The sequence below is a fragment of the Microcystis sp. M015S2 genome, assembly GCF_020245945.1.
GTDB lineage: Bacteria > Cyanobacteriota > Cyanobacteriia > Cyanobacteriales > Microcystaceae > Microcystis.
The window spans coordinates 1-57671 of record NZ_JADBTX010000053.1 but is presented as its reverse complement, the minus strand read 5'-3'; the positions used below and the strand labels follow the sequence as shown (position 1 = coordinate 57671).

The following is a 57671-nucleotide window of genomic DNA, read 5'->3' as shown; positions in this document are numbered from 1 at the left end:
GCCTCATCGCCATCGACGAACTTGACATTTATTCCTAAACGTGGTAAGGAGACTTTGAACTGATTATAGGTTCCGCCGTAGAGGTAGCTAGTAGAAACGATATTATCCCCCGCACCGGCAATATTAGCGATCGCTAGAAATTGCGCCGCCTGACCGCTAGAGGTGGCCAGGGCCGCCGCGCCTCCTTCTAAAGCGGCGATCCGCTTCTCAAAGACATCGGTGGTCGGGTTCATGATCCTGGTGTAGATGTTGCCGAACTCTTCCAGGGCAAACAGTCGCGCCCCGTGGTCGGCATCGTTGAAAACGTAGGAAGTGGTTTGATAGATGGGAACGGCGCGGGCGTTGGTTCCGGGGGCAGGTTCCTGGCCGGCGTGTACTTGTAGCGTCTCGAAACGATAACGGTCAGACATGGGCGCTCAGGGACGAAAATAAAGGATAAATTCCTCGATCTGTGCGCTCGAGGAAAAAGGGTGATTAAATGACCTCATTAGGGGATGGAATGGGTACAGTAGGCTTATTCGCTTACTGTATTTTTCTATCATAGCCATTTCTGCGAGTCAATTTATCGAGATATCCTGTATACAGAATATCTTTTATGCCGAAACTAGATTGTGTTAAGGTAATTGCTACAAAAGAAAGTACCAGCTAGACTGGTGGAATGAGAATGTACCATTTAAGACAAGGGAAATTTTGTTATAATTGTTTCTGGATAATCCCGATTCCTTTCTTGGACAAATAAATGCTTTTTTGGTCAAGTTTCTGACTAAAACTAACGAGATAATCGTTTTGATTCATGATTAGTAAAACATTTAATCGGCGACTATGGTAACTATAAATAGACAATTATTTCCCGATATTTTGCCAGCCAGAAGGAAAAAATAACGAGGCTAAATCTGACTTCATCTAAATAATATAGGACAACTTTACCTTCATTTTCTAGTTGATAAAATTCTTAAGGTAGATAAAAATATCGCTAATTATCAACATAAAATTAGTCATTTTATTTATTTGCAAAACTATCCTATCAACCATCTATATTATCAATTAAAATGCTCAAAATTCGTCTTTTAGCTAGACCAAGTAATCTCTTTTTTTTGTTATTAATTTTGGCGATTATTTTTAATCCTTTCGTGATTGTTAATGCGGGAGAAAGAGGGGTTTTAATGGTTTTTGGTCAAGTACAGGAGAAAATACTTAATGAGGGCATTCACGGGATTATTCCCGTTGTTAACACGGTGAAAAAACTAAGTGTGAGAATCCAAAAACAACAGATAGCGGCCGAAGCTTCCTCCAAAGACCTACAGGAAGTATTTACAGATGTGGCCCTGAATTGGCATATTTTAGCATCAGAAGTTAATAATATTTTTCAACAAATTGGCGATGAAGCGGCTGTCATTGAACGAGTGATCGATCCAGCAGTGGAGGAAATTCTTAAGGAAGTTATGGCTAAATATACCGCCGAAGAATTAATTACTAAACGGGAGGAGGTGAAAGGAGAAGTGGATATTCGTTTGAGCGAAAGACTGAAAAATTATCATATCGGTGTCGATGATGTTTCTTTGGTTCATGTCAACTTTTCCGATCGCTTTACCGAGGCGGTGGAAGCCAAACAAATTGCCGAACAGGAGGCCAAAAAAGCCGGTTTTATGGTGCTGAAAGCCTTGAAAGAATCGGAAGTAAAAATCAATCTGGCTAAAGGAGAGGCGGCAGCTCATCGCATTCTCCAAGATTCCTTAAGTCCAGAAGTTTTACAGAACAAAGCGATCGAAAGATGGGACGGTAAACTCCCCCTATTTATGGATGATAATCTGCTTAAGTCTCTTGAATTGGTTAAAGATAAGCGAAAAACTAGATGATAAAAACAATTTATTAAAACCATAAGAAAGAATACTTGATTTTATTGAACTTCCCAGCGAGGAACTCCTCTATGCTGTTTAAATCCCAAAAGACAGGGCAGAAATTTAACCCCGATTACTGGCGAGATCATTCGGCCAACGAACGCACCTATCTGTCTTGGATGCGTGCCTCGATCGCTTTGATGGGTTTTGGTCTGGTCATTTTGCGTTTACGAACGGCATCTTCTACAGTACTAGGATTGGGGTGGTTGTTGGGTTTTGTCTTCGCTATGGTGGGATTATTAACCGTTGTCATCGCCACGCGCCGGTATTTTCTCATCCGGCGAGCGATCGATAGTAATAGCTACGAACCTGCTCAAGTCTGGATTATTTGCTTTAGTATAGCGATCGCTTGTCTCGGGTCGGGAATTCTCTATTTTGTCGCGACCAGTCCCGATAGCGGTGGAGTGGAAAGCATCGGTTTCGATTAAAACCCCATCCTCGGACGGAGCGGGATGGGGAGAAAATTGCTCGATACAGGCGGTAAAATCCAGATAACTACTTAGAATTACCCATTTTCCGACCTTTCCCAAGAAGGGGCAAAAGGTGGACAAATTAAAGGACAAGCGCGCCAATGACTGTGAACAGGGACTCCCAAGCGCTGACAATAGCCATTTCCTCTCCCCTGAAACTTATAAAACCGACAGTAACGACAGGTAGAGGAACAAGTGGCAACTTTCGGGAGAGGATTTCCCGTGGTTTCGAGCGCTGTTAGTTTTGGGGATAGGGTGGAAATGGTGTCTAGCAAGGAAGTCTCCAAGGCTAACGGGGTTCACTAGCGACTCTTACCGTACCTAGTCACAAATTATGTCACAGTCGCCCGTCGTCCCGGAGTATAACGGTTGACACGCTCCTAAAAAATTGAGAAAATCCCTTGCTGCCAGAACTATTCCACCACAACAGGCCTAGAAAAGCCCCAACTTAACGAGACCGCCACCATCATCAATACCATCCACTCTGGCGGTAAATAGGTTGGTTGACAAGCTTTTAATAACAATCTTCCCCCTACCGCTAAAACCGTCAGATAGGCCGCATCTTGTAGGTAAACAAACTCAGCTAACCACTTAACAAATAAACCGGTCAAAAATCCTAGGGCTAACATTCCCAAAATACCACCAGTCAGGAGAATCCAGAATCGATCGGCTAGGGCGATCGCTGTTGTCATACTATCAAGAGAAAAAGCCAGATCCGTAAAAGCAATCAGAACAATAACAGAACCCAAAGATTCTATTCCGAAATTAGGGTCAAAATTTTGGTCTTCTGTCTCTATATTGCGAAATTTCTGCCAAAAATGCTTACCCGCTAACCAGATCAGATAAATAGCGCCCAGTACCTCCACCTGCCAGAATTTAACTGTCCAACTGGCACTGACTAACATGGCAACTCTCAAGACAAATGCCCCAGCTAATCCCCAGTTTAAAGCTTGGCGTTCTTGTCTGGGGTCGGGAAGTTCTCGCACCAAAGCGGCCAGGGCGACGGCATTATCGGCCGATAGAATGGTTTCTAAGACTGCCAGGGTGAGAATAGTGCCGCAAGTGGTTAGAGAGAGATTTTCAGCGATTTTGAGGGGACATAAATTAGCTTTTCACTCCTATTACTGTGTTGAGACAGATTAATCCTTCTACGGTTCTTGGCCAGGTAATGATTTGGTAGTAGTGGCGTAGCCCTCTTGCTCATCTGGTATGAAGTGTGTAAAATATTTATTAATAAAAATAATGGCTCTTCTGGTTTCTGTGTGGAAACGAGGTCTATACTGATAGAATATCCGCAAAATAGCGCTAAAAGTCTTGTCTGATAAGTATTTCACGATTCCATAAGCAAAAATTATCACACAAAGCCGAGAAGAGCCGTTGGGGAACCGTTTGGTATTTTATCCATGACTACAATGCAGAGCAAAGCAAAGGATTAAGCCTCCATCACTACTACCGAATCACCACCCGAATTTGAAAATCGTTAAGCCAGAGGAGGTAGAAAGAGCCTTAAACTTAATTAACAATCGTCCTCGAAAATGCCTTGACTATCGTACCCCAAATGAGAAATTGGCCATGTCTAGCTACTTATTCAGGTCACTTCCTGAAATGCGTTGGACAAAAATTGACCAGACTTGGGGATCAATGTTTCCTCTCCAACTATTAAGAGTGTCGAAATAATAGTGAAATTTTGTGACAAAGTGCAGTCAGATATAAGAATCTTTGCCAGAATCCCGGAAAGCTTCTGTGATAAGTCTCCTTAAAGGAGATTGTTTGCAGTAAGCTCATCTGGCTAACACGCTTTTGGGCGTGATATAGGGAAAAGTTCTGGCGATTGCGCCTAAATGGAGTGATATACAGAAAGTTGACCCATATCGTTACTCTGAAGAGTGTTATACAGAGAGTTGACCTATAATATGTAGTTAGACAGAAATTCAGGAGTAACTTAACGAGGCTATATCCATTAAGGTTTCGCAATTAATGGCGATAAGTTTACTGTTATTAGGAGAACAAAGCCCAATATCATTTTTAAAATGCAGTGAATAATTTTGGTTTTTTTATCATCCAAACAGACTATTAGTAGATAGGTTCAAAAGTTATGTGGTACTTTATAGAAGACAATCAAAAAAGAGGAAGTTTCAGTCTTGAAGAGATGGAATCTTTAGCCAATCAAGGTGATATTAATGAAAATACTTTAGTTTGGAAAAAAGGTATGAAAGAATGGCAACCCCTGAGCCAAACTGAATTAAACGATATTCTACCAGAGGATGCACCTCCACCCATTCCACGCGAATTACCTCCCCCGTTTCCGACTACTTATAGAAATGTTCAAAAAGAAAGAGTTGAAACAACAAGTCCTTATTCCCCAGCACCTGCCTCTCAAGAGGATGCTAGAATAAAGCTGCTCTATGCAGCAAAAGCTAGAATATGGGCGCACTGGCTATTTTGGCTTTTGATTCCCTTCATTGGAGGTATAATTAGTGTTACAAAAACTAAATTAGAAGGTGATGAACCTCGCAATCAAGCAATTAGTGTACTAATCTTGTCTATAATGAATACTATATTTCCAACCTGGTGGTGGTTCAGTTTAGCATTATTGGCAAATATGATTTTCGGTGCATACAAAACCCAAGAACTTATAGAAAAGGCAAGACATCAATTAAATATAAAAGATCCCTTACAAGCTGAAAAACAACTTTTTAACCATTTTTAGTTGCCGTAGGGTGCGTCCCCTAATCTGGATCCTACTGCTCCACCGATCGATTTTTGGGAACGCACCATGCACATTTATTGAAGCTGTGAGTTTAAGTGCGATGCCGATCTTGTAGGGTGCGAAAACGCGCGTGTAACGCACCTTTTTCAAGTTAGCTATAATGTCGGTTAGACAATACTCTTATGAAGCGTTTAACCATCAGATATACATTCATGAGCATATTGTTCCACCAGTAATTCGATTATTTTTTCCTAAGGAATTTGCTTTCGAGCTGCTTGAGATTTAAAGAAGATTACACTTTCTTCTGTTGATTCTAATGTTACTTGAGTAGTTTTGGTTTTACCTTTAGGAACTAACTGGTCTGGAGGCGGTAAAAAATCTTTAACGACTTGTCCCAGTTCCATTGGTTCATCAGTATAAGTTATTTTGCTGTTCATATAGTTTACGTCCTTTTCGCCAATAACCAGCTCCAAAAATTCTAACTTTTCCTTCCCGGTAAGTAAAGCGTACTGTGATAATTCCTTCATTGACTTGCCCCATACAGTAAAATCGATTTTCTTCTTGACTGTGAGCCAGATCTTGTACGATAACTCTTTTGGGGTCAAAAAATGCGTATTGGGCTAATTCAAAGGAAACATCGTGTTTCTGTTGGTTTAAACGATTTTTATCTTCATCCCATTCAAAGCTTTCATCCATAGGCGGAGTTGATAAGCCTAACCACTATGATTTTAACATAGGCTTTAAAGAACATGAGTTGAATCAAATTGATAGGCTGGTGATAGAACATCAAACAACATTACTCGATACATGGCATGACTACTTTGACACTTGAGACAGAACCAACCTTAAATCAAGTGCGATCGCCGTTCTTGTAGGGTGCATTCCCTAATCTGGATCCTACTGCTCCACCGATCGATTTTTGGGAACGCACCCTGCACATTGATTGAAACTGTGAGTCTAAGTGCGATGCCAAAGGCACTGCGTAGCAGATCGCTGATCTTAATAAGCTACATTAACAATAATACTTAAAGAAAAGGCTTAAAGATGCTCAGTAACAAGGGTAAAAAAACAAGTCGCCCCTGGTGTTTTTGCCCGACGATATTGCATATTATAATTAATGAAACAGGTTTTGTTGCTAGATGGATTCGGTTTGGCAAGCCATTACCGATGAAGATGATTGGCAACCTTGCCAAGAATTAGTGGTAAAATTACCAAATAAACCGTTATTTTTCCCCTAACCCTAATCCCCCACCCCCAATAAAATTATGATGCACGGTTTTATTCCCCCTCATCGTTATTTTCCCTATCTTGCTTGGACCGATATAGATTCAATGCCAGATAAGGAAAATGTGGTAATTATTCAACCCATCGGTGCGATCGAACAACACGGCCCCCATCTACCTATTGCCGTCGATGCTGCCATTAGTTTAGGGGTTTTAGGCAAAGCTTTCGAGAAATTAAATACAAATGTTCCCGCCTTTGCTTTACCCTGTCTCTACTACGGAAAATCTAACGAACATTGGTCTTTCCCCGGCACGATTACCCTCTCGGCAACAACCTTATTAACCCTCATTCAAGAAATAGCTGAAAGTCTCTATCGTTCAGGTTTTCGCAAATTAGTATTAATGAACTCCCACGGCGGACAACCGCAAGTTATGGAAATTGCCGCTAGGGATATTCATCAACAATATCCCGATTTTTTAGTATTTCCTTTTTTCACTTGGCGAGTTCCCCACAATGCAGCTGAATTATTCTCGGGATATGAATTAGAATACGGTATTCATGCAGGAGATGTGGAAACTAGCATGATGTTATCATTACTGCCAGAACAGGTAAAAATTGAGCGCGCTGTCCGAGAATATCCCCAAGGTTTGCCAGAAAATAGTTTATTAACTATGGAAGGAAAATTACCCTTTGCTTGGTTAACTAAGGAATTAACTAAAAGTGGAGTGATGGGAGATGCTACTAATGCAAGTAAAGAAAAAGGCGATCGATTATTAGAATCCGTTGCTAATGGTTGGGTACAGGCGATCATTGATGTTTATCGATTCCGTCAACCGAAGTTATACTAATAGAAGATTAATCAGAATTGTTAATAAGCTGTACTGCATTTAAACCTTCTATTGCTAATTTTATTAGCAAGGATCAAACTCCATCTCTCTTATCCTTTGATTCGGGAATTTGATCACTATCTTATATTAACATCAATAGAGGAAATTTTAACCAGACAGGGGTAGTTTTTAGCATAATTATTAATCTCAATCGTGAGTTTTATCCTTGAGTGTTTAGAAATTTTGTAAACGGTAACAAAAAGAAAAAAAAACGACATTTTTTACCATATTTTTTGTACGGGATAAGAATCGAAAACAGAATCAACGCCTAGGATAATTAAGTTTTCTGTAATTGCTTGAGAAATTAATAAACGATCAAAGGGATCTTTGTGATAATAAGGTAAGGTGTCTAATGTCCAAATATGAGATAATTTCAGGGGTAAAATCTGCACATCATTAATTTTAGTTTGATCTTTAACTATTTCCGAGAGAGAAATATCTAAATTTAATTTGCCTAACTGTACCTTGATCTGTATTTCCCAGACGCTGACCAAACTCAAGAAAAGAAGATTATTTCTATCTTCTAGTATCTCAATTGCTGATGAGGAAAGCTGAGGAGAATTCTGGGAAAACCAGATTAAAGTATGACTATCTAAGAGAATATTCATGAGTCAAAATTCCAGAAGTTATCGGGTAAGGGTTGATTGAAATCATCACTCATCCAAATTTTTCCCTGATGCAACCCAAAGACTCGTTTTTTAGGGGAAGATAAAGGCTCCTTTTCCTCCGTGAGAGCTTCTACATATTCTAAGATTTGTTTTTGTTTATCTAGAGGAATTTCCTGCAGCTTGTTAATAATGCTTTCTGTAATTTTATTGCCAGAAATAGTCATGGTTTTCTCAATATATACTGAAATCTACGATGCAAACTTCATGATAGCATTTTAAACATAAATAAAGTTAATTTTTGTAGAACCACTTCCCCAACTTGTTTAAGAGAGTTCCTGCAAAAATCAAAAATCTTCCGGGAGGAGACTCCGAGATAGTCCAGAAGAGGAGAAAAAAGACAAGAGACAACTATCCTGTCCATAAAACCCAAGATTATGTCAAATTTATCTGAGGTTTTCGATATTTTGAGCCGATAGCACCTCGAAAACTTACTTTTACAGGAGGTTTAAGCTAAATTAACCCTATTGTTAAGGATATTAGCTAGAGCAGTTATCTTAATGATCAGGTACGAAGTTTTCGTTTTTGGGAGTCGTTCTTCGATACCAAATTAGATTACACTTCATCTTTATGAGAAACACTGTAACAGACAGAAATTAGCTGTTTCAGTCCCCTAAGGCTGCTGACTTAGAAACAATTGCGTTAGAATTAAAGAAATATTACAAGTGATTGACAAAAATGAGTAAGCCTGATATAGAAAGCATTGCCCTCCAGTTAGAAAGCAGCAACTCTAAAGATCGTCTGCTGGCCTTGGCATCCCTGCGAGAAGTCGCCCCGGAGGAGGCTGTACCCTTGATCAAAAAAGTCCTTTATGATGAAATGCTGCCGGTGCGATCGATGGCTGTCTTTGCTTTGGGAGTCAAACAAACTGAGGAATGCTTTCCTATCCTAGTGGATTTGTTAGCCAATGATGCCGATTATGGCATTCGCGCCGATGCTGCCGGGGCCTTAGGTTATTTAGAAGATATTCGCGCTTTTGAACCCCTACAACGGGCTTTTTACGAAGACACGCAATGGTTAGTCCGCTTTAGTGCCGCCGTCGCTTTGGGCAATTTGGGCGATATTCGGGCTAAACAGGTGTTATTATCGGCCCTCGATAGTAACGAAGCGGTTATTCAACAGGCCGCTATTGCTGCCCTTGGCGAAATCAAAGCAGTGGAAACCGTCGAGAAGCTTTTAACCTTTGTTAACTCCGATGACTGGTTAATTCGGCAGCGATTAGCGGAAGCTTTAGGCCATCTTCCGGCGGAAAAAACGATCGCAGCCTTAAAATTTTTGGTTAAAGACGAACACCCGCAAGTGCGCGAAGCGGCCCGTTTATCCTTGCAAAAATTGGCCAACGTCTAGGGATAGGATAGAATAAATAATCTATTCTTTCAGAGCGATCTATCTTTGCCTACAGCCATTCATGGACATTCAAGAATTTATTAATCTCTGTGCGGGTAAATGGTTTTCTCAGCGCACCAGTTATCAATTAGCTGCCCAAAAAGTTGCCAATAATAAAGCAGAAATCACCATCGATTTGCTGGCTGCCGATGCTGCCGATGTGGTGCAATTATGTTTAGGAAATAACTGTCAGTCCCACACCAGTCTAGGGGGATGGAAAACGACTTGGGATAATTCCGTGGACTATGGACAACCGAAAAAAATCGGTTCTAGCTATTTAGTTTGGCTACCCTCAGAAAATTCTTGGCAAGGAAAATTAATCACATCGGACGGTAAATCGGCAGCGCTGGGAGAATATCATCTCCGAAGCGATCAAGCTTTAACTTTAACCATCGAGGATAATCACCATCGTATCGAGGAAAGAATCTGGTTTGCTAGTCCTAATCTGAGATTGCGTACCAGTATTATCCAGTCGGCCAATGGCGATTGCCAGACGGTTTTCTACTCGGAAATTCGCAAAATGGTTGCTTCTAAGTAGTTGCTATCCCCAATGTCTGAGGTGGGGAAGACAGGGTTAATCTTCCACCACTCCAGTCAAATCCTGCTAACGTCGGCCGCGTCTGCTGCTGCCGAAACCACTGCGACTAGGGGTACGACGAGAACCAGAGGAACCGAAACTAGGAGAACGTTTGACATTATCAGATTTACCCGAATTCTTCAGGGTACTGGAACCATAACCGGAACCACTGGGTTTTGTGGTGGTTGTGCTGCTGCGCTTGGGACTAGAGGAAGTATTACTGGGATAACGACGTAAATTGCCGGTAGAACGGAGAGTTTGCCGATTTTTGACTGCCGGAGGTGGACTATTATGTTTAGTCCGGTATTGATCTACTGCCTGATTATAGGTGGAACCGTAACCACCAAAACCAGTCATCACCCCTCCCGGAGTATAGAGGGGAGGAACGTAGTATTGAGGACGAAAGAGCAAACTACCCAAAGCTTGACCAGCAACAGCACCGAAAAAAGGACTCCAAAAACTCGATTCTTGTCGAATCACCACGGTTTCCTGTTGTCCGGTTTGGGGATTTTGCCGCACTTCCGTGACATTATGGACATACTCGATTTTAAAATCTTCAGTCATGTACAGGGTAGCCTGATCACCGTTGATTTCTACCGCAGTTTTTTCCCCTTTAGCAATGTCCTCATCGGTTAATCTAGCCATTTGCAGGTTAGTGGTGCGAAAGAGGGGTGAAGTCCCCCCAGGGGTGTTTAACAGCATTAAGGTATAAGTGCCATCTCCATCATCGTAGGTAGCTTGTTGCACCTCGTAGCGACCGCTACTAACCTGATTGGATTCTTGTCTTACACTACTGTTATTAGCTGAGGGTGACTGAGTTTGATTTGACGAGGAACCACAGGCCACCGTTGTGCAACAAAGGGTAAGAATTAAAAGGATTGTCGTTACTTGGCGCAGCATAAGGGCAAAATTAAGACTATAAAGGCAGCAATTCCGGGAAATTGAGTAATAGTTGCTCATTGGTCAATTCATCTCCCAATTGAGCAGGAGAAAAATGTACCTGAATCGCACGCAGCCGACCTTGGTAGTGGAGGTTAATTATTGATTTTAAACCATCTTCCAGGGCCTCTCGATCGGCTAGGCTAGTTTCTAAAGCAGCACTCTCACCCTCGAAGGCTATTGTGATCATAACAACTAAGTTATCGGTGACGGGTAAAGTTAAGGGTTCCTTTTCCCCCACTTCCCCAGACACCGATTCACTTAGGTATCTGGCCGCGGAATCGGTAAACAGTTCGTTAACGTAGTCTCCCGCTTCCCCCTCACTCCAAAAAATATCGCCCTCATTAGCCACAGAAAACCAATAGAGGTTCATCTGCAGCAGATTTTGACAAATTTCTACTAAACCCTCCCCCATGACCTCTAAATCGCCTTCGGAATCGATCGCCTCCCGGCCAGTACGATTAAGGATACCGATCAGGGGTGCGACTTCTTGTCCGTAGAGATGCAAAAATAAGCGACAGACCACATAGCGAGTTTTACCCGCAAATTTCTTGAAGCGATCACCTAAAGAACTCATAATCTATCCGATAATCAAGTAAACAGGAAAAAAGCCATCAGCTTTTATTTATTTTGCCATTTTCTAGGCTTCTATGCCTTGATGTCCTGTTAACAGTCTATAATGACTTAGAATCCTATTGGTGTGAGCAAATGGCTGTCCAACTGCAACAAGCTTTAGTGGTTGCTTCTTATATCTTGAAACAGCGTCTAGCGGGAAAAAAGCGTTTTCCCTTAGTTTTAATGCTAGAACCCCTATTTCGCTGTAATTTAGCCTGTACTGGCTGCGGTAAGATTCAACATCCCCCAGAAATCCTCCGCAATCATCTCACCCCAGCAGAATGTTTCGCAGCGGTGGAAGAATGTGGGGTTCCCGTGGTTTCCATCCCCGGGGGCGAGCCGCTTTTACACCCACAAATTGATGAAATTGTCAAGGGGTTAGTGGACAGAAAAAAATTTGTCTATCTGTGTACCAATGCTCTGTTATTGGAGAAAAGCCTGGATAAATTTACTCCTTCACCCTATCTTACCTTTAGTGTCCATCTGGACGGTTTAAAAGCACATCACGATCGCTGTGTGGATCGAGAGGGAGTATTCGATAAGGCAGTACAAGGGATTAAAGCGGCGAAAGCGAGAGGTTTTCGGGTTACTACTAATACCACGGTTTTTGAAGGCACAGAACCGCAAGAAATGCAGGAATTTTTCGATTTTCTCGCTACTTTGGGCATCGATGGTATGATGATTTCCCCCGGTTACAGTTATGAGTGGGCCCCGGATCAAGATAGTTTCTTGAAACGGGAGCAAACTAGAGCTTTATTCCGAGAAATTCTCTCACCTTGGAAATCAGGGCAGAAAAAGTGGAATTTTAACCATAATCCTCTCTTTCTCGATTTTCTCATCGGTGAACAGGACTATGAATGCACTCCTTGGGGTAGTCCTAGTTATAGTCTTTTAGGATGGCAAAAACCCTGTTATCTGCTCAACGAAGGACATTACAAAAGCTTTCGGGAACTTTTAGCAGAAACCAATTGGGATAACTACGGTCGAGCCAGTGGCAATCCTCAATGTGCCGATTGTATGGTACATTGCGGCTATGAACCGACCGCGGCCATGGCAGCTTTTAAACTGGCTAATATGGGACGTGCCATGCAGAGTTTAATCGGAGTCTAATCTAAACTGATTCTAACCAGACGGCGGGGACTTGACTAGGGCGATCGGGTAATTGCATCCATCCCATTTCGCACAGACGAATTACCGAAGTTAATTTTTCTACCAAAGCGGGATCAAAACGAATCCCGCTATAATTTTGACAGCGCTCTAGGGCCTCTCCTAAATCTAGAGCTAGTCGGTCGCCTCGCGGTTGAGTTAATTCCTGAAAATAGGCTGATAATCCTAAAATTCGCGACTCTAGGCTGATTTCTTCCCCTTTTAAGCCGTTGGGAACCCCGCTACCATCCCAGTATTCAAACTCATGGTAAATAATCTGTTGAATTGGGGCTAATTCGGGCATAGTGGCGAGTAATTGTGCGCCTAACACCGATCGATCCCGCCAAAATAACGCATTTGCTCCCTCTAACTGACTGGCACGCTGTCTAAAAACTTCGATCGGAGCCTCCGCTAGACCGATGCGGTATAATAAACCTGCTAATCGTAAGCGTCGTAATCTTAGGGTGGGTAAATCGAGCAATTGTCCCAACATTTCCGCTAAAGCGGCCACCTGTAGGGAAGCAAGGGGATTATCAATATCTCTTTCATCGACTTTTTGAGCCATTCTGAGAAAAGCTTGCAGTTTATTCGCGGCTAAATTTTTATTTAAACGGGATGCTTGTCCTTCTAAGTCGCTTAATTCTCGTGTTTGTCTGCTGACGGTGACTAACTGCTGTTGACTGGTTTGCAGATAGGTGACAATGCGAGAGACTACTCCCGTTAAATCCGTGGGAATGGGATTAATATTTTGACTAATTTCCTGCTGTTGTCTGCTTAAATCGGCCGCTAGACTGGGATTATAAGGATGCAGACGCTCAATTAAGATCGTAGCGGCTTTTTCGACTAAATCGCGATCGAATGTCCATAAACCGTAGAATTTTCGCTCCGTGTCTATTTGGGGTTGACTATCGGACCGGTATTCTTCCGGGGATAACTCATGACAGAGTACCATGGAGGCGTAATCGGGGGAAAGAATGATTAAATTCCACTCATTAACCAAACTATCGCTATTATCTAAGTTCACTAGCGAAACATTCTCTAAACTGCCGGTTTTATGCTCAGAAAAACCACTATCGGCTACGGCAGCGATCGCAATATGACGAGAAGAGCGAGCCATATCTAAATAGCGCTCGGCCTCCTGTAAATACCATTTACCCTGTTGAAAGGTGACTAAGACAAGTGGTTTATTTGTACTATCAGGGCTGCTAGTTTGCAAGATATGATCTTCAAGAGCATGACAGAGAGCCACCAGGGTATTCTTAAAATAGACCCCGTAACTGCTGGGTAATCGTCCCGATGAAGCTCTTTTTAACTGTTGTAAACTGGATTCTACGGTCATAAGTGGCAAGATTAGGGGAAGTGGGAATTATGAATTATGAATTATGAAGTGGGGAGCGGGAATTATGAATTATGAATTGTGAATTATGAAGTGGGGAGACGGAGTAGGGGAGCAGGGGAGCAGGGAGAAAAAACTGATGACTGATAACTGATTACTGTCTCCTCATAGCTTTTTACTTAATTTTATGACCTTAGTGATTTGTACGGGTTTTCATGATTCTAGATTGACCGAGGATTTTTTAGGACATCTGGGGAGCAAATCGGTCAAATTACGTCCCTATATGATTATTTCTCCTTTTTCTTGCTTAAATGAAGCTTTTTCACCGGGAGAAGACCTAACCTTAATTGGGTTTAGTGCGGGGGTGGTAAATGCGATCGCTTTAGCTCATTATTGGCAAGCTCAAGGGGCGAAAATTCGAGCTTTAATTGCTCTGGACGGGTGGGGAGTGCCATTAATCGGTAATTTTCCCATTTATCGCCTTAGTCACGATTATTTTACCCATTGGAGTTCCTGTTTATTGGGTAGCGGTCAAGAAAATTTTTATGCGGATCCCCCTGTAGACCATCTTAGCCTCTGGTCGTCCCCCGATCGAGTTATTGGTTGGTCTGTCAATGGTAATTTTGTCCAACGCACCACAGCGTTAACTTTTTTATCTCAAATCGGTTAGGCGAGAATCAATTAAGTATAATTGGCTAGTCTCCTCCCTATCTTTCCTATTTCTTTACCGCTGCCGACTCATGAGTACATCAGTTCTGAGTTCTTCGATTCTCTTGGTGGGAATTGAGGAGAATATCGCTAAACTAGCCAGTGCGGACTTGAAAGAAGCAGGTTATCGTCCCCTGATTGTGCCTAGCATTGATATCGCTTTTCCAGAAGTGCAAAGTTGGCAGCCAGCGATGATTATACTCGATCGCTTCCTGGCGGGGGAAGCGGGTGTGACTTTTTGTCGTCGTTTACGTTCCCAGGGAAGTTGCGTTTATATTATTTTGTTAGTATCTCAAGAAACCCTAGAACAACGTCTCGCCTGTTTGGAAGCGGGAGCCGACGATTATTTTCTCAAACCCTATAATTCGCCATCTTTTCTCAAATTAATCCGTTTTTACCTGCAACCTCTGGAAACTATCCCCGAACAATTGCGCTTCGGTGACTTAGTATTAGATTTAGCCACTCGTCGTCTCTCCTATAAAAACAAAAATATTGAGTTGACGATGAAGGAATTTGAACTGCTGCGCTACCTGATGATTCACCCGAAAGAAGTATTATCAAGGGATCAAATTCTCGAAAATGTCTGGGGAGACGAATTTCGAGGAGAATCAAACGTTATTGAGGTATATATTCGCTATTTACGCATGAAGATGGAGGCTGGTGGTCAAAAACGCCTCATTCATACCGTGCGCGGTGTCGGCTACGTTTTACGCGAATCTTAACAGGAGTCAGGACTAAGGAGTTAGGAGTCGGTCGACAGGAGATTATTTTATTTATTCTCCCCACTCCGGTGCTCCCCACTCCCTAATTCATAATTCATAATTCATAATTCATAATTCCCACACCCCACCAGCCTAGTCAAGCTCTGCTATTCGATCTGGATGGAGGTGGGGGAATCTATAGGAGGGGTAGAATTGCCAGGGGTAATAGTTTGACGGTATTGACTATAAAGACGGTCGCGCCAGACAAAAAAGCCCTCGTAGGCGCTATTATCGGCTAACCCCGGGATTCCCTTGCCTTGCAATTCCCTGGGTAAGTTGAGATAGGAACCCTGGGGAAACTGAAGCAGTACACTTAATCCCGCCACGGCTAAATCGGCTAAAGTAGGCTGATCCCCGACTAAATAGGGACGATTGGCTAAAATGAGGTTTAAAGCTTCTAAGTCCTGTTGTAGCCCTTTTTTCGCGGTATTGATAGCATCTTTTCCCAGACCTACACCCGTCCCCAAAATATCAATTAATTCCCCCGGCAAGGAACCCAGCAACAAGCGCATAAAATCGGGAGTTTCCCGGGGTAAAAAAGCGGTACGAAAGTTTTGATTTTGGGCAAAAGCGCCGAGAAAAGCGGTTCTTCCTTTTAATCCCAGGGATTCATCGGCCCATTCTTCGATTAATAAACATTGACCCCGTTGTAGGGGATCTGTGGGGATAATTGGTTTTTCAGGATACTTGCGATCGAGATAAAAAGCAATCTCCGTCGAGTCGGCGATATAAGTATCACCATCCTTGAGGACGGGAACCTGTCGCTGTCCAGAAAGACGGAATAATTCTAATTGTCCCACCCCCGGCACCACGTCCCTTTTTTTATAGGCAAGTCCTTTATAGTCAAGGATGAGACGGACTTTCTCACAATAGGCAGATAATTCAAATTGGTAGAGTTCTAGCATAGGATGATATGGCCTCTCGATAAATCAGTTTCTCCCTGATTACTCTAACCCTATCGGGCATCGATCGCCTAAACTTAAAGACTTTACTCCGATTTTGCTCGAACATTTGTACTAAAAACGAGAAAGGCGAAAAAATAATCTTTTGCTAATTTTAGGGACCAGATGTAGCAAACCGAACTCAATAGCTCCACGCTTTTAGGTTAGGATATTTTCAAGCTCCAAAAGCTGGGAATAACATAATATATTCCTATAAGCTAACTTGCGAGAGGCCAATAGCATACCGCTATAGTAGGGGTGCGAGGGCTAACTCCTTTCTCGGATCAGAGGTTACTATGCAATTATCCATGGACGTTTTTAATGAGGTAGTTCGCTATCTCGACAGCCACGAAGAAAAATTACGGATCAAGAAATTAATCTTTTGTATCTGTAAAAAATATTGGGAAAATGATCCTAATATTTTAGACGGTGTGGCTATGGAAGACTTGGTGAAGGAGTTAGTGCAACTCAAAACCAGTAAGGAACAATTAACTTTTTCTGTTTATAAGTTAGTTAAAAGCCTAAATCGTCCTGAAGTTTATGCGGGAGTAGCCACGGTTATTATTGAGCAAATCAGTAAATTATATAGTGGTATTGCTGCCGCCTATGACACCCAATTATCACCATTAGAACCAGCAGTTAACCCTAGGTTTACTGCTGTTAATAATGCTGTCAACAACGAGGAAGATAATTCCTTAAGACAGGTGGTTAGTAGCCTAGAAAATCATCTAGAGACAGAGAGAATGCAAAAATTAATGTTTGCCGCCTGTAAAAATCGTTGGGAAAATGATCGATCAGTGATTAATAATTATGGCTTAAAAAATATTGTTTTAGAACTTCGGCAAAACAATCCTGATTTTTTAAGCTTGCGACAAACTCTCAACCAAATTGCCGAAAATATTAATAAAAAAGCTCTCTACCTAGCCCTAGCCGATATTATTCTTACCCAGCTAGAGCCTCTCTACAATACTAATAACGATTACAAAGAAGAGGATAATGAGTCAAAAAGTCAAACCTTTAACGATCAAATGGTTCATCTAGATGATGATTGTGATTCTTCGGCTAAAACTGCATCTTTCTCCTCCTCTAGAACTAGAAGTAAACCTGTGGATTTTGCCTCTTCGAGAATGGAATTGCCCTTTGCCGAGCCAGCTTTCTTAAACAATAACCCCAGTAATTCCCCACAAATTCCTGCCTACGACCCCTTTGAAATTCGTTTAGAAATTTTGCATTATGCTAATCCTTTACGAGCCAAAATATTGATTTTCTCGCTCCTATTTTATCCTTGGGATCAGAGCAGTCAAGATTGGTTAACCCTGCGAAGTTATACCCTAGAAGATTTACTACAACAACTCATCCAAAGCGGGAAATCTCTCAAGGATATCGAAATTCAACTATACAATATTGCTCACAACCAAATGGATAAGGATGCTAATGTTCAAACCGCCGGTATTCTGTTGCAAGCTTTACAAAGAATTCTCTAATTTTTTACCCCAATTTATCTGGATATTCTACCTATGAAACCCAACGAATTAATTGCACGTTATGCCGCGGGAGAAACTCAATTTAGTGGCTTAAAATTACCTAGAGTTAATTTAGTTGGTGCTGACTTAATTGGCATTGTTTTAAATGAAGCAGATCTACACGGATCCAATCTTCTCTTTACCTATCTTAACCGGGCTAATCTCGCTCAAGCTAATCTTGTGACAGCTAATTTAAGCGGTGCTAGTCTCAACCAAGCTGACTTAAATGGGGCAGATTTACGCAGTGCCAATTTACACGGAGCGATGCTACAAGGGGCTAATCTTCGTGATACTGATATAACCCTAGCTATTCTACTTGATGCTAACTTGAGCGGGGCGGATTTACGCGGGGCTGATTTAAGTAGTGCTAACCTCACTGGTGCTTGTTTGCGGGGAACAAATATGCGTCGGCAAAATAAAAATTGTAACACTAATTTACAAGCGGCTAATCTCTATCGCGCCGACCTGCAAGGGGCTAATATGAAAGGGGTTAATCTGGTGCGAGCTAATCTAGTAGGAGCCAATTTCAAGGAGGCTAATTTGTGTGATGTTGACCTCAGAAAAGCGGATTTAACTAATGCTAATCTCCAAGGTGCTTTACTCACTGATGCTAATTTAATCGGGGCGTGTTTAGTGGGAGCAAATCTAGCGGGAGCCAATTTAGTGCGGTCAAAAATGAGCGATACGGAGGCAATGGGTGCAAATTTCCATAGTACAATTATGACTCAAATAAAACTCGATCGAGCTAATCTTAGTCAAGCTAATTTTCAAGCGGCAAGAATGAATCATGCTGACTTAAGAAGGGCTAATCTTTCAGGAGTTAATCTTAGGGAAGCGGATTTAGTCGATGCTTTCTTTGCTAGAGCAAATCTCACCGGTGCTGATTTAAGTAATGCTAATCTAACTGGTGCTGAGTTAATGAGTGCTAATCTGATGGGAGTTAACTTCCGCGGTGCAATTATGCCGGATGGCAGGATTAATAATTAAAATTACTAGACAATTTTGTTGGCAATTATTCTGGTATAATTAGAGGTAGAATTGAGGGTAATATTATGGTTGAGCCAGTAATTATTGCAGAAGATCTGGGCAAAATCTACACCACCATTACAGTGATCAATCGCGCCGATCAAATTCGTGCGGAGTATGGTATGATCGCGCCGGAACAAATTCGCTCTCTTACCCTAGAAAATGTCTTGGTGGATACGGGGGCAACTACTCTTTGTCTAGTGCCGGAAGTAGTCTCCCGCTTGGGTTTACAGCTTTTAAAAGAAGTAGATGTGGCTACGGCTAAAGGGATAGGAAAAGCGAGAATTTTTCGCGATGCCACCTTGATTATTGCGGGACGGGAAGGGACTTTTGAATGTTTGGAATTACCCGGAGGTCAAAACAATTTATTAGGAGTAATTCCTTTAGAAGCTTTGGGATTAGAACCAGATCTTCGTAGCCAAAAATTGCGAGTTTTACCCACGGAATCTAACGAGACTTATTTAACAATTTTATCGAACCAAATAGCTCTATAAAATTACTTTTTGTCTGACTGTTCCGGCTCTTTCAGCTATAGCAATAATCTCGATTTCTTGACCAGAAACTCCCTTAATCACCCATTCCACCGTACGGCGATAATCTAAACCGTGAGCAAGACTACTATATACTTTATTTGATCGTCCTTCTAAGTGACCGATTTCTTGATCTAATTTTCCCACTATTAAACTCACCTCATCGGCTAAATTTAACTTGACTTGAATGGGACGAACTATCTTTCTTTCCAGTGCTTTTTTGCTGGTATAAGTGGGTAAGAATCCCTGATTTTCTAACTGTAAAACCAGATGATAAATACCATTGCCCTCCGACTTAAGATCAAGACGAGAGATAGCTAAAAGAGGTGACATTAAAGCATGGGCAATAGTAAACTGACATTGTTTCTCACATAAATCTGGTAAATACTTTTCTGGGGCATTTTGCCAGACATTTTTAAAGTCCCAACCGCCAATTTCCACCTCTCCCAATTGGGGATGATGAAAACTTTGCCAATTAATAAAACCCTTTCCCGCTAAATTCTCATCATTCCAACGCTGTAATTTCAATTCATCTTCAAAAGGATGCCAGCGAAACCATTGAACATAATCATCTTTTTTTACTCCTGCTTGGGTGGGTGCATCCCATAACTCCACCGTAAAACCATACCAACCAAAATGATCATAACCGTAATCATCCATGGCACCGTTAGTCACTTCTTTGGGATGATAACGAAAATCGTGATAGACAGAAACGCATTCATAACCAGTCATTGCTTTTCCCTTATCAGCAATATATTTATACATTTCTAAGTCTTCCACGGGGAAATATTCATCGGGATGGGTGCTATAGGGACGCAACATCACTGCTGAATAGGTATGATAGGTAACGAAGCCATTAATATTGGTGTTATTTGCCCAAAATTCGGCTTCTGCACGGGTTTCTGGCTCCGAAAAGGGAAAATCTCCAGCACCCTGTTGTTCCCCTTCAGGAACCCAATAAACAGGATAATTGCGGTTAAAATCTAAACCCTCTAGGGTGGGGGCAGTGGTAAAATTATAGCCATCGTAATCACGGATTAAACCTTCGGTGAGCAAAGTGTAAAAAGTTCCTTCAAATTCCTCCGGTTCGCGACGCACCATAATGCGAGGATCTTGTTCGGAAATTTTCCAAGCTCCACAGGTATCTTTTTGGCGCATTTGTAAGATTAAACCATCGCCGTTAATATCTTCAGGATATAGCCCCGGTTTCTCATCCGTGTGGGGATAGGGGCGAATACTCGATCGTAACAGATAGGGAGTAGTGAGATATTTTTCCGCTCCATCCACGGCTAATCGCGGCAAAATATAGACAGTGTAATGGTCAAGAAGTCTGGTAATTTGGGAATTATGACCGTATTGGCGCAAAAGATGAGAGATAGTGTAGAGAGCGACGGCAGAGCCTGTTACTTCCCCCGCATGGGTGTTAGCATCGATCCAATAGGCAGGTTTTTCTAAATAGGGGCCTGTGGCTTGATTTGTTAGGGTAGTTAACCAGATATCTCGATTTTCGTAGCTTTTACCGATCGAGGTGAGGCTAATTAAATTAGGATAGGATGAAGCTAGGTTTTTCAGGAAAGAAACTAATTCGGCGTAGGGGTAATAGTGGCTAAAATCAAACATAATCTTCTGCAACTAAAAAAAGGATTCTTGGGTTAATTTGACAAAATATGGGATAATAACAGTAAAAAACTATGGATAGTCAAGATATCGCTCGCTATATTGAAGAAACTAACGGTATTTCTAAGCCTTGGCTGTTGGTGCAATTGCGTCTCAAAAAACTGCAAGAACGTCGCACCAGTCTTTCCCAACAGGAATACATCCAAGAATTGGATGATATTCAGCAAGACTTAATGAAATTGGGCGAATGGTGGCGAGGAATCGAGTCAGAAGTCTTTAAACCCTAAGCTGTGGCGATAATCTGTAATACTCGCGGTAAATCCTCAAATTCGCCGATGATGCGTTTCACCGGTTGCGGCCAAACCCGGACTAAAGTGGGAATAGCAGAGACATGATTAGATTCTGCTTGTTCTGGATGTTTAGAGATATCGATCACTTTCAGGGTATAGGGATGGTGTAATTCTCGTTCCAGAAGCTGATGGATCGATTCTAGGGTGTGTTTAGTATTGGCATTATTGCCGGAGACAAATAACCGCAAAACATAACCCTTGGGACTAGGGTTAGTATAGTCGGAGTCAGCACCAATCACCGGAGTAGCCGCGGGAAGCTCCTGATAACGGAGAATCAGATCGTGGGATTGCCAAAGTTGGGGAAACTGCTGACGATAGGTTTCTAAGATAGTGGGATTAGAGGATTGTTCCTGCCAAGGTACAGTAAACCAAGCTTGATCGTCCGTGGCGAAAATAGCATTTAATAAAGGCTGATAGCGACGGACAAGGGGATAGACTTCGGCTCTAGTATGAATACGGTGACTGTAGGGATCTCGCCAGCGATCGATGGTAGCAGTAAAACTAGGAACTAAAAAATGGGGGGGTTCTGACAACCCTAAAGCGGACTGGAGAGCAGCGCAGAGATTCAGATGCCAATGAGTTTGTTTATCAGGATCGATACAGTAAATTAGATCGCCCCCGGGGGTAAACAGGGCGATGCCTTTAAAAATATCGGGCAACACAATCGCGGAAGTAGTCACTTGAGGGGTTCCCCTAGAGAATAAGTAGGAGCTTCTATTTTTCTAGCCTACTAAACTCTTGATCCCTGAAGAATTTCCTTCAGGGTTTTTCTAGATTCTACCCCGCAGCATCATCGCCAGTTCATTGGGGACCGGGGACATGGCCATGGCTACCCCCTCGGTAATCCGTCCCTCTTGATAGAGGCTAAACAGGGATTGATTAGTGGTAATCATGCCGTGGTATTCGCCGTCTTTCATTAATTCGATAATTTCGTCATTTTTGCCGTTGCGAATGTAATCTTTGACGGCCTCTGTATTGACGAGAATATCGTAAAAAGCGGTCCGTTTACCGTCGGTGGTGCGACATAAACCCTGGGAGATAATACAAACTAAAGATTCTGCGATCGCCACCCGCGGCGATTCCCGTTCCTCGGCGCCATAAAGAGTTAAAATCCGGTCAAGGGTTTTTACAGCGCTGTTGGTGTGCAGGGTTCCCAGGACTAAGTGACCGGTTTGGGCAGCTTTCAGGGCAGTATTAACGGTGGCTTTGTCCCGCATCTCCCCCACCAGAATAATATCTGGGTCTTCCCGCAAACAGGCTTTTAGGGCATTATCGAACTCATGGGTGTGTATTCCCACTTCCCGTTGTTTGATCAAACTGCGACGACTTTGATGGACAAATTCGATCGGGTCTTCGATGGTGATAATATGTTTGGGGTGTTCTTTATTGATGTAATCGATCATGGCTGCTAGGGTGGTGGATTTTCCTGAACCCGTCGGACCAGTGATTAAAATCAATCCCTTCTGCACATCGCACACATTCCGGAAGACCATCGGTAAGCGCAATTGTTCCATAGTGGGGATTTTCATGGGAATCAGACGCAAAACCATCCCAGGACCGCGCAGACTTTCAAAGATGTTAATCCGCACCCTAGCGAATTCGTACTGAGTCGCACCGTCAAATTCTAGGTCTTTTTTAAAGCGAAGGATTTCTTCTTCACCGAGGATTTCGCGTAACCAACTATAAAAAGTGTTGATGTCAATTTCAGGATAGTCGAGAATAATCATTTCGCCACGATCCCGCATCCGGGGTTGTTCTCCAACCCCCAGGTGAACGTCCGAATAACCCCGCTCAAAGGCAATCCGAACCAAATGCTCTAAGGTGGGTTGATTGGAAGCGCGACTTTGGGGAGAACGTGGTGGCGATATTTGACCATTTTGCTGCATATTACGCACATTTTTGGTCGGTGTCGCCACCTGTTGGCTCATTTCTTGATTTATCTCTGGTGCGGTTCCCTTGATTAACTCCGAGGGAGGCATCGGGATGGAGGGAACCGGCAGCGGTTGTAGTGATCGCGAGGAAGAATTGGGATTTGGACTCATGAGCAATAGGGGTTTTTCCTTTACTATTCCCCGATTGTACTAACATCTCATCCCCAATTTCTCAATTGCTCATAGACGTTAGATTGAGGAGTACGGAGTCAGCAGTCTCGGAGTCAGGAGTCAGTATTCTCCGAGTCAGCTTTTTTCTCCCATCTCCCTTCTCCCTTCTCGGCTCTCCCCACTTCATAATTGATAATTGATATCAATTCCTGACAGACGTTAGGTTGAGGAGTAAGGAGCCAGTAGTCTCGGAGTCAGGAGTCAGTATTCTCCGAGTCAGCTTTTTTCTCCCCTCTCGGCTCTCCCCACTTGATAATTCATAATTGATAATTGATAATTTATAATTGATAATTCATAATTCCCACTCTCCTATACCTTTTCAACAGGATTTAGTCCCGAAAATCGTTACAATGGAGGTTGCGGGCTGATGATTTTGACTACTCAAGTTTGAGCGAGTTTGACTTGAAATATAAAAACCAAAAATTATCCTTGTAATTTTAGTTTTTCGTAACGTTTAAAAATATCGTTAGTAATTTTTATAGCAGCTTCACGGTGGCTGGCTAAACACAAAGTATATAAAGCGGCATTCTTAGAATTTTTCATGATAACTGGGTTGCTAACGTAGGGAAAAAGTGTTTTTAATCTTTCTGTATATAAATCTGCTAATCTATCGGCAGAGATTTTGTCACGACTGGCATTAGGTTCTTGATTATCAAACAAATTTAATTGAATATTTTGTGGTGGTTGGTAAATTTGCTCTAGCCAATCTACGTTACCCATTACTTTATTCAACCGTTCTAATGCCTCTGTTTTTGGTTCTTGATCCTTTGGCAAAAGCCGAGTAACGCCCATCAACGAAAAGTTAATAAAAATATCGCAAGCTTTAGTTTCTGCTAATTTGATAATAGTTTCCCAATCTACTTGTAATCCATAGGGATCTAAAAAAACAAAAGCTCGTTGAGTAAATTTTTTCTTGAGCAGTAAATTGGGTATAATATCGTTACATAAAATCTCATTACAGTTACCGCGACAGACATGAATTTCACGGACAGAAAACTCCTCACATAAACGTTCTAAACGTTCGGTTCGTTGAGGGGAAGTATCAATAAACCAGTAACCATCAAATGGTGGTTCTGTTCTCAAAGCACGCAGGGGAGAACCTTCAATATATCGTTGTTCATCTTCCTTCGCTGTTGGTCTCACGGAACCAGCAAAAGCGTCTATATAGTAATAAGCTTTAAGCCAAGGTTTTTTTCTGGGATTCTTGGGAGTTTTTTGATTATTCATGATCACAGAATAAGCATTGAGATACTGAGCGAGTAAATCTAACTTATCCTCAGACCATTTACCAATAATATCTTCGCCTTCTTGCCCTCGTTGACTCATATCGATAACTTTGTTTAGGTCAATGTTAATAAATTATCTTGTTGTTTATTTTTTGAGAGTTTTTTTAGGGAGGAACCTGCTCTGATTGTCCATTTAGCATTGTGTTCGTTCCAAGCCACAGGCATTTCATCCCAAATACGCTCATCAAGCATTCTACCACCAGCTTTGGAATAGTTACCACCCCACTGCTTAAAGAAAAAAGCAACTTTAGATTCTCTGGTTTGAGCCAAAATTTCCCTAACCCAATCTGGCTCTATGGGACGATGTTGATAGCCTGATTCACCGCCAACAATAACCCAATCAATCAGCGATAAATCCAGATTTAGTGGTCCTAAAAGAGGTTCACAGGAAAGAAAACGTACTTTGGCTGGTACTGTTTTTAAAGCCTCAATTCTATGGGTATATTGCTGACTTTCTACAGAGACACCCATCCAGATATTTTCCGACCATTCCAGTTTATCTGCTAAAGTTGCTAGTTTTTGAGGACGCTTAGTCAAAATTTGATAAATATGCCAAGGAGTGTCTCGCATCACCGCAAAGATTTCCTGTAAATAGCCAAAGTCTAAATCTTCATGAAAAAGATCACTCATCGAATTGACGAAAATTCGACTCGGTGTGCGCCATTTTTTCGGCTGTTCTAGTCTTTCTCGATGAATAGTAAAATTAAAACCCGTGGGAAAACTTCCTGGAAAACGCATTGTTATTGCTTCTGCATAGCAATGACGACACCCCGGACTCACCTTTGTACAACCAGTGGTGGGATTCCAAGTTTTATCCGTCCATTCAATACCAGTTTTACTACTTGACATTTTTTTACCAGATACTTCAATATAAGGTTAAACTTTTAACAAAGTATTATAGTACAAATTATCTAAATAGGATCAAAGGCTGACAAAAATTAATGCTACTGCCTGATCTCTCCCGATCTCCCTCAGAGGCTATAGTAACTATAATCACCCCTTTAGACCCTAAAATCGTTACAATGGAAGTTGAGGGCTGATTATTTTGACTACTCATTTCTGTTTGATCGTCAGTCTTAGGAGAGGTAAATACGATGAATAGTCGGCAAACTTCAGTCGAACGGGAAAATTTAGGACAATTTTTGTTAGAAAATCTGCAAGATATTACAGATAAACTCGATCAAATTGTCACCGATTCTGATCGGATAATACTGGATAATTTACTACAAGAAACTCAAATTTTATTTGAGCAAGTTAAGGATAACTCTAAAACTTATCAAGTAAGAGCCGATATATTTTGTCAAATTGATGAATTATGGTTTCAGGTATGGGAACAATATAAGAATGAGGGTTCGGCAATAAATTTGATTGAGATTATCAATGAATTTACCGATAGAGTAACTGCCTATGCTAAATTATTTATCGGCCTTGCTCAGATCAATGAGGGAAAGACTGGTGAAGAAAAAGCCGATTTAATCAGAGTGGTGGAAGGTTCACGCATTCTCTCGGAAACGATAGATGTGTTTATTGATATGTTTGCCGATTCAGAACTAGAGCAAATTTACCAGGGAGCTAAAAATGCTCTATCGGTTTCTAATCGTACTATAACCGAATATTTCCAAGATACTGAAACATCCGATTTAGTCACCCAACTGAGAGCTTATAGTAGTTTAATAATTTTAAGAATTCAAGAGCGATTTAATCCTAAGAATGTATCCTCAGAAACTACCTCTCATTCCCTAACAGATGACTTAAGCGATCTTGATCCTTGGACAAGAGACTTAGTGGGGGTTGTTGATTTAGGATCAGAAGACCCAAAAGAATCGTATATTGATTATTTAGTGGAGAAGTATCGGTGAAACGAGTCTTATTCGATAGTGATGTATTGCTAGATGTTTTGGGTAAGCGTGAACCACATTTTCCAGCATCTGTACAAGCATTAAATACAGTTAAAACAGGTAAAACTCAAGGATATATTTATGGTCATGCCGTCACTAATATTTATTATATTTTGTCTAAACAAAACGGAAGGGAAAGCTCAAGAAAGTTGGTTATAATTCTTCTAGAGAATTTGCAAGTTGCTAGGGTGACAGACGCAATAATTAGGCAAGCATTGGCAAGTCAAATGAAAGATTTTGAAGATGCCGTTACCAGTGCCGTTGCTGAATCGGAAAAGCTAGAAATAATCATAACGCGAAACCTAAGAGATTTTGCCGCTTCCCCTGTTCCCGCAATGCTACCAGCCGATTTTTTATCGATTCTTTAACTAATGCTTCGGTAAACGTAAACCATCCGATCGCATAGGGATTAAAATCTGAGTTAAACTGCGTAATTGTTCGGCCGTTCCCATACAAATTAACAGATCCCCGGCCATTAATTCCGTATCTCCAGTCGGTCCCCCAATTAGCGTACCATCGGCGCGACGTATAGCCAAAACTAAGGCCCCCGATCGAGATCTTAAATGTGCTTGACTAAGACTTAAACCGACACAGGGACAAGTCCGCGGATCGATTAAAAATTCTTCCATATAAAATGATCGATCAGTTCCGGTTAAAATCCCATCAACAAAATCCATCACCTGCGGTCGTAGGGCCGCGGCCGCTAATCTTCTACCGCCGGTAATATAGGGAGATACTACCGCATCGGCCCCGGCCCGTTGTAATTTTTGTACTGCTTCCTCGGTACTGGCCCTAGCAATGGCGCGGATTTTCGGATTAAGAGTTTTAGCAGACAAAACTGTATATAAATTCTCCGCATCGGAAGTTAAAGCGGCCACAATACAAATAGCGCGTTCGATTCCTGCCATTTGTAAAGATTTATCTAAGGTAGCATCTCCTTGAACAACAATATAATTTAATTCTTTGGCCCGATTTACCTGTAGGGGGTCTGTATCAATAACTACAAAAGGAATATTTTCCGCGTAAAATTCGATCGCCACCTGTCTCCCCGTGCGACCCAAACCACAGATGATATAGTGTTCTGATAGTCGATCGATCAAGCGTTTCTCCTGTCTCTGTTTGAGTCCCTCTTGAAAATAGCCTTGAATTAAAGCTTCGGTCAAGCGATTAACAATATAACCGATGCTGACTACTCCCATGATAATCAAAACCATTGTAAACAGTCGTCCCCGTTCACCTAGGGGATTAATTTCGCCAAAACCGACGGTAGCGAGGGTACTAATCGTCATATAGGCCGAATCTAGCAAAGTCCAACCCTCGATCAGATGATACCAAAGCGTACCCAGCAAAAATACCACGATCAGGGCAAAAATTCCCCCGATTAATTCCTGACGCAGACGACGATATTTATCTTCACTGATGGACAAGCAAAATTCACCCCTAACACTGTCTAGTAACTTACAATGAAATCAGTTTTTAATCTAAATAACCCGTCCTTCTCAGACGGATTTGATTATAATTTCCCCTATGTCTAATCGCGCAGGAGTTCCCCAGTGAGTCCAGAAACCCTTTTAGAACCAACCTTAGTTGATCCCACTCCCAATTTAAACCCGAATCAACCCTTCGATCGAGATAGTTTTAACAGCTATGTGATGAATACTTATGGTCGCTTTCCCATTGCGATCGCCAAAGGGTTAGGCTGTCTCCTCTGGGATACTTCCGGGAAACAATACCTTGATTTTGTCGCGGGAATTGCCACCTGTACCCTCGGTCACGCGCACCCTGCTTTAATTGAAATGGTTAGCCAGCAAATCCAAAAACTCCATCATGTCTCGAATTTATACTATATTCCCGAACAAGGGGAACTAGCTAAATGGATTGTCGATCATTCCTGCGCTGATAAAGTCTTTTTCTGTAATTCTGGTGCGGAAGCGAACGAAGCGGCGATTAAATTAGTACGAAAATATGCCCATACGGTGCTAGATTTCCTCGAACAGCCAGTGATTTTAACCGCTCACGCTAGTTTTCACGGTCGGACTTTAGCTACCATCACCGCAACCGGTCAACCGAAGTATCAAAAAGACTTTGAACCCCTGATGCCGGGGTTTGCCTATATTCCCTATAATGATATCGAAGCGGTGGAAAATGCGATCGCTGATCTCGATGAGGGTAATCGTCGGGTGGCTGCGATTATGTTGGAACCCTTGCAGGGTGAAGGGGGAGTTCGTCCAGGGGATATCGAATATTTCCAACGTTTACGGCAAATTTGCGACGAAAATAACATTTTGCTTGTCTTTGATGAAGTACAGGTGGGAGTCGGAAGAACTGGTAAACTCTGGGGTTATGAGAATTTAGGAGTGGAACCGGATATTTTCACTTCTGCTAAGGGTTTAGCGGGTGGTATTCCCATCGGTGCGATGATGTGCAGAAAATTCTGTGATGTGTTTGAACCGGGTAGTCATGCGAGTACCTTTGGAGGTAATCCTTTCGCTTGTGCCTCAGCTTTAACAGTATTACAAACCATTGAACGGGATCATCTTCTCGAAAATGTCCAGCAGCGAGGGGAACAATTACGGGCCCGTTTACGCGTGATTGCTTCTCAATATCCCCATCTATTTGTTGATGTGCGCGGTTGGGGTTTAATTAATGGTCTGGAAATTAATTCAGAAAGTGAGTTAGTTTCATCTACTATTGTTAATGCAGCCTTGGCCGAGGGTTTATTAATTGCTCCCGCAGGTCCGAAAGTCCTCCGTTTTGTACCTCCTTTAATTGTCTCGGAAACAGAAGTAGATGAGGCTATGGATAAGCTAGAAGCAGCCATCGCTAAAGTGGTTTAATTTCAGTTATCAGTTATCAGTTACCAGTTACCAGATGTAAGTTTTAAGTTGACAGTTTCCAGTTATGAGTCAATTCTTTTTGAGCTTTCTTCCCTAACTGTCACCTTTTCACTGGACTAGGGGAGGATAAATCTACTGTTGTTCGGGGCAAATAAAATGATCACTTCTGAACCTATTTATTCTCTCCCTAAAACCCCTCCTTTGGAAAATGGTGATCAACTAAGTCGCCAGGAATTTGAGCGTCGTTATCAGAACCTTTCTGAAGTAAAAAAAGCCGAATTAATTGAAGGAATAGTTTATATGTCTTCTCCTGTGCGAGTGCGGAGTCATGGAGAACCTCATTCTGATATTTTAACTTGGTTAGGGGTCTATAAAGCCGCCACAATTGGGGTGATGTCTGCGGATAATACTACTGTGCGTCTGGATGCAGATAATGAAGTACAACCAGATGCTTTACTAAGAATTAAAATTGCTGGACAATCAACTATTAGTGACGATGATTATATCGAAGGTGCGCCGGAATTAATCGTAGAAATCGCCGCTTCTACTGCTTCCTATGATCTCCACAATAAATGGCGAGTTTATCGTCGTAATCAAGTGCAAGAATATCTTGTTTGGCGAGTTTATGAACGTCAATTAGATTGGTTCCGATTAAATGCTGGAGCATATATTAAACTTGAACCCGATAGTCGAGGGATAATTTACTCGCAGGTTTTCCCCGGTCTTTGGTTAGATGTTAATGCTTTATTAGCGGGTAACTTGGGACAGGTTTTGACAGTTTTACAGCAAGGTTTAGCCAGTCAAGAACATCAAGATTTTCTGAATAAATTATCTCAAAAAAAATAATAATTGATATTTAAATTTATGAATTGGCATCCTGACGCTTATCAAGCTTTAATTGCCGAAGATTATCCTCAAGTTGCGGCAATCTACGAGGAACTAATCGATAACAATCCTGAAAATGTTTCTGACTATTGGTACTTGGGAGTTGCCTATCTTCTGCAAAATTTAGCAGCAGAGGCACAGGTGATGTGGCAAAATGTTTTAAGGGAAGGTAATCTGGAAGAAGTTAAGCAATGGCAAGCAGAATTAGAAGCGGTTTTAGACGCAGAAGCGCGACGACAACAAAGAAAAGGTGATCTGGCAGCCGTAGAATATTTTCGCTATCATCTACAGGAAATTGTTCCCAAGTCAATTAATAATTTATTAGCTTTATTCGACTTAGCTTTAGATTTAGAAATATTCGATCCGGGAGAACTACTTAATTATCCTATTCAAGAGAATCTCAGATATAATCCTAATCGAGAATTGCTTTTAAATGTAGTTCTCAAAAGTCTTTTATATCCCCATGAATTAACTTTAGACTTAGCTCAAGCAAGTTTACCTTACCTAGGGGAATTAGCTGATAGTTTTATCCCGCAAGCTTTTCAGATAGCAGCACGAGTCACCAACGAGCAACAAAGTCCCGCTTTTGGAGTGGAAATTATTAAACTTTGTCTGCAATTAAGACCAAATGATCTGAGTCTTTTGGAACAATTGGTTAACCTCTATATTTTAGCCGAAGACTTTGATAATTCTTTAATAACTGCCTATCAATTGCGAGAAATTTGTCTAACCCCAACCCTAAAGTTATACAGTAATTATCTAATTTTGTTAATACTTTTGCGCTGGGGAGTTTGGCAAGAAATTGATCATATGTATCAAGAATATCAGAATTTATTACAGGAATTAACCCGTCGGAAAAATATTACTCTAGAACCGATTATTAAAACTAGCTTTCTCAATGTTTCTAGTCCCCTACCCTACCTAGGCGATCGAGCCTTAGCCAACCGACAATTAACTAATCGCGTCGCCGAAATTTTCCTTGATAATAATAGTTTAAAAACTCCTTTAGTTACAAGCAAAAAAGCTCCAGAAAAACTAACGATTGGTTATCTTGCTAGTACCTTAAAACATCATTCTGTCGGTTGGTTAAGTCGTTGGTTAATTCACCATCATGATCGAGAAAAATTGCAAATAGCCATCTATACTATTAACCAAGAAGAAGATGAAATTACCCGTCAATGGTTCCGGGATAGCCGAGATATTATCCGTCATTTTCCCTACGCTCAAAATCCCCTAGAAGTTGCCCAACAAATTCAACAGGATCAGATAGATATTCTAGTAGATTTAGATAGTTTAACCCATAATCTCACCAATCAGATTATCGCCCTGAAACCCGCAGCAAAACAAGTGACTTGGTTAGGTTGGGATGCTTCTGGATTAGCAACTATAGATTACTATATCGCCGATCCCTACGTTTTACCCCAGCAAGCGGAGGAATATTATCGAGAAAAAATCTATCGTTTACCAGAGACATATTTAGCAGTGGATGGTTTTGAAATCGGCACTCCCAATCTCCGTCGAGAAGATTTAGAAATTCCCCCCGATGCTACCATCTATTTTTCCGTACAAAGTGGCATTAAACGCCATCCTGATACTATTAAACTTCAGATGAAAATTCTCGCACAAGTGCCTAATAGTTATTTTCTGATTAAGGGAGTCGGTAAGACTGAAAAAATTCAAGAATTATTTACTGAAATAGCGATTCGGGAGGGAGTTAATCCCCAAAGATTGCGGTTTTTACCGAGAGATATAGATGAATATACCCATCGCGCTAATTTACGGATTGCCGATGTGGTTTTAGATACCTATCCCTACAATGGCGCTACCACCACCTTAGAAGTTTTATGGCAAGGAATCCCTTTAGTTACACTGGTAGGAGAACAATTTTCCGCCCGCAATAGTTATACTTTTATGATTAATGCTGGTATTGAAGCCGGAATTGGATGGAATGAGGCAGAATATATCGACTGGGGAGTAAAATTAGGACTCGATCGTGCCTTTCGTCAAGACATCAGTCATCAACTGTTAGGAAATCGTGACACAGCCCCCCTCTGGCAAGGGAAAAAATTCGCCCAAAATATGGAAAATGCCTATTTAAAAATCTGGGAGGGAAATTGATAATGAGAAAGTTATTCGCAATCAATAAAGTATCGAATCGGGGCAAGAAAAATTCAGCGTCGGGGAGTTTAAAAAGATTAGAGGATTTAATAGAACTCTTGCCAATTAATTAGGGTTTGCTGAAAAAGTTTGTTGGTGGGGTTAGGAGTCGGTCGTCGGGAGTCAAATGAAAGTGCAAGGATTTTGAGTCCCTCGGATCGATTTCTCAACGTTTGTTTCTGGCACTTTTTTGGCTAAAAAAGTCTCAAAACCGTTTTCTAGTAAGGCTTACAGTAATTTTCAGCAAGCCCTAACTAGAAAGACTTTTAGTCTTTAGATAATATTAGGTCTAGATCTCCTGTTCACCGATTACTGACCTAGTAAATTAACTTGGCACGACTACTTAATTTCTACGGGTTCTAAATTGTCGGCAGGAGTAAAACCAAAGAGACGGGAATAAAAATAAAATTCTGCATCTAATGCTCGTTTTATCGATTCAGCTTGACGAAATCCATGTTGTTCTCCGGCAAAGGGAACGTAAGCGACGGGTAAACCTTTTACTTTTAAAGCTTCTACCATCATTTCCGCTTGATTGGGTGGAACCACTCGGTCTTCTAAACCTTGGAAAAAGATCACCGGACAAGATAACTGAGCGGTAAAATGAATAGGCGAGCGCTGATAGTAAATTTCCTTTTCTTCGGGATAACGTCCCACCAATTTATCTAAATATCTCGACTCGAATTTATGGGTATCGGTGGCTAAAACCTCTAAATCACTAACTCCGTAATAACTAGCTCCTGCTTTAAAAGTATCATGAAAAGTTAGGGCTGCTAAAGTTGTATAACCCCCGGCGCTGCCTCCAGAAATTGCCAATCTTTCCCCATCGACTAATCCCTGATTAACCAAATATTTTGCCCCGTTGATGCAGTCTTCCACATCGACAATTCCCCAATTTCCCTGCAAACGCTGACGATATTGACGACCATAACCCGTACTACCGCCATAATTGACATCTAGATAGCCAAAGCCGCGACTGGTCCAGTATTGCACCCTTAGACTTAAACTAGAGGTAGCCGCGGCCGTCGGTCCACCGTGACTTTTGACTAAAAGGGGCGGTAATTCGCCATTGGGGGCGGTATAATCGGGGTTTTTGGGGGGATAATACCAAGCATAGGCCGTTAGTCCCTGACTGGTGGGAAAAGCGAGCATTTCCGGAATCGAGAAATAATCGCTAGAAATGGTTAAATTACTGGAAGATTTGAGAATTTCTCTAGTTCCTGTGGCTAAATCCATTGAGACAACCGCCGTTACTTCCCTGAAAGAACCGCCAATAAAAACTATTTTGTTATCGCTAACTTGTAGGGAAGAAATGTTAGTATCAGCAGTAATAATTTCTTGGAATTCTCGATTAACAGTATCGATACTCCCTAAATGCCAACGACCATCTTTTGTATAGCTACAAATAATCTGGGATTCCCCGGCGAAGCCGTAGTTAGATAAACCAAAAACCCAATGAGGATAGGCAAATTCAGCCTCGATCCGTTCGAGAACTGCTTCTATTTGTTCATCGTGTTTAAAGCAATAAAAGTTCCAGAAATCATTGCGATCGCTGGTAAAATATAACTGTTGATCGGCAGACCAGCGCGGTTCACATACTGACTCATTTTCACCACCAGCAATGACCCGAATATTACTTAAATAAAGATTATTAATATCCGCCACCCAGAGAAAAGAACTATCCCAGGGCATATTAGGATGATTCCAACTAATCCAAGCTAATCGAGAACCATCGGCAGTTAAGCGAGGAGAGGTATAAAAATCATCGCCAGATACTAAAGTTTTTATTTCTCCCGTATCCACATCGATGCTGACAATACTATTAACTGGTTCTCGATCTTTTTGGCTATGATCTTCACAAATACAGATTAAACGATTGCCAAATTTATCGAGAATTAAATCCGCATAACGACAGGAATTTTCTGGGGTCAGAGGTTGGGGTAAACTATCGGCAGTTTGGCGATAAATTCTTTGGTCGGCAAAATTACAAAAATAGATAATTCCGGCAACAATTAGATAGGAACCTCCCCCGTATTCATGGACACGAGTTCGCACATTAAAAGGTGCTGGGGTGATTTCTGTGGTTGTGCCGTCGGGGTTTAATTTAACTAAAACATTTCGCCCCTTTTCCTGTGGTCTGCCTTCTAACCAATAAATATCTTCTCCATCTACAGTTACACCACCAAGACTAATCGATGCTGCCACAATTAGATCGGAGGTAATCGGCGATTTCCAGGAACCGTAAGCTGATATTTGATGAGACATTTTCGACTAAAGCAGTGATCCTAATGGTGAACTAACTTGATCAGAAAGGCTGATAAATTAAGAAAATTTCGAGTAAACAGGACAAAGTAGGGATTGGCTGCATCCCTACCTAACTCTCTGTTTTCCTGCAATCGGAGCGGCGGGATTCGAACCCACGACCCCTACTACCCCAAAGTAGTGCGCTACCAAGCTGCGCTACGCCCCGATATTGAACCTTAACCATCATAGCGATAATCGCAGCATTTTGCAAGCTTTTTTTTTCTTCCTTTCTCCCCCATTCCAGGAATTAGCGGCCAGCTATCTAGCTAATTGGGGAATACGTCCTTTTAATCCCGTCATTAATTGCAGGGCAAACAATTTCAACGGGGGGAAACCGCGCATCATTGCCAATCCTAGACGACGGATGACAACGATGGGCGGCCAGTTATTGGAGAACAGGCGATCAAGAAAATCCGTGAAGCCTAAAATCGCTAAATTCTCCGATCTACGCCATTTTTCGTAGGATTTTAGGGTAGAAAGCGCTCCTATATCTTCTTGCTTTTCCGCTGCTTCCTTTAATACCTGCGCTAAAGCGGCCGCGTCGCGAATGCCTAAATTTAAACCTTGACCACCGACGGGATGACAACAGTGAGCGGCATCACCAATTAAAGCCAGTCGGGGTTTAACATAAGTATCACTCTGCATTAACTGTACGGGAAAGAGAGCGCGGGGGCTAACTAATTCGAGTTTTCCCAGTAATCCCCCCGTATATGCCTCTAATTTCTTGATAAATTCCGCTTCGGGCATTTCTTGCAGTTTTTTCGCTTCCCCATGCGGATTTGTCCAAACGATCTGACAGCGATTACCCTGGAGCGGTAAAATGCCCATCGGACCGGTGGGCCAAAATCTTTCAAAGGCGGTATCGTTGCGATCGAGTTGATGTTTAATGGTGAAAGCGACACAGGATTGCCAATATTTCCAACCTTTGGTTTTAATTTGCGCCCCTTGCCGGATAGCGGATCTAGCTCCATCGGCCCCGATGACTAATTTTGTGGTGATTTTTCGGGTTTCACCGGCTTCTTCCAGGGTGACAGTGGCTGTTTCTCCTCCGTACTCCACTTCTAAGACTTTAGCAGGGGATAACCAGTCAATGCGATCGCAATCTTGGCTGGCCTTGTGCAGGGCCGTTAAAATCACTTGATGTTCGCCCACATAGCCCAAATAATCGGTTTTTAGCTCATCGACCACAAAGGGGACAAAAATCGGAAAATCGGCATCAGAAAGGCGAATATGACGAAATTTACCGATACTGGGCGAGATTTTATCCCAGATACCCAAGCCTGTAAAAATCCGGCTGGACATCAGCGAGAGGGCATAAGCTTGACGACGGGAGGCGGCCACCTCTAGGGGACGTTCCTCGATCATAGCGATATTTAATCCTGTATTTTTTAAAGCCACCGCTAGGGTGGTTCCGACTATACCGCCCCCGACAATGATTAAATCGTAGCTGTCCCGTCTTAACATATAAATATTTTTCTCAAAGATCATCAGTGACTACACTGATCTATTCTGACACGATTTTCGGGGTTGCTGTCGGGTTTGATGGTCTTCACCCCACCTAGCCATTGAGAGACTTTCAAGGGTTTTGTCCGTGGTTGAGAGTTTCGGGTTAGGGTTAAGTAAGTGTTTTGGCTCTCTGGCAAGAGCGCCTCTCTTAACTAGGAAATCACCATGGAACTTGATCAACGAATAGCCGATTTTTATGACTCCTCTAGTGGACTATGGGAAAGGATTTGGGGCGAACATATGCACCATGGTTACTATGGTCGCGGCGGCAAGATTAAACTCGATCGCCGTCAGGCACAAATTGATTTAATAGAAGAATTATTAACTTGGGGAAATGTCACTGGCGCTAATCAGATTCTTGATGTCGGTTGTGGTATTGGTGGCAGTAGTCTTTATCTGGCCGAAAAATTTCACAGCCAAGCGGTGGGGATTACCCTTTCCCCAGTACAAGCCGCTAGAGCCAGCCAAAGAGCGCAAGAGTTCAATTTAGAAGAACAAGTCAGTTTTTGTGTGGCTGATGCCCTAAAAACCCCTTTTCCTGACGATAATTTTGATCTGGTCTGGTCATTGGAAAGTGGCGAACATATGCCCGATAAAAGGCAATTTCTGCGGGAATGTTATCGGGTTTTGCAGCCCGGGGGGACTTTTTTGATGGCTACTTGGTGTCATCGTCCCACCACTTCCCTGGCCGGTAATTTAACGGAAGGGGAGATTAAACTATTAAACGAGATTTATCGGGTTTATTGTCTCCCCTATGTGATTTCTTTGCCAGAATACGCCGATATTGCCCGTGAAGTTGGCTTTCAAGACCTAAAAACCGATGATTGGTCCCTATCGGTGGCGGCCTTTTGGGATGTGGTGATTGACTCGGCCCTCAGCACAGATGCGATCGCTGGTTTGTTAGCAAGCGGTTACACTACTATCCAAGGGGCCTTATCTTTAGGGTTAATGCGGCGCGGTTACGAGTCGGGTTTAATTCGTTTTGGCCTACTGCAAGGGAAAAAATAAAGGCTGATCTCTCCATTTCTTTTTAACAAAACTTAACAATTATTGGCAAAATTTTGCTTGCTTTTCTGGGGAGATTTTGAGATAATATTTTTAAAAGATTTTATTCATAATGGAAATACTGACAATCACAGAAACTTGCACAGATTCCCAGTATAAGAAAAGCATAACGCAAACCGCCGCCTAAGTCAAGCCCTTTCCCATACTTATGGGTGCGAATTTCCAGAAATCAAAAAAAAGGCTTTGGTGGGGGGCAGTGATCAGGTAGAACCGGGGAACGAGATAATCTTCAAGCAAGATTCTGTATTTCTAAAATTCTACACTTAGGTTTTCCTAAAATGGCTCAGGGCAGATTTGAACTGCCGACCTTGGGCTTATGAGTCCCCTGCTCTGACCAACTGAGCTACTAAGCCGTTGTTTACACAGTTATCAATCATAACACACAATCACCCAATTGCACAAGAGCAAAAAAGGGAAGATTTTTTCTTCCCTTTGGGGGCATCTTTAACGTCTGCCTGGCAGGAAAGCGATGGGATTAACTGCGCCCTGGCCGGAGGGGTGAACCTCGAAATGGAGGTGGGGGCCGGTGCTAAAGCCGGTGCTACCCATCTGGGCGATTGGCTCGCCTTGCTGAACAGTTTCGCCGCGACGCACCAACAGACGGCTGTTATGGGCATAGAGAGTGACGCTGCCATCGGGGTGACGCAGTTTCACCAGATTGCCATAACCACCCGAATTCCAACCGGAGGCGATTACTTCACCGGCGGCCGCCGCCACAACTGGTGTACCCACTGGACCGGCGATATCGATGCCGCGATGAGGTCTGCCCCAGCGCCAACCGAAACCGGAGGTTAACACACCTCTAGTGGGCCAGATAAAGCCAGTAAAAATAGGGGCGGGGTTAGGTAAATGCTCATCGGGATTAGCGAGGGGAGGAAGGGAAGGTTCTACGGTTTCGCCGACGGGGATTCGGAGGCGGTCATTATATTCTTCCACATTGGTAGGAGCCGAACCGATAATCTGGGGGGGGGTGCTTTGGTTAGAACGCGAACGAAGGGCAGTCCATTGGGGATTAGCGGTTATTTGCCGATCCTCGACAGTTTCTGCGGGATTATCGACGGGAATAGCGATACTTTTCTGGGTTTCCGAAAGGTTAGTTTCCCGCAGATTAGCCACCTCTTGGCGCAATCTTTCCCGATAGCTGCCGGTGATATTTTCGGGGAATTCTTCTGTCCCCGTGGTGGCGGTGGCGGCGGGCAAATTTTGCCGATTGCTGGGGTTAAAGGACAATCTAGGGCGATCGCCGACCAAGGGGGTAAGATTTTGATTAACTCTAGCGTTGGCAGAGCGGTCGGGAACCACTAGGGTTTGATTAACTTTAATCCGGTTGGGGTTGTCAATGCCGTTTTCCCTGGCTAATTCGGCGGGGGTGATGCCGAGAGCGCGAGCGATCGTGTTTAAGGTATCCCCGGGCCGAACCCGATAAACTTGATTTTCTGGGGGAACTATGACGCGAGGATGGGGAATGGGGGGAATTTCAGTCACAGGGGCCGGATTTCGTAGGGCAACGCTGGGAATTTCCGGTCTGCTTGTCAAGGGAGGATTAACGGGAATTGTGGCTATCGGGCGATCACTTTCAGGGGTGGGAACGGGAATCGGGATCACCTGGCCAGTTGGTCGGGGGGATTCTTCGGGAGCAATAACGGGAATCTCGACACCAGTTGGCGAATTATCGGGAACGAGAGCGGTAGTTTCAGTAACGATTACTGTTTCCCCAGAATTGGACTGATGGGGGGTTTCCTCGGTCCGCAAGGCGGCCAAACTTTCTTGGAGACGTTGACGGGTTTGACGGAGACTAGCAGAGGAACTATCCAACTGCTCAGGAGTTGCTGCCGGGGCTGCCGAGGGCAACTGCTCAGGAGTGGGTATTTTTAAAGTTTGTCCGATAATCAAATCGGATTGGGGGGAGAGATTATTGCGGGTAGCGATCGCTGTGGGGGTGGTTTGATAGGTGTCGGCTAAACTCCACAGGGATTCTCCCGGTTTTACCTGATGCTCAACTACTGATGTGGCGATGAATTTGACGGTGGCAAGTGCTTGGGATTGGATTATCTGCGGTTCTTTGAGTTTTTTACCCGCATCCTTGGCTTTTTGGGACAGGTCGATCACTTCCCATGCCAAGGGTAGAGAATTGGCGGCCTGGGCTGATTCTGAGGTGGAGTTGAGAATGCTAGGTACTCCCAGGGAGAGTGCTAATCCCAGCAGAGCAACTGAGTAACGGACTCGGTTAGACTCAGCGGTGCAATTCTGTTCTGGGGTAGCGGATGTGATGGGGGGGTGGATAAAAGTCTCTTTCAAACAGACCTCCTGTGGTGTAAAGAGTTAGCTAGAGCCAGTGGATTAAGCCGATGATTCTAGCTTTCAGCATTAGCCTTGAGGCTAGAGTAGAAGTTAGACAACTTTACTTTTTAGTCAAAATACCTAAAGGTGACTTTTAAGAGAGACTAACTTAGATTTTGCAATCATGCAAGTCTCCCTCTGACCATTAGCACCGGGATCACGGCAAGTTGGTGACATTTTGAATGTCCAGATTGACGATGCTCTATCTCAGTTGTTCCAAGCTGATCAGCATTTTTCGTCTTGCCAATTTTTGCCAGTTTTTTGATAGAAAATTTTTATCGGTTTTGCCGTTTAGAAAGAAATTATTAATCATTCGCTGCTCGCAAGGGGCAACGATGGCTATTGGGGGGGCAATAATTAGGGTTTGCCCAAAAAGTTTTTCGTGGGGTGTGGGGTGTGGGGTGTGGGGTGTGGGGTTTTACCGAGAACAATACGGGGCGTTGATGTCAAAACAAATACAGCCTAACGCCTACCGGCTCTTCATAGAAATTCCCCAAGCTAGAGAAAATTATTGGGATGAGCCTCAAAGATATTATTGATGCGTTACCTGCGGGTTTTTGCACCCGACAAGAGCGGTGATCGTACTATCCTTATAGTTGGTATCCTAATGTTATCAACACAACATCTTCTAGTTGAGCTATTGTTTCAGTCCTAAGTAGTCCTAACCGCTGAATTAAACGGGTCTTATCTAGCACTCTAATTTGAAAACAAAGTGCGACTGAATCCTGCGATAAACCGCCATCTCCCTGTCTAATCAACAGACAGATTGGTAATGAAGCACGGCGTTGGTTTGTCGTTAGGGGAATAGCAATGGTTGTTGTGGAAAATTGAGAAACAATATCATTTTGGAAAATAATGATAGGACGAATGCCTGCCTGCTCAGAACCTTGAGCAGGATTGAGGTTTGCTAACCAAACTTCCCCACGTTTAAGCTGTTCAGTCATTGATGCTCTTCCTGAGCAAGCATCGCCGCATAATCATCCATTCCAGCTTCGGCAAAGATACGGTCTTCCTCGGCGAAATCAGTCGCAAGGGAAACAAGTTGACTAGGATCGAGAATGGTCTGGCGGCGTTTATCTTGGAACTTGAGAAAAGCAATGAAGTCAGCAACTTGCTGAAGTTGATCATTGGTTAGTTGGTCAAGGTCTTGCTTAAGAGCTTGGCGAGTGACTGGCATAGCAGCGAGTTAGAAGATTGTAAGCTTTTAATTTATTTTACCTTTTTCGTCCCTGAAACTGAACCTCTCTATTCTCACTTAAGCGATCGCATTTTCAGAAATTCATGGTTCTAGAGCAACCCAAGTCAAAAAAGCCAAACATCTTCAACTTTTGATAACTGCTCTGAGTCCAGTTCACCTAATACCAATCGATTTTAGTTTTGATCCCCCCTGCCCCCCTTGATAAGGGGGGTGCAGCTCCCCCCTGCCCCCCTTATTAAGGGGTGTGCCGATCCCCCCTTACTCCCCCCTTATTAAGGGGGGAATCTGATAATTTTTAACGACTATCTACTTAACTCTAGGAAATGACAGGTTTCAATCATTGAATTAAAAAGAATACACGGCTGTTTTGATATTTTGGTAGTTATCATCTAGGTCTGATTCTAGGAGAATAATCGCAGTAATTCTTCTAGTCATCTCGCTTACTTCCTGCACTTCTGCGATAGTTAATCCCCGTCCTAATAATTTTTCCTCGCGATAACTTAGCCATTTTTTAATAACTTGATAACCCCCGATGGTATATTCCCACACCCGGGCCGGTATATTTTGCCAATAGGCTCGATCGTTGAGATAAATATCATAGGTGGTCGTTCCTAATAATTTTCGCATTTCTGGGCTAATTACGCTGATTTCTGCGGTTGTATATTGTCTGGCAATCGCTTTTCCTTTACCCGGCATCGTCACACCATTTTTACCCCCGTGTCCCCAACCGACGTTAATAATTAAATCTCCCTTGTCTGGGTTTAAATTTCCCCCATCAGTGCAGGAAATCAAGGCGATTTTTTGCAGTGCAGGGGTCGGTTTTTTTGTCACTCCTATAACGGGGTTTTCTGTGTCTAAAAGAGAGGCGATCGCTTGTCCTAATTCGGCAGATTTAATTAATAATTCTTGGCTATTGGGAAGGGGAATTCTTGGGAAGTCTTGACGAATACCGTCGGCATTTTCCCGAAGATACAAGGGAGAGTAACCAATCGCTAATGCGTGCAGCCAAATTAAGGAGGCATTCTCGATATTTTCCTCGAGATTATTAATACCAATTTGCTTTAAGTATTGACGAGATTTCTCCGAGAGATTAGCTGTTATTTGAGAAGTATTAAAGTCACTGGAATCGAATAATTTTCCCTGAGTATTATCTTCTGTATTTACTTTTTCTGAATAGTTTTGACGTAATCGCATAGGAAAATAATAAGCATGACCTCTTTGAAAATCATTATCTCCTAACAATTGTGTATAACATATTGGTATCCCTTCAGGATTAGCAACTCCTGCTGGACGACTCATAAGAAATGAATTTCCTTCCCAACATTGTGACCATAAATCAGGTCTGGAACGATTCCATAAAGGACTAATCTTGCTGTAATAACACCATCTAACTTCAAAAGGTCGAAGTAAATAGCGTATAATGTTATTTTGTTGAAAACCTTCTAATTTTTGAACTTTTAAACGTACTTTTTTAGCTTCAAATCCACTAGCATCTTCCGTTAATCCAGTTTTTAATGTTTTCAGTTCTTCCCATGTTATCGAAGTATCATAATACATTTTAATTCTTGTTTCTAAACTTGATTTATCAATATCAATTAATGCTCCTCCCCTTTTTTCCATTAATCCATTGCTAGGTGGTTCTTTACATAAATCTGTTAACTTTGGCCATGCTAAATAGTGAGAGGAAACATCGGAGGGACGGAAAGAATAACGATTAGATTGTTCTGGGTTAGAGACTTGATAAAAAGCATCAAAATCTTGATTGTTTAAACTATCTAATAACTGTTCTCGTTTAGCAACTCCCCAGAAATGGCGAAAATAGACATCAACATTTTTATTCCTTACTTCCTTTCTTACCATTAGTCCGATAGTTGTCCCGACTCGAATCCCTTCCTTATTGTATTGAGTAGAAAAAACACTAGGATCGGGATTACCTTCAGGGGTTAACTTTCCCGTTTCCCGACTATCACCATTGAGACAATCAAACCAAAGACGATCGAATTCTTGTAAAAATCTTTGCCGCATCACCACAAAAGAAGGATCAGCGAGATAGGAAAAATTAGAAACATAACAAACAACTCCTTTACCGGTATTTTCAGAGATACATCTTTCTGCTAAACGAAAAAAGCGCACATAGAGATCATCCAAATTAAACTTTTTAATCCCCCAATCGGAGATCAAACCCTGTTTATACACTTCCACTAAACCTGCTTCTTCTGCGGGACTGGTTCCAGCAAAAGCATTGTAGGGAGGATTACCGAGAATAACTAAAATCGGTTTACCGCGCTTAACTTCATCAGCTGCCTCTCGTTCCTTATTTAACTCCGGAAAATTTAATTGTAGCTGTTGAATTTTCTGTTTGCTTTCCTCGTCTGGGGGTTGCCAACCGGTTAAAGCATTAGTCAGATAAACCCCGACGCGTTCACTATCTTCTATTAAAGGTACACCCAAACTTTGCAGGAATAAACCTAATTGTAGATGAGCGACGACAAAAGGAGCGGTTAAAATCTCGAAACCGAAAATTCTTTCTATGGCTGCTTTTTTCACCAAAGCCATGGCTAAAGCACCCGCGCCATTTTCCTGTAAAGTATCGGTAATATAGCGCAAAACCTCGACTAAATAAGCGCCGGTTCCACAGCAAGGATCGAGAATATAAACATCGGGATTAGCTAAACCGTCCTCGATATTTAATTCTTCTCGTAAAACTCGATCGACTCGCGCTACCATATAGCGAACAATTTCCGGAGGAGTGTACCAAACTCCCAATTCTTTGCGTAAATCGGGATCAAAAGCTTGCAAAAATGGTTCATAGAAATACTGTACCGCTTGTCCTTCATCGAATTGACGAAAAAATTCCTCTCGTCGCACTCGATTTAAAGCTGCACCGGTCCAGTTCAAGACTTCTACTAATCCCAAAGATTTTAACTTACTCGGTGCGGCGATCTGCTCAAAAAGAATCGCTAACATGGGAACATGGAGATAGTAGGCTGCTAATTTCCAATCGAAATTATCCTCGCGATTGAGGTTTTGCTTGTGCCATAATACCCAAGCAGAAAATAAACCATAAAAGAGGGTTTGCACGAGGGTAGAACGAAAAAATTTATTTCCCTGTTCCTGTTCAAATTTGATACCTAGGGCATTTTCTAAAGCTTGACGAATATTGGCCAGAGCGGGAAGATCGGAATGATGTTCTAAGCGTGCTTTTGCGTCGCGCGCATAGGAAGCGAGGAACCAAGCAACATCAGCCGGTGAGGTGATAGGAGCCGCCTGTAAAAGCACTCTCTTTAGGTATTCTAAGAGGCTATCACCCTGTTCGGCGGCAAATTTGGATGGATTTGAGGTTTTTAGCCAAAACTCGGCTTCTGACGGGGCTAAACTATAGGCTTCTAATTCTACCGGTTGACCTTGGCTATTGCGACCGATGAGCAGAAAATCGCGATAATTGCTGACTAATACTTGACCGTATTTTTGCCAGTATTTTTGTACTTGCTCGCTGGCGGCGATTTTTTTGATATCTTCTTTGGTTCCCTTAATCTCGATCGCGCCTCTTTCGGGAAAAATCGCCGTAAAAGGTTCTAATTCTTGATTTTTGGGGAATTGATCGACGTTAAAAAGTCCCCCGTCCGGCAATCCTGCACCCTGATTTCTGAGGTTGATAATGCAGCGGACTCGCGGTTTTAGGGTTTTACCGATTTCGTTGAGGAGAGTTTCGAGAGTGCCGTAGTAGGAGGTTTCCTTTACTGCTGCTTGGGAGGAGTGGATTTCTTGCAGGTTGCGAAAATAATTGACGAGGGGATTCATTAGGAGTCTTGTGAAAACTAAAAATTGTTGTTAGGGTTAGGAGTCGGTCGTCAGGAGAATTAGGAATGAATAATAATTAACTAAGTAGTCTATTTACATATTTTATGCTATTTAATCCTTATTTGTGCCGTTTTTGAACCCTCAAAGGCTCTTGTCTGAGTGCATGGGTGTCTGTGCTAACCAAGAAGTTAATTTTGTCCTACTACTGCTTGTTCTAAGGCTCTGCCTTGGAACATAATATATAAGTGGGGTTTCCCCATCACTATAAGCTGTTTTATTTGAGCTTGATAGCCCACCTCAACCTGATGGAGGTACAATTAATATATCTCTGGTAAAAGTCCTAAATCCCTCAATCCAAAATCCAAAATTAGAAATCTTCAATTTCTCTGATTTATGCAAGAGGTATAATGTGAAATATCAAATTCAATTCAAGCCTAGAGCTATCAAAGACTTAGAAAAACTTTCTTCTCAAGATCGGACTAGAATTATGGCTAAAATTGAAGCAATGAAGGATAATTTACAAGGAGATGTCAAGCAATTAAAGAATTTTACGCCTAATTATCGCTTAAGGGTGGGTAACTATCGAATTCTATTTGAGGTTGAAGAAATCACTTTAAAATATCTACAATTAAATTAAGGAGAAAACAATGATTGAATTACATCCTGAATTCTTAATCAAAAATGGCAAAAAAGAATTTGCTGTTTTAACTTATGAGGAGTTTGTGAAAATTAAAGAAATCTTAGAAGACTTAGAGGATTTGGAAGATTTAATACAGGCAAAAGAAGAAGAAAAAGATAGTCAAACTTATTCTCTAGATGAGGTTAAGAAGATGCTAAATATTGATTGATTGCTTGTATCTTGCTTTAATTCTACTATTTCGCAGATGGGAAAAAATAGAGTTCCCCTTGTATCTCTAAATCCGGCTCGTTTTCCTACTTTTCGACAGTTATCGTCTATTTCACAAGAATATACACAGTCATAACCAACGCTCTCAAAAGCTAATCTAAATCCTCCAATACCAGCAAAAAGATCGATAAATCTGAGTTTTTCGTTTGTCATTGCAAAATGATGACACCAGAGATAGCCAAAGTAAATATATCCTTAATTTTACCAAATGTTCCGACTTATGCATCGATAAAAACTGTAGTCTAGATAATTAATGTTAATATGCCCCGATATAATCAATTTGGAGATACTAGATTAGGCATAATTGAGTAAAAACTCGCACAATTTCGGTTTCAGACTTCTGCGGCTTTTTCTTGCTCAATCTCGGTCTCCAATTCTTGACGTAATTCTTCTAGAGAAGTGGTGGCAGCTGTCTGAGATAATCTTTCTTGTGACCAATTTAAGGACTGAAAAAGTCGTTGAGCATTAGCTGGAGAGCGCAAAAGATAAACCTCTTCTAATAAAGCGGATAATTCGTCAGCAGCAATCAAGGCCACATCATGATGACCCTGACGTTGGACAATAACGATCGAGTTTCCCAGTTCTACTTTTTCTAAAACCTGAATAAAATGTTCTTGTGCTTGGGTATAGCTAGTATAGGTGGTGGGGATGGCCATTAATCAACTCCGCAGTCAAAAAATTAATCAATGGGTGCGTTAACCAAGAGTAACGCACCCCAAAGAAATTACACCGAAGTTAAGGTTTTCTCCGCGCTAATTTGCGCTTCGGGACTATCCGCTTCCGAGGGGGGAACCACTTGCCAGAATTGACCCAGATAACTATCCCAATTAGCTAAAATTAACTTACCCTTGGGGCTATTAGTGCGTTCTACATGAGCCTCAATTAAAGATTTTAACTGTTCAGCGCCGGCTGCCGTGGCAACCCGTTGAATCTTGACAATTTCGGGGTTAAGTTTCTCCGGTAGGGACGGATCAAGGATATAAGCTAATCCTCCCGTCATCCCGGCGCCGACGTTGCGACCGACGGAACCAAGCACGACAATTACCCCCCCGGTCATGTATTCACAGAGGTGATCCCCGGCCCCTTCGATAACTGCTTTTGCAGTGGAATTGCGGACAGCACAGCGTTCACCAGCGCGACCATTAGCGTATAATACCCCACCGGTGGCCCCGTAGAGACAGGTATTACCGATAATAGCGTTATCTTCGGGCTGATAATTGGCGTTTTGGGGCGGTACGATGACAATTTCGCCGCCGTAGATGCCTTTACCCACATAATCGTTAGCTTCTCCCTCTAAATGGAGATTGACACCGGGTAAATTAAATGCTCCGAAACTTTGACCAGCCGCACCCTGGAAATTGAGCTTAATTTCGCCTTCAAAGCCATCATTACCGTATTTTTGGGCAATTACCCCCGCAATTCTCGCCCCGACAGAGCGATCGGTATTGACAATCCTGTAGGTTTTGCTGACGGTTCCCTGTTGCTCGATCGCCTGTTTAATCTCGCTATCGGCTAGAATCTCGTCATCGAGGACAGCACCGTTACTATGTACTTCCTCGTGCTGCAACCAAGAGCGATCGCTACGGCCATCGGGTAAATTCAACAAACAATCGAGATTGAGGGATTCTGTCTTAGTTAAACGAGCATCGGAGCGCACTTTTAACAGATCTGCCCGGCCAATCACCTCATTTAAACTGTGATAGCCTAATTTCGCCAATAATTGCCGCGTTTCCTCAGCCACCAAAGTGAAGAAATTGACCACATGAGCGGGAATTCCGGGAAAACGAGCTCGCAGACGTTCCTGCTGGGTAGCGACTCCCACAGGGCAATTATTCGTGTGACAGACGCGGGCCATGATACACCCCTCAGCAATCATGGAAATGGAACCAAAACCGAATTCCTCCGCACCCATCAGAGCAGCCATGAGGATATCCCAACCGGTTTTCAGTCCCCCATCTGCACGCAAAATCACCCGATGACGCAGTTGATTTTCCATTAACATCCGATGCACTTCCGTCACTCCCAATTCCCAGGGACTACCCGCGTGTTTGATCGAACTTAGGGGTGATGCACCTGTACCACCATCGTGACCGGAAATCTGGATAATATCAGCGTTAGCTTTGGCAACTCCGGCCGCAATTGTACCGATACCGATCTCGGCCACTAATTTGACGGAAACTTTGGCCCGGGGGTTAATTTGGTGTAAATCGTAGATTAATTGTGCTAAATCTTCGATCGAGTAGATATCGTGGTGAGGAGGGGGAGAAATCAAAGTTACTCCCGGTTTCGATCGCCGTAACATGGCAATATAGGGACTGACTTTTTTCCCGGGTAATTGACCTCCTTCTCCCGGTTTTGCTCCCTGGGCCATTTTAATCTCTAGCTGTTTTCCACTCATTAAGTATTCGGGAGTGACTCCAAAACGACCCGAAGCTATCTGTTTAATGGCAGAATTGGCTGTATCACCGTTTTTTAAGCCGTTTAGATGGGGCATGGTCACGGAATGTCCTTCTACATCCACATCGCTTAAGCTGGTGTAACGGATCGGATCTTCTCCCCCTTCTCCGGAATTGGACTTACCTCCGATGCGATTCATGGCGATCGCTAGGGTTTCGTGTGCTTCCCGGCCCAAGGCACCGAGGGACATTCCCCCTGTGCAGAAGCGTTGCAGGATACTTTCGATCGATTCTACTGCTTCGATGGCAATTGAAGCTCGATCGCTGTTAAATTCTAATAAATCGCGCAATGCAGTAACGGGTCTTTGCTGTAAGATTTGACGATAGGTTTCGTAATGGTCATATCCTTGACCCTGGGAGTGAGCGGCCACGGCTTTATGGAGTGCTTTCGCCATTTCCGGGGAATTCATGTGGTATTCTCCCCCCGGACGGTAGTTGACAAAACCGTAGTTTTCTAGTTTTTTGGCGGTAAGATTGGGGAAAGCTTTACTATGGAATGCGATCGCTTCTTGGGCCACCTCAGCAATGCTTAAACCCCCGACGCGACTGGTAGTACCGTTAAAAGCTAGTTTAACTAAATCTGCCGATAATCCGATCGCCTCGAAAATTTGCGCCCCATGGTAGGAAGATAGGAGAGAAATACCCATTTTCGAGAGGATTTTCAGTAATCCTGCTTCTACGGATTTGCGGTAATTAATTAGGGCTTTTTCGAGGCTAATAGCTTCTAATTTGCCGTTTTCCATCAATTTCTGGGTTTTTGGCTCGATCCACCACTGGGCGATCGTTTCTAGGGCCAGATAGGGACAGACTGCGGAAGCGCCATAACCAATTAGACAAGCGAAGTGATGGGTACTCCAACATTGGGCCGTGTCGATCACGATCGAAGCTTTTAAACGCAAGTGTGAGCGAATCAGGTGATGATGGACGGCACCAACGGCCAATAAAGGGGGAATATAGCTAGTTTTTTCGTCAATAGAAGCAGTCCTGTCACTGAGAATTAAAATTTCCGCTCCCGATGCTACTTTCTTGGCGGCCTCAGCGCACAAATGAGCGATCGCTGTTTCTAATCCCCGGGGGCCGGTGGTCAGATCATAAAGGGTAGAAAGTTCGGCTGTTCTGTAGCTAGAGGTTTTAACTTTGGCTAATTCCGCATTATTGAGCAGGGGAGAGTCTAATTTCAGTAAATGTGCGTCATCAACCCCTAATTTAAGTATATTGCCCCGTCGTCCCAGATACATAGTCAAGGACATGACTAAACTTTCGCGTAAGGGATCGATGGGGGGGTTAGTAACTTGGGCAAAACGTTGTTTAAAGTAATCGTAGAGAAGATGGGGTTTACTGGAGAGGACTGCTAGGGGAGTGTCATCACCCATACAGAAAGTCGGTTCTTTTCCCTGTTCTGCCATGGGAACGATAATCAGATCCACATCTTCGGCAGTATAACCGAAAGCGGTTTGCAGGGGAAGGAGATGACTAGGAGCGGGAATGTCTATCGCTGTTTCTTTGTCAATCAAGGTGCGTTGGGATTTCACCCATTCACCGTAGGGATTAGCTCGGGCAATTTCCTGTTTAATCTGCCAATTACGCTTAATTTCGCCTTTTTCTAGGTCTACTGCGATCATTTGACCGGGGCCGAGACGACCTTTTTCGATAATGGTGGTTTCATCGAGGGGAATAGTTCCCGCTTCCGAGGAAACGACGATATAACCATTGTTAGTAATGCTATAACGGGCCGGTCGCAAACCGTTGCGATCTAAACAAGCGCCGACGATTCCCCCGTCACTGAATACCAGTAAAGCCGGACCGTCCCAGGGTTCCTGTAAACCGCTATAGTATTCGTAGAAGTCGATAATTTCGGGATAATTCTGTAAATCCGGCTGATTATTGTAGGCCTCCGGCACTAGGATCATAGCTGCTTCTAGGGGACTGCGACCGGTTCTCACCAATAATTCTAGGGCGCTATCGAGGTTATAGGAGTCGCTGTTAGCGGGGTTAACAATGGGGGTCAGGGATTGTAATTCTTCGTGGGTCCAACCTTCCGTTTCTAAAGCGGGTTCCCGGGCCGACATCCAGTTAATATTGCCCAAAAGGGTGTTAATTTCGCCGTTATGACCCAATAAGCGCATCGGTTGAGCGAGGGGCCATTTCGGTTGGGTATTGGTGCTAAAACGACGGTGATAAATGGCAAATTGACTGCTATAGGCGGTATTTTGCAGGTCTAGATAAAATTCTCGCAGGATTTCGCCCCGTACCATGCCTTTATAGACAATGGTGCGACAGGAAAAGGAACAGAAATAGAAATCATCGGCCAGTTGCTTACCGACTTCAGAACGGGCAATATAGAGTAGGCGATCGAATTGAGAACCGGCTAAATCGGGGGAAGTCACCAGAATTTGCTCGACGTAGGGTTGATTTTCCCTTGCTTGTCTTCCGAGGACTTGGGGATGGACGGGAACAGCACGCCAGCCTAAAATCTTAATATTATATTTATTGACAATTTCCTCGATATGTGCTTTAGCCTCGGCGCGTTCTTGGTCCGCTTGGGGAAGAAAGACCATACCCACCCCTAGACGCTCAGATTCTGGCATATTTAAGCCATTTTCGGCGAACCAAGGAGCGAGGACATCTCTGGGGATAGCGGTCATCATACCGGAACCGTCCCCGGAATCCTGATCGGCGCTGCAGCCTCCCCGGTGTTCCAAACAACCTAAGGCTAAAAGGGCCTGTTCAATCAGTTGATGGCTGCCAGAACCGCGCACATCGGCAATAAAACCGACTCCGCAAGCGTCCCGCTCCTCTACGAGCCATCGGGGACCCCAATAGGGATCGATTTGGTGTATATTGTCGGTTTTTAGGTTATTTTGTTGCGCCATAGAAGTTATCCTTAGGGTCGTTGTCTAGAAGGGTGGGATAGTTGGTCTGCTGAAAGGGTCAATCTAGAATAGAATTTTTTTTGATCTTGCCGTTTCGATTGTCGCTGATTTTTCCTAATTTTTGCCTGTTGCCGTCTTTATCTTGGCCGGTCTGAGGAATCACAGGTGATCTACCATGATATAATAGCCCTCAGGAATTGTCATCGAAAATCCCCTAGGCAGGATGGGGGTGAAACATCCTGTTAGGTGCTTATTTTCGCAGAATATTGTCAGATTATAAATATTATTGGAGCAATGGGGTCAAATTCAGGACAAGACTTTAGCTAAAGAGCTGGGTAAATCGGCCAATTTTTCCACCACTGTCACCCCAGCTTCTTGAAAATGACGTAAGCTATCTTTTCTGGTATTCTTAGCGGCAACAGAGTAGGAAAGTTGGTTAGAAATAATTGTTTCTGTATCGCCGAAATTGGTTTCAATCGCTGTATTTAACCCGACAAGATAGGCAATCACTGGTTTTTCGATCGCCGAGGCAATATATTTGGCTGCCTCGATTTCGGCCTTTCCTCCCACCTGACTGACGAGGAGAATCGCCTCGGTATTGTCATCTTCCTCAAAAACCTGCAACCATTGGGACAAATTGGAGCCAATAATGCCGTCAGTACCCAAATTTACCGCCATAGATTCACCATAACCGGCTGCTGTTAAAGTTTTCGCCACTTCATCCCCTATGCGATCGCCACGGGTGATCAGACCGATTGTCCCCGATTGATAAAAACTGGGTTCACAAATACCCAACCAAAGATAATTGGGAATAATCACACCCTGGCTGCCGGGGCCGAGAATTAATGTCCCGGTGGTACTAGCTATCTTTAATAATTCCACCAGATCCAAGGGGGGAACTCCGGGGGTGACGATAATTAATTGGGGAATTGCTGCTGCGATCGCTTCTAAGGCCGCATCTAGGACTTGATTGGGGGGGACTAAAATTAAACTGGTCTTGATTTCTCCGGCTTCAGCAACGGCCTCGGCCACTAGATCAAACACTGGTATCTCTGCGATTATCTCACCACCGTGGCCACTAGCCACCCCGGCTACTAAACAGGTTCCCTGAGCTTTCAATCGTGCCGCATAATATTTGCCTAGGGGTCGATCGATCCCTTGCATAATTATCTGATCTTTATCTGTCCATTTCATATATTAAGTGTTGGGAGTTGTTTCAGTAAACAGTAAACAGTAATCAGTAAACAGTAAACAGTAATCAGTGAGACACTGTTGATGGGAGTTTTTTTCAGTGGTCAGTAAACAGTAAACAGTAATCAGGTTCTGAAGGCAAGAGTCACTCATGCAAGAGGCAAAAGAAATGTCTCACGTCTGACTCACTGTCTCACTTTCTTCTCCTCCCTCTTCTGCGGTTCGACAAGCTCACCGTCCACTCTGGCACCAGATTCTTTGCCATCGAGAATTTCTCGTCCTTTTTTCACCATTTCTTGGTTAATTTTGTTAAGGAGATTTAAGTTAATTCCTTTCCGAAAATATACCATCATTTTGGCATCAAAAGGGACTTCTATTTGATAGTTTTTTAGCCCAATAAAATAGTGGAGGTAAGGGTTTTCCCTAACTTCTTCGATGGTTTCTCTATCACTTATTCCTAATCTTTATTGAATAATTAATGATGCCAATGCCACCCTAAATGGTAAGGCGGGCGCCCCCTTATTTTCAGGGAAGCTTTTTGCGTATTCTTCTTCAAATTTTTCCCAGGGAATTATAGTCATTTCAATTAAGATTGAGAATATCAATGCCAGAGTTCATAAGGGGCTCTTTTGGATTTGGTGGGTAAAATGTATTCTGAGATACAGTCCTGCTGGCGAGGGAGTGGAGGGAACCACAGAGACACAGAGGACACAAAGATCGATCCTATGTAAGTTAAACTTATCACACAGAACCTGGAAGAGCCCATAAGGGTTTAACTGGTCTAGAGTGTATCAGACTTATCTGAAATGACTATAAGTTGGTCATAATAACTACGGCGGATTCAGGATTGGTCTGGTACATTCTCCACTAAGGAATTAGCTGTGCCAGACGAATAAAGCAACCGCCGTAATTTATTACGCTTCCAAGGCCGCTCAGATCAGCAAGAAATTGCTGCTGACCAGGTTGGGGAAGACCGCGTTGGCCGACGCCACATCCGAGGGAAAAGCCGGATTGAAGCGGTTCAGGTTGGGGATCTGCGTGGGCGTGACAACGCCAGTGCCGTCGGGATCAAAGAACAGATCACCGTTGGAGAGGTTATAGATGAAGCGCTGGCTTGCCGTGGTGGCCACCGTTGCCCCGGCCTCCGCCCGCAGCTGGGCTGCGGTAAGGGTGGAGCCGCTCAGGCCTGCGTAGACGTTCTTGTCGAAGACCAGTTGGTCCAGACTGGAGTTGAAGTCCCGCAGTTGATCCACCCCATTGAGACCTGGGGCCTCGTTGAAGGTGAAGAGATCGTTTCCTCCCCCCCTGTGATAGTGTCGTTCCCCTGTCCGCCGATGAGGGTGTCGTTACCCGCCTGTCCCTTCACCTGGTCGTTGCCCAGCCCACCGGAGACCAGGTCGTTGCCATTGCCGCCGTTGAGATCATCGATGCCATCCTCACCGAAGAGGCTGTCGTTGCCCTCTCCGCCATACATATCGTCGTTGCCAGTGCCGCCATAAATCTGATCGTTGCCGGCATCCCCACGCAACATGTCAAAGCCGTTTTCACCGTAGATGGTGTCATCTCCTTCACCGCCATCGGCAAAGTCATTGTCATCGCCGGACCAGAAGGTGTCCGCGCCTCCATCGCCCCACATGCAGTCATCCCCAGCCAAGCCCTTGAATTGATCGGAGCCGTTGGTGCCGCCAAAGAGCTCACTGGCCTTGCCCTCCCCGTTGGGACTGAACACGCCGCGGGCATCAAGGTAGTTGCCACCATTGCCGACAAGCACGCCATTCACATAGCCAGCCCTGCCCACCAGCCGTTGAGTTCCGGTGACATCCACCACCGTCTGAGTGGCCTCAAGCAATAAAGCTTCAGAAGAATAGGTGTTGAAGCTTTGCAGGGATCGCTCATAATCAGCATCATTCACCGCAAAGATCTTGTGGTAGAGATGCTTAACTCCCGTGGCAGCCATCACCATGTCGGCCACCGTCTTGCCCTTGATTTCCTCCACCAGATCCGTGGCAGCCAGCTTGCTCAGGTAGTAGGTTTCATCACCCCGCTGCAGTTGCTGCATCTGGTAGGCATAGATGAAATCATGGGTCGGGCCAAGCATACCGCCGGGGGTTTTGGCCTCTGCCAATCCCCCCAGCCAGAGGGAGATCTTTTGGAAGTCCTAGTTGCCGCTGGGCGTGTTCACCGGTGCTGCGGGATTGAGGGCATCCGTGCTGCTGCCGCTGTAGAGCAGGCCCATGAAAGCGTCATCCCCCATGGCCAAATCCGCCGCAGCGGAGAGGGCGGCGGCGTAGGTGGCTGCCGCGCCTGGAGCCGAACTGGCTTGCAGTTGATTCCAATAGGAGAGATCGGCATTGCCCGAATAGCCACTGAGGATGGCATCGCGGGCGTAGGCCATGATGAACGTCTTCAACGATTCGGGATGAAGCAGATGGGCTCCAAAATCCTTCCAGCTGATATAGGGCCGCAGGTTGGCCTCCAGGGACGCCAGGTTAGCGTCAATGGCATTGTTGGCCTGCACCAACCCGGTGGTGCCCCCTGGAGAGGTGCGTACGTCACGAAGGTAGGTTTGAATCTGGCGACGGGCTTCATTGAGGGAGGTGATGCCGGTATCCAGGCCGCGGGCGATGTTGAGGGCACCCAGATCCAAGGGCAGGCCCACCAGGGCGTTTTGAAGGGTGTTGGTGATGAATTCATCGGTAGCGTTGCCCACCTGCTGGCTCATCCCTGCGGCGATCTGCCCTGCTGTGTGGCGCGTGTAGATCTGGGGGGCGAGAAAGGCCTGCAGCAGCGGGATGTCCATCTGCCCGCCGGGGTTAGCCAGGCCCGTTTGCTGGTTCACCGAGGTGAGGGCCACGGTTTCGGTGAGCTGGGAATGGCCGAAGCGAAAGGCGCTGGAGGCGAATTCCGCCAAGATGCTGGCATTGAAGCCGGCGTTGTTGTTGTTGCCCGCGTTGGCACCTGCGAAGGCACCCAGGTTGGGGGTAATGCGCCGCGCGTACTCCTGCAACACATGGTGTTGGTAGAAGTTTTCATTGGCCAGCTTGGCCATTTCAAACAGCTCTTGTCCGGAAAGGGCCTGGTTATTACCATTGTTTCCGGCATTCTGGGCTAGATTGGCCTGGATCTGAGACAGGATATTGTTGTGGGTGGTGACAAAGATCTCATGCATTGCCGTGAGACCAATATTTTCATTCAGGCGCCCATCTCCGCCCACAGCGTGTTGATTCAGCCGAGAGGGATCCTTCAGATCACCGTTGGCTTTGAAGGGATCGCTACCAGCAGGCTGGGGAGAGCCTTTCCAGTCACTGGCCAGATCGATCAGAAACGCTGAACCGGCCTTGGCCAGCACCTGATTGGACGTGACATCCGCCGTATCAAAGACGTAGCTCTTCTGCCCCGTCACCTTGTTGAGCACCACAAAGGCATAGCGGCCTGCATTGGGCTGGCCCTGGGGGATGATCTCCACCAGGGGTACAGACAGCACATCGCGATCGCGCAAGGTCAGGCCAATGCGCTCGGCATTCTTTTTCAGGTCAAACCAGCGGGCGGTGGAGTTTTGCGGATCTGCGAGCAGCCGGCCCGTCAGTTCACCATTGCCCTTGTATTCCCGCATGAAAATGGCATGGCTCTCCACCGAGCCATAGACCTGGTTGAGATCAAAAAAGGCGGAGGTCTGGTTGAAGCTCTCGCCATTGCGTGGGGTGAGCTTCAGCACACTCTGGCCGCTGCCGTTAGTGGTGGTGGAGGCAACCACGCCGGTGAAGGCCGCCTTGCTGTTGATGGTGGTCACTATATCGTTGAGGGTGGCACCCGCACTGATCACGATCAGCTGCTCATTGAGTACCAAGGTCCCCCCACTGGTGCCAGTGAAGCTGGTGCCGATGGCGGCGTTCTCATTGTCCACATCCCATTGGCTGGGGCGGCTGTAGCCCGCTAGGCCTAGCTCCGCCACCAGGGCATCGCGGCTGCCCTCGCCGATCTCCACCTGCACCGTGTTGGTGCGGGAGAGAGCCATGAAGTTGGTGGGCGAGCCAGGGGTGTAAAGGCTGTCTCCGGGGAGCAGCGGGATCAGCAGGCTGCCATCCTTGCCCTTGGCGAGAAAATCCATGCTGTGGTCGTTGTATTGGCCAAACAGGGCGAAAAAGCCTGAATTCGGCAGGGGATTCCCAGTATTGGAGCCATTCACCCCATTGCCACCGGTGAGAATGGTTTCATGGCGGGTGTTGTTTTTCTGGCTCACCCGCTTGCCGGCCTGGGTGCCGGCCTGGGTCCACTCCCTGGCGTAGGGATCATCCAACAACTGCAGCGCTGTCCTGCCGCTTTGATTGGAAACCAGATTGCTGATCAGCCTGGGGCTGGCATCAAAGATGTGGGGATTGCTGGGATTGGCAGAGCCGCGAAGGCTGTAATCAATCGTATAGTTTTGGTCGTAGACGACCGCTCCCGTCTGGAAGTTGATCGTGAAACCACCCGTGGCTTGCGTGAAGCTCTGGCTGGTGAGACGGCGAAACAGTGTGCCTGTCGCCCCGGCCATGAATTTCGGATCTGTGGTGGACAAGGGGTAGGGTGCCGAGATGGGGGTGATGCCGCCACCCACCTGGTAACGCAATTGATCCGTGCCATCGACAAAGCGGATGCCACTGGTGGGTCTGGCGCCCGTCACACCGGGATTGAAGCCAGGCAGAACGGCGAGACGGGGATCGTTGTTCCATTCCTTGTAGACGCGATATTGATAACGGAGAAAAAACAGATCGTCGATTGTGAAAGTATCAATCACTGAATCGAAATTGGGATTTGGCATGATTTGGCAATGTGCAATATTTTTCCTAACCCGTGTGCAACCATATTTTTAGTCTTGATTTACAAGGTCTTCAGAAATCAGCAGAGATAAAGTCTCCTTTGTAACCCTGATTCTGTCGTTTTTAGTTGCACATCGTGTTTTTTTTACTTGAAAGACAATAATATAGTTTCAGGGCAGAAACGTTGCATCTCCCAATAAAACTTTACATTTAACCTACCTTCCCCACTTCTTAACATTCCATTGATAATTTTCCCTAATACATTGCTTAGAAACCATTACCAGCAATGATTATAGCTAGAGTGATCGATTTTTCTCAAGGTGAAGAATTGTAATTTGTTTTCTCAGAAAAATCAATTATTGAGAATGGTTCTTAATAGTAGTTTCTACAATGACAGTTTTTGGTAAAAACATCTTGAGGAATGTAAAAATATATAAAAATATATGAAGATGTGCGGAGTGTCAGATTTAAGAACATAACAAACCCAAAACGCCATTTTTTCAATTGAACTGATCACTGATTCTAGGCTAATTTAATTGCTGCAGTGACTACCTCTTCTAAAGACTCTAACCAATGAAAGTTAACATCAGCTAAACTCTGACTGAGATCGATCGCTTTGCTGTCAGCTAGGACGCGAAAAATTATTTGTGGTAGGGTGGGATTGGGAAAAGATCGAGGTTGCAAGGTTTGTCTTTCCTGTCGGGTAGCCCGGATCGTTCGTTCGCCGCTGCCCCGGCTGGGTGATAATGGGCTATAACTG

General features: G+C 43.8%; 51 protein-coding genes, 2 tRNA genes and 3 pseudogenes (1 of these 56 running past the window's edge). 22 read left to right on the top strand and 34 right to left on the bottom strand.

All coding sequences use genetic code 11. The features are described from left to right. A protein-coding gene (locus tag IM473_RS11330) for an O-acetylhomoserine aminocarboxypropyltransferase/cysteine synthase family protein (RefSeq protein ID WP_061432703.1) crosses the window boundary here: on the bottom strand, window positions 1-410 show its start. It extends 889 nt beyond the left edge of the window; 410 of the gene's 1299 nt are visible here — the first part of the coding sequence; its start codon is at window positions 408-410; its stop codon lies beyond the left edge, outside the window. A 639-nt stretch (window positions 411-1049) separates the two neighbouring features. Between IM473_RS11330 and IM473_RS11325 the strand changes: the two genes are divergently transcribed. Continuing rightward, window positions 1050-1856 (top strand): prohibitin family protein, encoded by an 807-nt coding sequence (locus IM473_RS11325; protein ID WP_287659464.1) that lies wholly within the window; start codon window positions 1050-1052, stop codon window positions 1854-1856. Between the two features lie 71 nt (window positions 1857-1927). Next, a complete protein-coding gene (locus tag IM473_RS11320; RefSeq protein WP_287659463.1) occupies window positions 1928-2326 on the top strand; it encodes a YidH family protein in 399 nt (132 codons plus the stop codon). 77 nt (window positions 2327-2403) lie between these two features. Here IM473_RS11320 and IM473_RS11315 read toward each other — a convergent pair whose 3' ends face one another. Both IM473_RS11315 and IM473_RS11310 read right to left on the bottom strand, forming a co-directional pair. Beyond that, window positions 2404-2643: a hypothetical protein gene (locus IM473_RS11315; protein WP_287659462.1), complete on the bottom strand. Its 240-nt coding sequence runs from the start codon at window positions 2641-2643 to the stop codon at window positions 2404-2406. A gap of 138 nt (window positions 2644-2781) precedes the next feature. Next, the gene (locus IM473_RS11310; RefSeq protein WP_287659483.1) at window positions 2782-3420 is read right to left on the bottom strand and encodes a TerC family protein; all 639 of its coding nucleotides are present in this window, start codon (window positions 3418-3420) and stop codon (window positions 2782-2784) included. 415 nt (window positions 3421-3835) lie between these two features. On the opposite strand from IM473_RS11310, the pseudogene IM473_RS22720 reads away from it, so the two are divergent. Next, window positions 3836-3931 (top strand): annotated as a pseudogene (locus tag IM473_RS22720) (IS30 family transposase); the annotation flags it as partial. A gap of 532 nt (window positions 3932-4463) precedes the next feature. Next, window positions 4464-5078, top strand: a complete 615-nt coding sequence (locus IM473_RS11300; RefSeq protein ID WP_004160520.1) for a DUF4339 domain-containing protein — start codon at window positions 4464-4466, stop codon at window positions 5076-5078. Between the two features lie 251 nt (window positions 5079-5329). Here the strand turns inward: IM473_RS11300 and IM473_RS11295 are convergent, their stop codons facing one another. Together IM473_RS11295 and IM473_RS11290 are read right to left on the bottom strand one after the other, a co-directional pair. Continuing rightward, complete coding sequence (locus tag IM473_RS11295; RefSeq protein WP_287659461.1) at window positions 5330-5515, bottom strand: hypothetical protein; 186 nt, start codon at window positions 5513-5515, stop codon at window positions 5330-5332. Beyond that, window positions 5490-5774 carry a BrnT family toxin gene (locus tag IM473_RS11290; protein WP_041804056.1) on the bottom strand — a complete coding sequence of 95 codons (285 nt, stop codon included), beginning with the start codon at window positions 5772-5774 and terminating at the stop codon, window positions 5490-5492. The genes IM473_RS11295 and IM473_RS11290 overlap by 26 nt, the downstream gene beginning before the upstream one ends. A gap of 569 nt (window positions 5775-6343) precedes the next feature. On the opposite strand from IM473_RS11290, the gene IM473_RS11285 reads away from it, so the two are divergent. Continuing rightward, on the top strand, window positions 6344-7150 hold the full coding sequence (locus IM473_RS11285; protein WP_287659460.1) for a creatininase family protein: 807 nt from the start codon (window positions 6344-6346) through the stop codon (window positions 7148-7150). 260 nt (window positions 7151-7410) lie between these two features. Here IM473_RS11285 and IM473_RS11280 read toward each other — a convergent pair whose 3' ends face one another. Beyond that, on the bottom strand, window positions 7411-7797 hold the full coding sequence (locus IM473_RS11280) for a type II toxin-antitoxin system VapC family toxin (RefSeq protein WP_287659459.1): 387 nt from the start codon (window positions 7795-7797) through the stop codon (window positions 7411-7413). Further along, window positions 7794-8021: a DUF2281 domain-containing protein gene (locus IM473_RS11275; protein ID WP_002734460.1), complete on the bottom strand. Its 228-nt coding sequence runs from the start codon at window positions 8019-8021 to the stop codon at window positions 7794-7796. Before IM473_RS11275 ends, IM473_RS11280 begins: the two co-directional genes overlap by 4 nt. A gap of 511 nt (window positions 8022-8532) precedes the next feature. Between IM473_RS11275 and IM473_RS11270 the strand changes: the two genes are divergently transcribed. Together IM473_RS11270 and IM473_RS11265 are read left to right on the top strand one after the other, a co-directional pair. Continuing rightward, window positions 8533-9201, top strand: a complete 669-nt coding sequence (locus IM473_RS11270; RefSeq protein WP_287659458.1) for a HEAT repeat domain-containing protein — start codon at window positions 8533-8535, stop codon at window positions 9199-9201. 61 nt (window positions 9202-9262) lie between these two features. Continuing rightward, window positions 9263-9778 (top strand): phycobiliprotein lyase, encoded by a 516-nt coding sequence (locus tag IM473_RS11265; protein WP_287659457.1) that lies wholly within the window; start codon window positions 9263-9265, stop codon window positions 9776-9778. A 66-nt stretch (window positions 9779-9844) separates the two neighbouring features. Here the strand turns inward: IM473_RS11265 and IM473_RS11260 are convergent, their stop codons facing one another. Beyond that, window positions 9845-10777: a hypothetical protein gene (locus IM473_RS11260; protein ID WP_287659456.1), complete on the bottom strand. Its 933-nt coding sequence runs from the start codon at window positions 10775-10777 to the stop codon at window positions 9845-9847. Continuing rightward, window positions 10734-11333 carry a DUF1517 domain-containing protein gene (locus IM473_RS11255; RefSeq protein WP_193960808.1) on the bottom strand — a complete coding sequence of 200 codons (600 nt, stop codon included), beginning with the start codon at window positions 11331-11333 and terminating at the stop codon, window positions 10734-10736. Before IM473_RS11255 ends, IM473_RS11260 begins: the two co-directional genes overlap by 44 nt. 131 nt (window positions 11334-11464) lie before the next feature. Between IM473_RS11255 and hpnH the strand changes: the two genes are divergently transcribed. Further along, window positions 11465-12481, top strand: coding sequence for an adenosyl-hopene transferase HpnH (gene hpnH / locus IM473_RS11250; protein ID WP_287659455.1), 1017 nt, complete (start codon window positions 11465-11467; stop codon window positions 12479-12481). 1 nt (window position 12482) lies between these two features. Here the strand turns inward: hpnH and IM473_RS11245 are convergent, their stop codons facing one another. Further along, window positions 12483-13856, bottom strand: a complete 1374-nt coding sequence (locus IM473_RS11245) for an HD domain-containing phosphohydrolase (RefSeq protein ID WP_287659454.1) — start codon at window positions 13854-13856, stop codon at window positions 12483-12485. A 184-nt stretch (window positions 13857-14040) separates the two neighbouring features. Between IM473_RS11245 and IM473_RS11240 the strand changes: the two genes are divergently transcribed. Beyond that, window positions 14041-14523: a hypothetical protein gene (locus tag IM473_RS11240; RefSeq protein ID WP_287659453.1), complete on the top strand. Its 483-nt coding sequence runs from the start codon at window positions 14041-14043 to the stop codon at window positions 14521-14523. 70 nt (window positions 14524-14593) lie between these two features. Further along, window positions 14594-15283 carry a response regulator transcription factor NblR gene (gene nblR / locus IM473_RS11235; protein WP_287659452.1) on the top strand — a complete coding sequence of 230 codons (690 nt, stop codon included), beginning with the start codon at window positions 14594-14596 and terminating at the stop codon, window positions 15281-15283. A gap of 146 nt (window positions 15284-15429) precedes the next feature. On the opposite strand, the gene IM473_RS11230 is transcribed toward nblR, so the two are convergent. Then, window positions 15430-16227, bottom strand: coding sequence for a glutathione S-transferase (locus tag IM473_RS11230; protein WP_287659450.1), 798 nt, complete (start codon window positions 16225-16227; stop codon window positions 15430-15432). A gap of 332 nt (window positions 16228-16559) precedes the next feature. On the opposite strand from IM473_RS11230, the gene IM473_RS11225 reads away from it, so the two are divergent. From IM473_RS11225 to IM473_RS11215, 3 genes are all read left to right on the top strand, one after another. After that, a complete protein-coding gene (locus IM473_RS11225; RefSeq protein ID WP_287659448.1) occupies window positions 16560-17747 on the top strand; it encodes a hypothetical protein in 1188 nt (395 codons plus the stop codon). Between the two features lie 33 nt (window positions 17748-17780). Further along, the gene (locus IM473_RS11220) at window positions 17781-18773 is read left to right on the top strand and encodes a pentapeptide repeat-containing protein (RefSeq protein ID WP_287659446.1); all 993 of its coding nucleotides are present in this window, start codon (window positions 17781-17783) and stop codon (window positions 18771-18773) included. 65 nt (window positions 18774-18838) lie between these two features. Then, a complete protein-coding gene (locus tag IM473_RS11215) occupies window positions 18839-19306 on the top strand; it encodes a retroviral-like aspartic protease family protein (protein ID WP_287659444.1) in 468 nt (155 codons plus the stop codon). Here the strand turns inward: IM473_RS11215 and IM473_RS11210 are convergent. Then, the gene (locus IM473_RS11210; RefSeq protein WP_287659442.1) at window positions 19301-20962 is read right to left on the bottom strand and encodes a M14 family metallopeptidase; all 1662 of its coding nucleotides are present in this window, start codon (window positions 20960-20962) and stop codon (window positions 19301-19303) included. The two genes, IM473_RS11215 and IM473_RS11210, sit on opposite strands and share 6 nt — an antisense overlap. 71 nt (window positions 20963-21033) lie before the next feature. Between IM473_RS11210 and IM473_RS11205 the strand changes: the two genes are divergently transcribed. After that, the gene (locus IM473_RS11205) at window positions 21034-21246 is read left to right on the top strand and encodes a hypothetical protein (protein ID WP_287077952.1); all 213 of its coding nucleotides are present in this window, start codon (window positions 21034-21036) and stop codon (window positions 21244-21246) included. Here IM473_RS11205 and IM473_RS11200 read toward each other — a convergent pair. The 4 genes from IM473_RS11200 to IM473_RS11185 all read right to left on the bottom strand — a co-directional run bounded on the left by IM473_RS11200 (window position 21243) and on the right by IM473_RS11185 (window position 25546). After that, complete coding sequence (locus tag IM473_RS11200; RefSeq protein ID WP_287659440.1) at window positions 21243-21989, bottom strand: circadian clock KaiB family protein; 747 nt, start codon at window positions 21987-21989, stop codon at window positions 21243-21245. The genes IM473_RS11205 and IM473_RS11200 overlap by 4 nt on opposite strands. A gap of 90 nt (window positions 21990-22079) precedes the next feature. Further along, a complete protein-coding gene (locus IM473_RS11195; RefSeq protein WP_287659439.1) occupies window positions 22080-23351 on the bottom strand; it encodes a type IV pilus twitching motility protein PilT in 1272 nt (423 codons plus the stop codon). Between the two features lie 483 nt (window positions 23352-23834). Continuing rightward, a complete protein-coding gene (locus tag IM473_RS11190) occupies window positions 23835-24737 on the bottom strand; it encodes a three-Cys-motif partner protein TcmP (protein ID WP_287659438.1) in 903 nt (300 codons plus the stop codon). Between the two features lie 14 nt (window positions 24738-24751). Then, the gene (locus tag IM473_RS11185) at window positions 24752-25546 is read right to left on the bottom strand and encodes a DUF5131 family protein (RefSeq protein ID WP_287659436.1); all 795 of its coding nucleotides are present in this window, start codon (window positions 25544-25546) and stop codon (window positions 24752-24754) included. A gap of 245 nt (window positions 25547-25791) precedes the next feature. Here IM473_RS11185 and IM473_RS11180 point away from each other — a divergent pair, with 245 nt between their 5' ends. Together IM473_RS11180 and IM473_RS11175 are read left to right on the top strand one after the other, a co-directional pair. Beyond that, complete coding sequence (locus tag IM473_RS11180; protein ID WP_287659434.1) at window positions 25792-26556, top strand: hypothetical protein; 765 nt, start codon at window positions 25792-25794, stop codon at window positions 26554-26556. Then, entirely contained in the window at window positions 26553-26963 is a 411-nt protein-coding gene (locus tag IM473_RS11175) for a PIN domain-containing protein (protein ID WP_287659433.1), read from the top strand. Before IM473_RS11180 ends, IM473_RS11175 begins: the two co-directional genes overlap by 4 nt. Here the strand turns inward: IM473_RS11175 and IM473_RS11170 are convergent, their stop codons facing one another. Continuing rightward, window positions 26964-28022 carry a potassium channel family protein gene (locus tag IM473_RS11170; protein WP_287659432.1) on the bottom strand — a complete coding sequence of 353 codons (1059 nt, stop codon included), beginning with the start codon at window positions 28020-28022 and terminating at the stop codon, window positions 26964-26966. Between the two features lie 126 nt (window positions 28023-28148). Between IM473_RS11170 and IM473_RS11165 the strand changes: the two genes are divergently transcribed. The 3 genes from IM473_RS11165 (at window position 28149) to IM473_RS11155 (ending at window position 32435) form a co-directional block, all read left to right on the top strand. After that, complete coding sequence (locus IM473_RS11165; RefSeq protein WP_287659429.1) at window positions 28149-29432, top strand: aspartate aminotransferase family protein; 1284 nt, start codon at window positions 28149-28151, stop codon at window positions 29430-29432. Between the two features lie 156 nt (window positions 29433-29588). Beyond that, the gene (locus IM473_RS11160) at window positions 29589-30278 is read left to right on the top strand and encodes a Uma2 family endonuclease (protein WP_287659428.1); all 690 of its coding nucleotides are present in this window, start codon (window positions 29589-29591) and stop codon (window positions 30276-30278) included. An 18-nt stretch (window positions 30279-30296) separates the two neighbouring features. Further along, entirely contained in the window at window positions 30297-32435 is a 2139-nt protein-coding gene (locus tag IM473_RS11155; protein WP_287659427.1) for an O-linked N-acetylglucosamine transferase, SPINDLY family protein, read from the top strand. Window positions 32436-32813: 378 nt separating this feature from the next. Here IM473_RS11155 and IM473_RS11150 read toward each other — a convergent pair whose 3' ends face one another. From IM473_RS11150 to IM473_RS11140, 3 genes are all read right to left on the bottom strand, one after another. Next, window positions 32814-34736 carry a S9 family peptidase gene (locus IM473_RS11150; protein ID WP_287659426.1) on the bottom strand — a complete coding sequence of 641 codons (1923 nt, stop codon included), beginning with the start codon at window positions 34734-34736 and terminating at the stop codon, window positions 32814-32816. Between the two features lie 131 nt (window positions 34737-34867). Beyond that, window positions 34868-34941, bottom strand: a tRNA-Pro gene (locus IM473_RS11145). A gap of 92 nt (window positions 34942-35033) precedes the next feature. After that, window positions 35034-36239 carry an FAD-dependent hydroxylase gene (locus IM473_RS11140; protein ID WP_287659424.1) on the bottom strand — a complete coding sequence of 402 codons (1206 nt, stop codon included), beginning with the start codon at window positions 36237-36239 and terminating at the stop codon, window positions 35034-35036. A gap of 207 nt (window positions 36240-36446) precedes the next feature. Here IM473_RS11140 and IM473_RS11135 point away from each other — a divergent pair, with 207 nt between their 5' ends. Next, window positions 36447-37289, top strand: coding sequence for a methyltransferase domain-containing protein (locus IM473_RS11135; protein ID WP_287659422.1), 843 nt, complete (start codon window positions 36447-36449; stop codon window positions 37287-37289). A gap of 336 nt (window positions 37290-37625) precedes the next feature. Here the strand turns inward: IM473_RS11135 and IM473_RS11130 are convergent. The 5 genes from IM473_RS11130 to IM473_RS11110 all read right to left on the bottom strand — a co-directional run bounded on the left by IM473_RS11130 (window position 37626) and on the right by IM473_RS11110 (window position 44685). Then, window positions 37626-37699: transfer RNA gene (locus tag IM473_RS11130), tRNA-Met, on the bottom strand. Window positions 37700-37790: 91 nt separating this feature from the next. Further along, entirely contained in the window at window positions 37791-39617 is a 1827-nt protein-coding gene (locus tag IM473_RS11125; RefSeq protein WP_287659482.1) for a peptidoglycan DD-metalloendopeptidase family protein, read from the bottom strand. 659 nt (window positions 39618-40276) lie between these two features. Then, complete coding sequence (locus tag IM473_RS11120; protein ID WP_287659420.1) at window positions 40277-40630, bottom strand: type II toxin-antitoxin system PemK/MazF family toxin; 354 nt, start codon at window positions 40628-40630, stop codon at window positions 40277-40279. Next, on the bottom strand, window positions 40627-40863 hold the full coding sequence (locus IM473_RS11115) for a hypothetical protein (protein ID WP_287659419.1): 237 nt from the start codon (window positions 40861-40863) through the stop codon (window positions 40627-40629). The genes IM473_RS11120 and IM473_RS11115 overlap by 4 nt, the downstream gene beginning before the upstream one ends. 366 nt (window positions 40864-41229) lie before the next feature. Continuing rightward, window positions 41230-44685, bottom strand: a complete 3456-nt coding sequence (locus IM473_RS11110) for a type ISP restriction/modification enzyme (RefSeq protein WP_287659418.1) — start codon at window positions 44683-44685, stop codon at window positions 41230-41232. Window positions 44686-45094: 409 nt separating this feature from the next. Here IM473_RS11110 and IM473_RS11105 point away from each other — a divergent pair, with 409 nt between their 5' ends. Both IM473_RS11105 and IM473_RS11100 read left to right on the top strand, forming a co-directional pair. After that, a complete protein-coding gene (locus IM473_RS11105) occupies window positions 45095-45322 on the top strand; it encodes a type II toxin-antitoxin system RelE family toxin (protein WP_287659416.1) in 228 nt (75 codons plus the stop codon). Window positions 45323-45332: 10 nt separating this feature from the next. Then, the gene (locus IM473_RS11100) at window positions 45333-45533 is read left to right on the top strand and encodes a hypothetical protein (RefSeq protein ID WP_002778483.1); all 201 of its coding nucleotides are present in this window, start codon (window positions 45333-45335) and stop codon (window positions 45531-45533) included. Here IM473_RS11100 and IM473_RS11095 read toward each other — a convergent pair. The 9 genes and pseudogenes from IM473_RS11095 to IM473_RS11055 form a co-directional block, all read right to left on the bottom strand. Further along, complete coding sequence (locus IM473_RS11095; protein ID WP_287659414.1) at window positions 45491-45745, bottom strand: DNA cytosine methyltransferase; 255 nt, start codon at window positions 45743-45745, stop codon at window positions 45491-45493. The two genes, IM473_RS11100 and IM473_RS11095, sit on opposite strands and share 43 nt — an antisense overlap. A 179-nt stretch (window positions 45746-45924) precedes the next feature. Continuing rightward, window positions 45925-46248, bottom strand: a complete 324-nt coding sequence (locus tag IM473_RS11090) for a type II toxin-antitoxin system Phd/YefM family antitoxin (RefSeq protein ID WP_287659413.1) — start codon at window positions 46246-46248, stop codon at window positions 45925-45927. A gap of 68 nt (window positions 46249-46316) precedes the next feature. Then, entirely contained in the window at window positions 46317-50921 is a 4605-nt protein-coding gene (gene gltB / locus IM473_RS11085; protein WP_287659412.1) for a glutamate synthase large subunit, read from the bottom strand. 306 nt (window positions 50922-51227) lie between these two features. Next, a complete protein-coding gene (locus tag IM473_RS11080; protein WP_287659411.1) occupies window positions 51228-52115 on the bottom strand; it encodes a succinate--CoA ligase subunit alpha in 888 nt (295 codons plus the stop codon). Window positions 52116-52393: 278 nt separating this feature from the next. Then, window positions 52394-52690 (bottom strand): annotated as a pseudogene (locus tag IM473_RS11075) (transposase); the annotation flags it as partial. 354 nt (window positions 52691-53044) lie between these two features. After that, a complete protein-coding gene (locus IM473_RS11070; RefSeq protein WP_287659410.1) occupies window positions 53045-53242 on the bottom strand; it encodes a hypothetical protein in 198 nt (65 codons plus the stop codon). 50 nt (window positions 53243-53292) lie between these two features. Further along, on the bottom strand, window positions 53293-54237 hold the full coding sequence (locus IM473_RS11065) for a calcium-binding protein (protein WP_287659409.1): 945 nt from the start codon (window positions 54235-54237) through the stop codon (window positions 53293-53295). A gap of 33 nt (window positions 54238-54270) precedes the next feature. Then, window positions 54271-56913: a peroxidase family protein gene (locus IM473_RS11060; protein WP_287659408.1), complete on the bottom strand. Its 2643-nt coding sequence runs from the start codon at window positions 56911-56913 to the stop codon at window positions 54271-54273. 520 nt (window positions 56914-57433) lie between these two features. After that, window positions 57434-57671: pseudogene (locus tag IM473_RS11055) on the bottom strand (ATP-grasp domain-containing protein); the annotation flags it as partial.

What these genes read in the sequence shown, in the direction of transcription:
- IM473_RS11245 (WP_287659454.1), bottom strand. Translation starts at nt 13,856, where the DNA reads ATGACCGTAGAATCCAGTTTACAACAGTTAAAAAGAGCTTCATCGGGA.
- IM473_RS11190 (WP_287659438.1), bottom strand. Translation starts at nt 24,737, where the DNA reads ATGAGTCAACGAGGGCAAGAAGGCGAAGATATTATTGGTAAATGGTCT.
- nblR (WP_287659452.1), top strand. Translation starts at nt 14,594, where the DNA reads ATGAGTACATCAGTTCTGAGTTCTTCGATTCTCTTGGTGGGAATTGAG.
- IM473_RS11225 (WP_287659448.1), top strand. Translation starts at nt 16,560, where the DNA reads ATGCAATTATCCATGGACGTTTTTAATGAGGTAGTTCGCTATCTCGAC.
- IM473_RS11325 (WP_287659464.1), top strand. Translation starts at nt 1,050, where the DNA reads ATGCTCAAAATTCGTCTTTTAGCTAGACCAAGTAATCTCTTTTTTTTG.
- IM473_RS11280 (WP_287659459.1), bottom strand. Translation starts at nt 7,797, where the DNA reads ATGAATATTCTCTTAGATAGTCATACTTTAATCTGGTTTTCCCAGAAT.
- IM473_RS11060 (WP_287659408.1), bottom strand. Translation starts at nt 56,913, where the DNA reads ATGCCAAATCCCAATTTCGATTCAGTGATTGATACTTTCACAATCGAC.
- IM473_RS11260 (WP_287659456.1), bottom strand. Translation starts at nt 10,777, where the DNA reads ATGAGCAACTATTACTCAATTTCCCGGAATTGCTGCCTTTATAGTCTT.
- IM473_RS11185 (WP_287659436.1), bottom strand. Translation starts at nt 25,546, where the DNA reads ATGTCAAGTAGTAAAACTGGTATTGAATGGACGGATAAAACTTGGAAT.
- IM473_RS11285 (WP_287659460.1), top strand. Translation starts at nt 6,344, where the DNA reads ATGATGCACGGTTTTATTCCCCCTCATCGTTATTTTCCCTATCTTGCT.
- IM473_RS11095 (WP_287659414.1), bottom strand. Translation starts at nt 45,745, where the DNA reads ATGACAAACGAAAAACTCAGATTTATCGATCTTTTTGCTGGTATTGGA.
- IM473_RS11160 (WP_287659428.1), top strand. Translation starts at nt 29,589, where the DNA reads ATGATCACTTCTGAACCTATTTATTCTCTCCCTAAAACCCCTCCTTTG.
- IM473_RS11210 (WP_287659442.1), bottom strand. Translation starts at nt 20,962, where the DNA reads ATGTTTGATTTTAGCCACTATTACCCCTACGCCGAATTAGTTTCTTTC.
- IM473_RS11120 (WP_287659420.1), bottom strand. Translation starts at nt 40,630, where the DNA reads ATGACTGAACAGCTTAAACGTGGGGAAGTTTGGTTAGCAAACCTCAAT.
- IM473_RS11155 (WP_287659427.1), top strand. Translation starts at nt 30,297, where the DNA reads ATGAATTGGCATCCTGACGCTTATCAAGCTTTAATTGCCGAAGATTAT.
- IM473_RS11215 (WP_287659444.1), top strand. Translation starts at nt 18,839, where the DNA reads ATGGTTGAGCCAGTAATTATTGCAGAAGATCTGGGCAAAATCTACACC.
- IM473_RS11090 (WP_287659413.1), bottom strand. Translation starts at nt 46,248, where the DNA reads ATGGCCATCCCCACCACCTATACTAGCTATACCCAAGCACAAGAACAT.
- IM473_RS11195 (WP_287659439.1), bottom strand. Translation starts at nt 23,351, where the DNA reads ATGAGTCCAAATCCCAATTCTTCCTCGCGATCACTACAACCGCTGCCG.
- IM473_RS11115 (WP_287659419.1), bottom strand. Translation starts at nt 40,863, where the DNA reads ATGCCAGTCACTCGCCAAGCTCTTAAGCAAGACCTTGACCAACTAACC.
- IM473_RS11265 (WP_287659457.1), top strand. Translation starts at nt 9,263, where the DNA reads ATGGACATTCAAGAATTTATTAATCTCTGTGCGGGTAAATGGTTTTCT.
- IM473_RS11220 (WP_287659446.1), top strand. Translation starts at nt 17,781, where the DNA reads ATGAAACCCAACGAATTAATTGCACGTTATGCCGCGGGAGAAACTCAA.
- IM473_RS11290 (WP_041804056.1), bottom strand. Translation starts at nt 5,774, where the DNA reads ATGGATGAAAGCTTTGAATGGGATGAAGATAAAAATCGTTTAAACCAA.
- IM473_RS11205 (WP_287077952.1), top strand. Translation starts at nt 21,034, where the DNA reads ATGGATAGTCAAGATATCGCTCGCTATATTGAAGAAACTAACGGTATT.
- IM473_RS11230 (WP_287659450.1), bottom strand. Translation starts at nt 16,227, where the DNA reads ATGCTAGAACTCTACCAATTTGAATTATCTGCCTATTGTGAGAAAGTC.
- IM473_RS11180 (WP_287659434.1), top strand. Translation starts at nt 25,792, where the DNA reads ATGAATAGTCGGCAAACTTCAGTCGAACGGGAAAATTTAGGACAATTT.
- IM473_RS11275 (WP_002734460.1), bottom strand. Translation starts at nt 8,021, where the DNA reads ATGACTATTTCTGGCAATAAAATTACAGAAAGCATTATTAACAAGCTG.
- IM473_RS11255 (WP_193960808.1), bottom strand. Translation starts at nt 11,333, where the DNA reads ATGAGTTCTTTAGGTGATCGCTTCAAGAAATTTGCGGGTAAAACTCGC.
- IM473_RS11100 (WP_002778483.1), top strand. Translation starts at nt 45,333, where the DNA reads ATGATTGAATTACATCCTGAATTCTTAATCAAAAATGGCAAAAAAGAA.
- gltB (WP_287659412.1), bottom strand. Translation starts at nt 50,921, where the DNA reads ATGGCGCAACAAAATAACCTAAAAACCGACAATATACACCAAATCGAT.
- IM473_RS11110 (WP_287659418.1), bottom strand. Translation starts at nt 44,685, where the DNA reads ATGAATCCCCTCGTCAATTATTTTCGCAACCTGCAAGAAATCCACTCC.
- IM473_RS11320 (WP_287659463.1), top strand. Translation starts at nt 1,928, where the DNA reads ATGCTGTTTAAATCCCAAAAGACAGGGCAGAAATTTAACCCCGATTAC.
- IM473_RS11140 (WP_287659424.1), bottom strand. Translation starts at nt 36,239, where the DNA reads ATGTTAAGACGGGACAGCTACGATTTAATCATTGTCGGGGGCGGTATA.
- IM473_RS11150 (WP_287659426.1), bottom strand. Translation starts at nt 34,736, where the DNA reads ATGTCTCATCAAATATCAGCTTACGGTTCCTGGAAATCGCCGATTACC.
- IM473_RS11135 (WP_287659422.1), top strand. Translation starts at nt 36,447, where the DNA reads ATGGAACTTGATCAACGAATAGCCGATTTTTATGACTCCTCTAGTGGA.
- IM473_RS11300 (WP_004160520.1), top strand. Translation starts at nt 4,464, where the DNA reads ATGTGGTACTTTATAGAAGACAATCAAAAAAGAGGAAGTTTCAGTCTT.
- IM473_RS11080 (WP_287659411.1), bottom strand. Translation starts at nt 52,115, where the DNA reads ATGAAATGGACAGATAAAGATCAGATAATTATGCAAGGGATCGATCGA.
- hpnH (WP_287659455.1), top strand. Translation starts at nt 11,465, where the DNA reads ATGGCTGTCCAACTGCAACAAGCTTTAGTGGTTGCTTCTTATATCTTG.
- IM473_RS11240 (WP_287659453.1), top strand. Translation starts at nt 14,041, where the DNA reads ATGACCTTAGTGATTTGTACGGGTTTTCATGATTCTAGATTGACCGAG.
- IM473_RS11295 (WP_287659461.1), bottom strand. Translation starts at nt 5,515, where the DNA reads ATGAACAGCAAAATAACTTATACTGATGAACCAATGGAACTGGGACAA.
- IM473_RS11270 (WP_287659458.1), top strand. Translation starts at nt 8,533, where the DNA reads ATGAGTAAGCCTGATATAGAAAGCATTGCCCTCCAGTTAGAAAGCAGC.